The sequence below is a fragment of the Actinoplanes sp. NPDC049599 genome (assembly GCF_044465625.1).
GTDB lineage: Bacteria > Actinomycetota > Actinomycetes > Mycobacteriales > Micromonosporaceae > Actinoplanes.
Window position 1 is genome coordinate 1 of sequence record NZ_JBITLX010000036.1, and the last position, 55,697, is coordinate 55,697.

The window sequence follows — 55,697 nt, forward strand, 5'->3', positions numbered from 1 at the left end:
TCCAGCACCGCCTTACCGGTACCCGAGTCCAGGTTCACGATCATCAGCACCTTCACACCGCTGGAGATCATGCCGTCCGCGATCGTCTGGAACTGCGTCTTGTCACCCTGGGCGTTCTGGATGTCGGCCTGGACACCGGCCGCGTCGAACGCCGCCTTCAGGTACGTGAGGTCGGCCGTGGCCCAACGCGCCGAGCTCTTGGTGTCCGGCAGGATGACACCGACCTTTCCCACCTTCGAGTCGCCGGTGGTGGTGCCGCCGCCGCCTTCGCTGTCGTCGCCACAGGCCGCGACACTGCCGGTGGCCAGCAGGCCGACCGCGGCAAGTGCGAGCATTCCCTTACGCATCCTCGTGTCCTTTCGGGTAATGAGAGCCTTCGATCGATTTCGATGGGTTACCTGACCGGAAGTTTCGCCGCCGGGATCGGTCCATCAGAAGCTTGTTTGTTGTGCTCGGCAACGTTTTCCCATGACGGCCCGTAGCACAAGCGGTGTCGCGGGGCGATCTTGTAACACGGGATAACAATCCGGCAACACGACGGCCGCCCGGCGATTCCGAAGTAGATCAAGAGGAAATTTGTGCCGCTTTGCCCATGAAGCAAGGGCGACTCGATGCATCGTCGGGCGGCCACCACTTGCGAACCCCGAGCAAGGCCCCGCTCCGGTCCTTGACGGTCCGTGACGACATCGGTCGATGTCGTGAGGTAAGGCCGGTCGGCCCTGCCGCCGTCCGGCCGGCGCCCGTACGGTCCAGCGGACGGCGACGTGACGGGGAAGGCAGGGCGAGATGGCGCGGAGTAACCGGTTCCGCCGGTGGCTGTATCCCGAGGGCCGGGCGAACGGCCTGGCGCGGGCGATGAACGGCATTTCCGCCGTGCTGTTCCGGCACGGGATCCTCGCCCCGGACAACTGGGTGACGCTGGAGGTGCCCGGGCGGCGGACCGGCAAGACCGTCGCTTGCCCCTTGGTGATCGCGGACTACCAGGGCGAGCGGTACCTCGTGTCGATGTTCGGCCAGCAGGCCAACTGGGTGGCCAACGTCCGGGCGGCGGGCGGCGCCGCGGTGCTCCGGCACCGGTCGAGGGAGGACGTCCGCCTGGTGGAGGTCGACGAGGGCGAGCGGGCGCCGATCCTCCGCAGGTACCTCGAGCTGGCGCAGGGCGCCCGGCCGCACATTCCCGTCGACCGGCGGGCGCCGCTGCCGGAGTTCGCCCGGGTGGCCGCCCGCTACCCCGTCTTCCGGGTGACCGCGGCGGGCTGACCGGTCCGCAATCCGCACGCCTGCGCGAGCCGGGCTCAGGCCCAGGCCCACAGAACTGATCGTCGCGGCCACCCGGCCCTGCATCCCGTCCGGGTGACTGCCTGTCGGATCACCGTCACCGTGACGTTCACCCGCTGACCGAAAGTTCCGGGGATCACGTTGATCGCGACGAGCGCCGGGAGCGTCACCGCCGGCGGCCGTGCAGCGCCGGCGCGAGCAGGAACACGCCGTCCCCGACCGCCGCCGCGGCCACCAGCACCGCGCCGTGGCCGTACCGGGCGGGTGTTCGCCCGGCCCAGCTGATCGCGGCGGAGCAAGCCGGACCGCGACCGGCGCCATCACCGTACGGGTCCGCCGCCGGTCCACCCACGCGCCGGCCAGCAGCCGGATCGGCGCCTGCCCGGCCGCCCGCAGGGCGCCGACCTGCGGCGTCAGCGCGTACGGGATCTGCCGGGCATTCCTCAGCTCCTCGGTGGGGTCACTCCCGGTCCGGCCCCAGCCGGTCGGGCGCCGGCCAGGTGACCACCATGCGCGCGCCGCTGCCGGTGTCCTCGTGGTGCGCCTCGCCGCCGTGGGCCTGGGCGAGCTGGCCGACGATCCAGAGCCCGAGCCCGACGCTGCCGGGATTGTCGCTGCCGAACCGGGTGAACAGCCGGGGCCGCACCGCCTCCGGCACGCCGGGACCATGGTCGCGGACCTCCAGCCGGGCGATGCCGCCCTCGGCCGTCACCCGGACCAGCACCGGCGGCCCGCCGTGCCGCAGCCCGTTGCCGACCAGGTTGACCACGATCTGCTCGAACCGGTCCCGGTCCATGGTCAGCGTCAGCGCGGGGTCGATCTCGATGACCACGTCGTCCGCCCGGAGGTGCGCGACGGCCCGGGACACGACCTCGCGGACCGGCCAGGGCCGCAGGTCCAGCCGCAGCTTGCCCTGGGTGTCGATCCGGTCGAGGTCGAGCAGGCCCGACGTGAGATTGTCGATCCGGGCCACCTGCCGCAGCGCCTTCTCGATGAACTCGCCGGCGTGCGCACCCGGGTCGTCCCGCAGATCCTCGAGCACCATCTGCACGATGCTCAGCGGCGACCGCAGGTCGTGGGCGAGGGCGGCCACCAGCGCGGCCCGCCAGCGTTCGATCTCGGCGATCCGGGCGCTGTCCTCACGCAGGTTCCGCGCCTGGGCCTCGATGAGCAGGGCGACGCCGAGGGCGACGGGCAACAGCACAACCGACGAGCCGAGCACGGCCGCCGGCTGGTCGGTGAGGATCAACGGGAGCAGGTACGCCAGCAGCGCGGGCGGCACCAGCGCCAGCAGCACCCGCCGGGAGTAGTGCAGGGCCGCCCACGCGAAGATGAGCACGAGGAACGGGCCGGTGCCCGTGGCCACCCCACCGAAGGCCCAGGTGGAGAAGCCGAGCACGGCGAACGCGGGCAGCGCGAGGAGCACGGGGGCCAGCGGCGGCCGCTCGGCCCACCGGAACACGGTGACGAACACCGCCAGGCCGAGATCGGCAGCCGCGATGATCAGCAGATCGCCGGCCCGCCGGGTGTCGTTGGTGATGCCGACCAGCGCGAGCACACCGGCGAGCGCGAACAACGCCGCCACCTGCCGCGCAGCGACCTGCGTGCCGGCGCCGACCAGGTGCGGGGCGGCGACTCTCAAGATACCGACATTCTAGGATAATTAATGCGCCATCGACGGTGCTTGGCCGGATCGCCGGACCGCCGGGGATCGATACCCTTGGTGCCGTGGCCCCCGACCTCGTCCTGCTCCCCCGGGTGTCCTTCCGGGGCCGGGAGATCGCGGGCCCGCGGCTGCGCGGCCTCGTCGCCCTGCTCGCCGGCGACCTGCGCACCGGCTGCGGCACCGGCCGGCTGGTCGAGGGGCTGTGGCCCGACGCCCGGCCGGAGCACCCGGCCAAGGCCCTGCAGATCCTGGTCTCCCGGGCGCGGTCCCAGCTCGGCGCCGACGTCATCGTCCGCACCACGACCGGCTACCGGCTGGCGCTCGCCGAGGACCGGGTCGACAGCTCGGCGGTGCTGATCCGGGCCGCGGCGGCCGCCCGGTGCGCGCGGGCCGGTGACCCCGGCGACGCGCTCGCGCATGCCGAGGCCGGTCTCGCCCTGTGGGAGGGTGCCGGCCCCGGCCCGGACGGCGACGCCGGCGACCCCGTCACCGCGCTGCGGGCGGAGCGGCGGGCCACCCACCGCGCGCTGGTCCGGGCCCGGGCGCTCGCGCTCGCCCGGCTCGGCCGCCCGGCCGAGGCGGTGGACCCGCTGGCCGAGCTGGCCGGCGAGCGCCCGCGCGACGAGGAGGTGCTGCTGGAGCTGCTGCGGTGCGAGGCGGCGACCGCCGGCCCGGCCGCCGCGCTGGCCCGGTACGACGGCTACCGGCGGGTGCTGCGCGACGAGCTGGGCACCGATCCCGGCGCGGCGCTGCGGGCCGAACACCGGCGGCTGTTGCACGGCGCGCTGCCCACGGTCCGGCACGGCGTCGGATACGAGCCGAACCCGCTGCTCGGGCGGGACGACGACGTGGCCGCCGTGGAGGCGTTGCTGCGGACCTCCCGGGTGACCTCGATCGTCGGCCCGGGCGGCCTCGGCAAGACCCGGCTGGCCACCGTCGTCGCCCGCCGTGCCGAGGTGCCCACGGTCACCGTCGTGCCGCTGGCCGGGATCGGCGCGGGCGACGACGTGGCCCGCGAGGTGGCGGCGGCCCTCGGCGCGGCCGGGCACCGGTCCCCCGGCCGGCAGCCGGCGAGCCCGGAGGACGTCGCCGCGGCGCTGGCCGGCGGTCCGTCCCTGCTGGTGCTGGACAACTGCGAGCACCTCGTCGACGCCGTCGCCGACCTGGTCGGCACCCTGGTGGCGCGCACCGCCGAGCTGCGGATCCTGACCACCGGCCGGACCCCGCTGGGCCTGACCTCGGAGGCGGTCCACCAGTTGCCGGAGCTGAGCCTGCCGGCCAGCGTCGAGCTGTTCGGGCAGCGGGCGCGGGCGGCCCGGCCCGGCGTCGAGCTGCCCGCCGCGGCCGTGACCGACCTGTGCCGCCGGCTCGACGGGCTGCCGCTGGCGGTCGAGCTGGCCGCCGCCCGGGTCCGCACCATGTCGGTGCCGGAGCTCGCCCGGCGGCTCGACGACCGGTTCGGCCTGCTCCGCGGCGCCGCCCGGGACCTGCCGTCGCGCCACCACACGCTGCACGCGGTCGTCGACTGGAGCTGGAACCTGCTGGCGCCGGAGGGCCGGCGGGCGATGCGCGCGCTCTCGGTCTTCGCTGACGGGTTCACCGCGGCGGCCGCGGGCCAGTTGCTCGGGACGGACCCGCTCCCGGTGCTCGAGCACCTGGCCGACCACTCGCTGCTCAAGGTGGAGGACACCCCGGCGGGCACCCGGCTGCGGATGCTCGAGACGGTCCGCGAGTTCAGCGCCGAGCGGCGGGCCGCGGCGGGCGAGTCCGACGAGGTGACGACGGCCTTCCTGGGGTGGGCGCGGGTGTTCGGCCTGACCCACCACGCGGGACTGCTCGGCGCCGAGCCGTACGGGACGGCCGCCGCGGTCCGGGCGGAGCAGGAGAACCTGCGCCAGGCGCTGCAGCCGGCGCTGGACCGCGACGACCGGCCCGCCGTCGCGGCGATCGTCGCGGTCCTCGGTGGCCTGTGGACCCTCACGGGCCGCTATCCGAGCCTCACCGCGCTGGTCCGGCAGACCTCCTGGCCGCTGTCGCACTACCGGCCCGAGCCCGCCTTCGTCGAGCTGACCCGGACCGCGCTGACCATGGCCGTGATGCACACGTTCGGCCAGGAGGGTCCGCGGCCGGAGCGCACGGTCGTGGCGCTGCGCCGGCTCGGCCCGGCGCCGCCGGACACCGCCGTCCGGGCGATCGGCCGGGTGGTGGCCGCGATCGGCGACCCGGCGGAGCTGCGCCGGCTGTGCGACAGCACCGAGCCGCTGCTGGCCGGGGCCGCGAACGCGCTGGCCGGCTACCACTGGGAGACCGCCGGCGACGTCGACGCGGCGTTGCGGGCGGCCCGGCGGGCGCTGGTGGTCCTCACCGGCCACGACCTGCCGTGGCTGCGCGCGATCACCCACAACCGGGTGGCCGAGCTCTGCCTGCACCGGGAACGGGGTGCCGAGGCCCGGGACCATCTGCTGGCGGCACTGCCGGTGCTCGAGCGGCTCGGCGCCCGGGCGGACGCGGCCGGTACCCGGGCCTGGCTGGTGCTGGCCAACCTGCAGCTCGGCGACACCGGCGAGGCGCAGCGGTGGCTGGACGGCCTGGCCCTGCACGCCCTCGACGAGGAGGAACCGCGGTCGGCCGGCTACGACCTCGGCATCCGGGCCGAGGTGCTGCTCGCCCGCGGCGAGGTGGAGGCCGGCCTGCGGCAGTGGCGCCGGGTCGTCGACCTGCTCCGCGACGCCGGTTCCGGCCTGGACCCGTGGGTGGTGGCGGAAGCGCGGTCGGTGGCCGTGGTCGCGCACGCCCGGCACGACCGCCTCCACCCGGTCGCCGACGTTGCCGACGCGCTGCGCGGCTCCCTGGCGCACCTGCTACGGCATCCGCTGGTCGACCCGCCGCCGTACCTGATCGAGCAGCCGGTCTGCGGCACCCTGCTGCTGGCCGTCGCCGCCGCGGACCTTGCCCGCGCCCGCCGGGCCGGCGACCCGGCCCTCGCCCGGTCGGCGGTCCGCATGATCGCGCTGGCCGAGCGGTTCCGGTTCCTGCGGTCCTTCCAGCCGACCATGTCCGCGGCGGCGGCCCGGGCGGACGCGGAACAGGCCGACCGGACCGCGTACGGCGAGGCGGTCGCGGCCTACGCCCGCCTGGACCCGGCCGGGTGCCGCGCGGCGGCGCTGGCCCTGCTGCGCGAGCGCCCCACCGGCGTCCGGACGGCCGCCGATCAGCGGGAGCGGTCCCGGTTGTAGAGCCGCCGCGCCCACAGGTACCCGGCCGCCGCGAGCACGGCGCACCAGCCCAGCGCCAGGACGGCGCTGTCGCCGACCGGCGAGCCCAGCAGCAGCCCGCGCAGCGTCTCCATGATCGGCGTGAACGGCTGGTACTCGGCGAACCAGCGCAGCCCGGCCGGCAGCGAATCGGTGGGCACGAAGCCGCTGCCGAAGAACGGCAGCAGCATCAGCAGCGTGGGCAGGTTGCTCGCGGTCTCCACGGACCGGGCCGCCAGCCCCATCGCGACAGCCAGCCAGACCAGGGCGAACGTCGCCGCGGCCAGCAGACCGGCGACGGCCAGCCACTCCAGCGCCGTCGCATCGGGCCGGAAGCCGACGAGCAGGGCCACGCCGACCACCACGACGAGCTGGCCCAGCACCTGGAACACGCTGCCCAGCACGTGTCCGGTCAGGACCGACACCCGGGCGATCGCCATGGTCCGGAACCGGGCGATGATGCCCTCGGTCATGTCCAGCGCCACCGCGATCGCCGTGCCCTGGACGGCGCCGGCGACGGTGACCAGCAGGATGCCGGGCGTCACGTAGTTGACGTACACGCCGCGGCCGCCCGACCCGCCGCCCAGGCCGTCACCGAGCGTGTCGCCCAGCACGTAGACGAAGAGCAGCAGAAGAACGATCGGCACGCCGAGCAGCAGCACGATCGTGGACAGGTTGCGCAGCATGTGCCGCAACTGACGGCGCAGCATCGTGGCCGAGTCGCGCAGGGCCAGGGCCATCGTCGTCATCGGGCGCTCACCTGCTCCGCGGCGGGCCGGCCGGTGACCGCGAAGAACACGTCGTCGAGGTCCGGGGTGCGGACCGCCAGCCCGTCCACCGCCACCGCGGCGGCGTCGAGGCGGTCGAGCAGCAACCTGAGCGCGGGCACTCCGCCGTCGCCGGGCACCCGCAGCACCAGGGACTCCCCGGCCGGGTCCGGCGCGACGCCCAGCACCGCGGCGGCCGCGGCCAGCGCCCGGCCGTCGGCGAACCGCAGCTCGACGTGCCCGCCCGGCACCCGCCGCTTGAGCTCGGCCGGGGTGCCCTCGGCCACCAGCCGGCCGCGGTCCAGCAGGGCGATCCGATCGGCGAGCCGGTCCGCCTCCTCCAGGTACTGGGTGGTGAGGAAGACCGTGACGCCCCGGCCGGCCAGGTCCCGGACGATCTGCCACATGTCGCGGCGGCTGCGCGGGTCCAGTCCGGTGGTCGGCTCGTCCAGGAAGATCACCCGGGGATCGCCGATCAGGCCCATGGCCAGGTCGAGCCGGCGCCGCATGCCGCCCGAGTACGTCGCGGAGCCCTGCCGCGCGGCACCGCCGAGGCCGAACCGGTCGAGCAGATCCGCCGTGCGACGCCGGCCCTCGGCCCGGTCCAGGTGGTGCAGGTCGGCCATGAGCAGCAGGTTCTCCTCGCCGGTGAGGAACCTGTCCACCGCGGAGAACTGGCCGGTGACGCCGATCGCGGCCCGGACCCGGTCGGCGGCCCGGACCACGTCGTGCCCGCAGACCCGCGCCTCCCCCGCGTCGGCCCGGATGAGCGTGGACAGGATCTGGACCATGGTGGTCTTGCCGGCCCCGTTGGGGCCGAGCAACGCGAAGACAGTGCCCTCGGGCACACGCAGGGTGATGCCGTCGAGCACCACGGTGCTGCCGTAGGACCGGCGCAGGCCGGTCACGGCGATGGCCGGTGGGTTCAAGGTGGTGGTCATGCGGCGACGGTGCCGCGGCGCCGGATCACCGCGGTTTCACCGCGGTTTCGCGGCGCCCGGCAGACCGCGTAGCGGGTCCGGAGCACCTCGGCGATGTCGGCGCGGGCCGCGATCCGGGCGACCGCTGCCGGGCCGGCTACCGCACGAGCGTGACCCGGCCGTTTTCCAGGTCGTACCGGGCGCCGACGATCCGCAGCTCCCGCGCCGCCACCTTCTCGGCGATCAGCTCGCTGCGGGCGGTGAGCTGCGCCGCCTGCGCGTGGATGTTCGCCCGGACCGCGTTGTCGACTGGGTCGCCGGGCAGGTCCAGCACCGGTTCGACGATCGGGCGGAGCGCTTCCACGATTGTTCCGATGTGGCCCGGCGCCGCGCCGCCGGTCTCGATCGCCTCGATCGTCGCGGAGATGGCGCCGCAGCGCTCGTGGCCGAGGACCACGATCAGCGGGCTGCCGAACTTCTCGACCGCGAACTCGATGCTGCCCAGCATCAGGTCATCGACGACGGCGCCGGCCACCCGGTTGTCGAAGAGGTCGCCGAGGCCCTGGTCGAACAGCAGTTCCGGGGGCACCCGGGAGTCGGCGCAGCCGACCGTGATCGCGAAGGGGTGCTGCCCGGCGGCCAGCTCGTGCAGGTCCGTCAGTGACTGGTGCGGGTGCCGGGCGTGGCCGGCGAGGAAGCGGTGGTTCCCGGCGAGCAGCCGCGCGAGCGCCGCCGCCGGGCCGCCGACCGGCGCGGCGGCGGCCGGGGCGAGGACGGCCGCGGCGGCGGCCAGCAGGCCCACGCCGCCGGACGGCAGGGCGTGTCGGGTGAGATCGGATCGCGGCACCAGGTTCTCCTTCGCGGAGGTGCGGGCGGTGATGCGATTGATCTCTCTACCAGAAATGCGCCGTGGACACCGCCGGATGTGACACGGATCGGCTCCCCCGCACCGTTGCGGGAGAGCCGGTCCGCGACCCGGGCGGTCAGCAGCGGCCGAGGTCCTCCCACTGCTGGGTCCAGCCCGGTTCCGAGCCCTGCGTCCAGTACCGAGCCCGCCACAGGTGCTTGCCCTCACCCGACGCCGGCCCGTTCGGGTCGCCGTACTTGCTCTTCTCGTGCTTGACCGTCCGGCCTCCGGTGTAGACCGTGCCGAAGGACCATTCCGGCGCCGTTGAGCAAGTGCCGGTCGGGGGCGTCGTGGGGGGTGTGGTGGGGGGCGTCGTAGGGGGTGTGGTCGGCGGGGTCGTGCAGCCGCCGGTCGCGTCGACGGTGTCCGCGAACGTGCTGCCCGCCGACCGGTACGCCGCCGTCCGGCTGCCCACCTGCGCCGGGGTCAGCGCCTGGTTCCTGGCGAACAGCACCCAGTCGACCTGCTGGACGTACGTGCTCAGCCCGCCGGAGTGCGCCGCCGTGTCGATGAACCAGAGGTTCCAGTTGATCGTCATCGTCTGCCGGGGATAGAACTTGCCCGAGTGGTCACCGACCAGCGCGCCGTCGATGTAGTACTTCACGTGCCCGCCGGACACCGTGGCCACCAGGTCGTGCCAGCCGGCCAGGCTGCTGCGCTGCTCGGAGTGCACGTTGTCGGCGAACCACGGCTCGTTGCGGTAGGTGTACCAGGTCGTCTGGTAGTTGATCGGCCCGGTCTCGCCCCAGCCGCCGTTCGGCAGGTATTCGGAGATGTCCAGCTCGCTGTACGTCGGGTCGAGGTCGCCGTTGAGCGGGCTGATCGTGAAGAACGTCTCGTTGATGTGGTCGCCGTCCGCGCCGCTGACCGGGGTGTCGGTGAAGCGCACCCGGCTCGCGTACGTGCCTTCCAGGTAGCGCTTCTGGGTGCTGTACAGCTCGGCGTGGTTGGTGCCGGCGCCGGTGCCGTCGGTGGAGGCGGTCAGCTGCATGACCTTCTGGCCGTCGGCGGTGGGGAACGTGATGCTGTTCGGCGACCAGGTGGCACCGGGCACGCCCGGCCCGCCCGGGTAGCTGCGCGGCGTCCAGCCGTGCGCGGACAGCGAGCTGTCGCCGGCGGAAGTGTAGGAGAAGTCGTCGAAGAGATAGCCGCAGTCGGCGGCGGAAGCGCTGGGCGCATTGACAAAAACCGCCAATGAGCTCAGCAGCGTCACCGCACCCAGCAGCCCCAGGGGCTTCTTGGACATGGGGGTCCTCCGGAATGGGGGGAGAAAGGGGACCTACTTGACCGCGCCGGCGGTCATACCGGCGCGGATGTGGCGTTGAAACGCGACGTAGGCGATCAGCACCGGCAGCATGGCGATGGTCAGGCCGGCGAACAGACCGCTCCAGTCACTGCGGTAGCCCTGGCTGACCGACAGGGCGGCCAGACCCTGCGCCAGGACGTACCGGTCCGGGTCGGGATTGAGAACCAGCGGGAGCAGGTACTGGTTCCAGAGCCCGAGGAAATTGAAGATGCCGACGGCGACCAGGCCCGGGCGGGCCATCGGCAGCATCACGCGGAAGAACACCGCGCCGTGCGAGCAGCCGTCGATGAACGCCGCCTCGGCCACCTCGGTGGGCAGCGTGCGGAAGAACGCATGCAGGAAAAAGACCGTGAAGGGCACGGCGTAGGCCGCATAGACCAGAATCAGACCCTGGTACGTGCCCAGCAGGCCGAGCTGCTGCACCACGAAGAACAGCGGCACCAGGGCCAGGAAGACCGGGAAGAACATCGCGGCGACAAACGTGTAGTAGAGGAGCCGGTTGCCACGGAACTCATAGCGCGCCAGCGCATAGGCGACCAGCGAGCCGAGCAGCATGGTCAGCAGCAGAGCGCCGCCGACCACCAGCACACTGTTGAGGAAATAGCGGCCGATGCTCGCCTCGGTCCAGGCCCGCACCCAATTCCCGGCCTGCGGCGAGGCCGGCAGCGACCACGGGTCGTTGAGGATCTCGTCGTCCGTCTTGAACGAGCTCACCACGGCCCAGACCAGCGGCAACGCGGTGATCACGGCCCACGCCAGCATCGCCAGGTGCACCGGGAGGACCGCGTAGGAACGCCGCGGAGTCATGCCAGCTCCAGCTTTTCCCGGCGGCCCGCCCGCAACGCCAGCACGGCCAGCGTCAGCGTGGCGAAGAACAGGGCGACACCCATCGCCGCGGCGTAACCGAACTTCCCGTACTGGAAAGCGTTGCGGTAGAGCGAAAGGCCGATCACCTCGGTCGCGCCGTCCGGCCCGCCCGGGCCGACCGTCATCACCTGCACGACCGCGAACCCGTCCAGCGCGGCGATGCCCAGATAGACGAAAGCCACCTGCACCGAGTCACGCACCAGCGGCAGCGTCACCCGCCGGAACGTCGCCCAGTTCCCCGCGCCGTCCAGCAGCGCCGCCTCGAACAGTTCCCGCGGAATGCTGTCGATCGCCGCGCTGAACAGCACCACGTAGAAACCCACCGACGACCAGATCAGCACCGCCATCACCGCGATGAGCGCCAGCGACGGCGCGGCCAGCCAGCTCCGGGTCAGACCGTCCAGGCCGAGAGCCCGCAATGTGCCGTTCAGCAGGCCGGTGTTCGGGTTGTAGACGAAACCCCAGAGCACCGCGATGACGACCAGCGACAACAACTGCGGAAAGAAATAGACGATCTGGTACACGCCCGAGCCCGCGATCCCCCGCCGTCCGCCACGGCCGCCGAGGTGCATCATGCTCGCCAGGAACAGCCCGATCCCGATCGTCACCAGCGGCACCACGACGAGCATCACCGCGTTGTTGCGCACCGCGTCGAGAAACAGCGAGTCGCCGCCGAGGCGGGCGAAATTGCCCGCCCCGACGAAGTGCGCCGCGCCGGCCACGCCGGTCCAGTCGGTCAGCGACAGATAAAAGGCCTGCGCGTACGGCGACAGCACAAAAACCGCGTGCAGCACCAGCGCGGGCACCAGCGCGCCGGCCAGGAACCGCCACCGACCGTGTCTCATCAGCGGGTGTACTTCTGCACCGACGAGTCCTTGGCGACGCCGTCCGCCGCCTTCTGGATCCGCGCCGACCACTGCGCCGCGGTGATGCGCCGGGTGACCAGTTCACCCGTGGCGTCGTCGACCGCCTTGGCCAGCGGCGCGTACCACGTACGGAACCAGTAGGTGAAGGTCTCCGGTCCCGCCGCCGCGACCGCGTCGCGGACCGAGCCCAGCCCGCTGCTCAGCGTCATTCCCTCGGTGGCGCCGGCCACCGCGGGCAGCGTGCCCGCCGACTCGGCGAAGGCCTTCGCCGACTGCTGGGAGAAGAGCATCCGCAGGTATTCCATGCCGCCCGCGGGGTTCTTCGCCTTGGCGGGCACCAGGAACGACTCGCTGCTGGCCGCCTGCACCGCGGTCTGCTTGAGCGCGTCCGACGTGGTGCGGGACGGCACCGGGGCCATCACCATCTCGAAACCCGGCGGCGTGACGCCCTTCTGTTCGCTCTCCAGCCACGAGCCGCACGGGATGATCGCCGCCTTGCCCTGCGACCACGCCGCCTGCGCCTCGGTGTGCGACAGCGCCTCGGAGCCGGGCAGCAGGTAGCCCTTGCCGGCCAGCTCGGCGAACGCCTCGGCCGCGGCGAGCAGCCCGGGCGCCTGCCACGCGTTCGGCTCGAGGTTGTCGACGGCCTTGACCAGGGCGAGCCCGCCGGTCTTCGCGGCCATGCCGAGCAGCGGATCGTTGAGGTACTCCGGGTACTTGCCCTGGTAGGTCCAGGGCGCGAGGCCCGCCGCCTTGATGGTCGCGCAGAGCGTGAGCATCTCGTCCCAGGTCTTCGGGAAGGTCCAGCCCTTCGCGGCGAACAGCGGCTTGGAGTACCAGAGACCCCAGACCGTGTACGTGAAGTTGAGCGTCTGCGGCACCCGGTCGAACGTGCCGTCGTCGACCACCCCGGGCAGCAGCGTGTCCCGCACGGTCTTGCCCGGCACGTCGAAGGCCGGCGCGTCCAGCAGCTGGCTCAGGTCGCTGACCTGCTTGGCCGCGACCAGGGTGGCGATGTCGAGACGGCTGGCGCCGGTGTTGTCCACGACGTCGGGCGGGGTGTTGGCGACGAACCGGGGCTGCAGCGCCTCCCCGATCTTCTGCAGGCCCTGGTGGTCGATCGTGGCGGCCGGGTACTTCTGCGTGTAGAGGCGCTCGGCGCGCTTGGCGTACTCGTCGCCGTACCCCCCTTTGAAGATCACGACCTCGAGCGGGGCGTCCGCCTTGACCCCCAGGGGGTTGTCGGCGCTCTTGGCGCCGGCGTTGCCGGCCGCCGGGTCGGTGCTGTCGTCACCGCCGGTGACGCAGGCGCTCAGCAACGGTACGGCGACACCGGCGCTGACCGCCGTGCGCAGCAGCGTGCGTCTCGTGGGGTACGGTCCTGAACGGGATGAACGGTTCATCAGCTGGGCCTTCTTCCTAAGCGGTACGCCGGATGCGCCCGGCGTACCGCGCCTCGAGTGTCTTGTTGTGCTCACGCCCGCCCGGCACGTTGTCGGACAGGTAGACCGGCGGCGTCACGCCCAGCGCCAGCAGCCGGGCCACCACCTCGGTGACGATCTGCTGGGCCAGCAACGCCGCGGTGATCGAGGAGACCGCCCCCACCGCGCCGGCGCCGTAGTCGAGGGCCGCGTCGCCGTAGGGCGCGCCGTTGTCGAGCACGACGTCGGCGAGGTCGGCCAGCTTGCGCCCGCCGGCGTGCCGCGGCGCCACCCGGGCCGAGTGGGCCAGCGAGGTGATCGCGATCAGGGCGTGGCCGCGCTGCTTGACCAGCTGCGCCAGCTCCACCACCGCGCCGTTGACGCCGGAGTTGGAGGCGATCACAAACGCGTCGTCGGGCTTGATCGGGGCCAGCTCGTAGAGCCGGTGCGCGACCTCGGGGGTGCGTTCCAGCTGCGGGTCGCTGAGCAGGCTGGCCGGCTCGCCGCCGTACAGGACCAGGTCACGCAGCGCGATCCGGTTGGTCGGCACCAGGCCGCCGGCCCGCCCGGCGATCTCCATGGCCAGCGCCTCGGAGTGGCCGCAGCCGAACGCCTGGATCACGCCGCCCGCCTGCAGCGTGCTGGTCAGCAGGTCGGCGGCCCGCGCCACGCCGGCGCCCTGCGTGCTGCTGACGTGCGCGACGGTCTGCTGGATGACCTCGGCGTAGCGGGCGCTCGTGATGCTCACAGCGGCTTGTCCCTCCGGGTGCGCTTGCGGTTGGCGTGGGTGTCCGGCACGCGGTGCGCGTCGACGGCCCGCACGGTCAGCTCCAGGGCCTCGGCGGTCCGCTCGTAGGTGCGCTGCGCGACGGCGACGTAGATCAGGTCGAGGATCAGCAGCTGCGAGTGCAGCGCGGACAGGGCGGCGAGCCGGAACGTGGTCTCGTGCACCGAGGTGGTGAAGACGACGTCGGCGACCTCGGCGAGCGGCGAACGCCCGAACGAGGTGACGGCCACGGTCAGCGCGCCGTGGTCGGCGGCCTCGGCGAGCATCTCGATCGCCTCGCGGGTGCGGCCCGAGTGCGACAGGCTGATCGCCACGTCACCCGGGCCGAGCAGCGCGGCGTTGGTCAGGGCGGTGTGCGTGTCGGCGCGGTACCGCACCGGCACCCGGATGCGCTCCAGGCGGAAGGCCATCTCGCTGCCCGCCGTGCCGCTGCTGCCCAGCCCGAAGATCTCCACCCGGCCGGCGGTGGCGATGGCGGCGGCGACCCGTTCGACCGCGTCGGTGTCCAGTCCGGACGCGGTGGCCTGGATGGCCCGGGTGTCGGCCGCGGTGATGATGTCCAGCACCTTGTCGGTCTGGTCCGCGGGGCTGATGTCGCCGCTGATGTCGGTCTCCCAGCGCGCCTGCTCGGCCCGGCCGGTCTCGGTGGCGATCGCGACCCGCAGGTTCGCGTACCCCTTGAAACCGAGCGCCCGGCTGAACCGGGTGACCGTCGCGGTCGACGTGCCGGACTGTTCCGCCAGATCGACGATGCTGGCGTGCGCGGCCGTCTCCGGGTCGCCGAGAATGGTCTCGGCGATCCGCGCCAGCGCCTCCGGCATGGTCGGTCCCTCGATGCGCAGCCGCACCAGCAGCCCGCCGCTCTCACCCGTCACCAGTGGTCGTCCTTTTCATCGATGAGCTATGCCGATGAAAATTACGACCGTGACGACGTCTAGTCAATGAAAATTTTCTATGTTTCGATCAGCCGCATGAAACTGGTGCTCGGCATCGACGCGGGCGGCACGGCCTCCCGATCGGTAGTGACCACTGTGGACGGCCGGGTGGTCGGCCGCGGCGCGGCCGGGCCGGGAAACCCGACCAGCGCGGGCCCGGCGGCCGCCCACGCCATCGGTACGGCGGTCCGCCGAGCCCTCGGTCCGCACGACCCGGCCGACGTGACCGCCGGGGTCGCCGGGCTGGCGGGCGCCGCGGTGCTGGCGGAGCCGGCGCTGGCGGCGGCGTTCACGGCACAGTGGCGGGAGCTGGGCCTGGTCTGTCCGATCACGATCGTGGGCGACGCGGTGACGGCGTTCGCGGCTGGCACCGCGGCGCCGTCCGGGTCGGTGCTCATCGCGGGGACCGGCGCGGTCGCCGCGCGGATCGACGACTGGACCGTAGCGGGAACGGCGGACGGGCTCGGCTGGCTGCTGGGCGACGAGGGCTCGGGGTTGTGGCTCGGCCTGCGGGCGGTCCGGGCCGTCGCCCGCTCCTGGCCACCAGAACCCGGTGACGGTCTCGGCGCCCGGATCGCCGCGGCTGCCGGGGTGGGTTCGTGCGATGAACTGGTGCGCTGGGCGGCGAGCCGGCGACCGGCGGAGTTCGCGACGCTGGCGCCGCTGGTGTGCGCCGCGGCGGCGGCCGGTGACGAGCTTGCGGCGCGGCTGACCGGCGAGGCCGGGGAGCGGCTGGTGGCGACCTTGGGTGAGGTGCGGGCGGTGGACGGGCCGGTGGTGCTGTCCGGAGGGCTGCTGACCAGGGATACGCCGGTGCGGTCGGCGGTGCTGGCCCGGCTGCCGGATGCGGTGGTGGCCGGCGGCGATCCGGCGGTGGCGGCTGCTTGGCTGGCTCTGCGGCGGGTGGGTGGGGCCGGGGGTGGGCTGCACGCCCGCATGGTCGGAGCCGGCGCCGGGGTCTCCGGTCCGGTCGGGGCGCGCCTGCCGCAGGGTTTCGGATCCGGCAATCGGGTCCCCCGTCCGGTCGACTCGGCCGGGCCGCTACCGCCGTAGTGTTCAGGGATGGCAGCCCGCGACGGCAGCGACGAGCAGCACGCCCGCACCGATCAGCAGCAGATCGACGACGAGGTGCAGGAGTCGGAGACCAGGCGGCAGGCGGCGGCCCGGGACGCGCCGCCCGCCGAGCGGCACGGCCCGGACACCGGCCAGGACACCAGCGAGCGGGAAGCTGCTCGGGGCAGGCGGGCCGATGAGCGGGAGAAGCGCCTCGACCTGCGAGAGCAGCGCCTCGACGACCGGCAGACCGGGCTGACCGCGGACCGTGACCGGCTCCGGGCCCAGCAGAGCTGGGAGGACACCCGCGACGAGCTGGCCGACGCCCGCGAGATCGACCTCGAGATCCGGCGGAGCGCGCTGGACCAACGCCAGATCGCGATCGAGCGCGACAGGCTGTCCACCCGGCCGGATCAGCCGGAGCCGGAGCGCGACCCCCGCGGGGAGCCGGGCGAGCCGTGACCGGCCGCCGCCCCGGGAGCCCCGCGGCTGGTCAGCGCCACATGTGCAGCCGGAACCGCGTTCCCTCACCGGTGGTGTGCATCCGGACCAGGTCGCAGAGCTGGTTGGCCAGGATCAGGCCCCGGCCGCCGTCCGCCTCCGGCTCCGGGGTGATCCGCCCGGCCAGCGGGTCGGCGACGTGGCCCCGGTCCTCGATCTGGCAGACCAGGTAGTCCGGCTCGGCCCAGACGAAGATCCGGCCACCGCCGACGGCGTGCTCGATCGTGTTGGCCGTCAGCTCGTTGGCGGCCAGCACCAGGTCGTCCACCCGGTCGTCGTCGCGGAGCACCTCGATCGCGTGCCCGGAGACGAACCGGCGTACCGCACCGAGCTCCATCTCGTTGTCGTAGTGCAGGGATGCGGCGTGCGCCGGGGGCGCCGGCAGCGGCAGGTTGAAGCTCGCGGCGGTCACCAGCGGGTCGTCGTACCGGTCGCTGAGCCGGAGGCCGTCGCTGTCGAGCATGACCGGGTGGGTGCGCCAGGCGTCCTCGAGCACGGTCTCGTCGAGGCCGCTGACGTCGTAGGGGCAGAGGATGGCGGCGTCCCGGCCGGCGAAGACCGCGTTGATCAGCGCCTCGTGCGCGGCGCAGGCCGGATACTCCAGGTCGGTCCGGTCCGGCCAGATCGGCTCACCGATGATCGACACCCGGCGGCCCGCGTGGGCGGCCGCGAAGGCGAGCAGCACCCCGGGGATGATCCGTCCCGGGTTGCGGCCCGCGACGGCCATGTCGGCAAAGGTCACGTGGTCGGCGACATCGGCCAGGGAGTCCTGGATCAGGGCCAGGTTCGGACCCGGCACGGCGACCAGCACCGCGTCGCCGGACGCCAGCGCCGACCGGACGAAGCCCGTGGTGGCGCCGACGTAGTAGCCGGCGTCGCCGTAGAGAAGGCCGGGATGGTCGAAGGGGGAACGGCCGGTTGAGCGGTCGGCCAGCAGGGGCGCGGTCATGGGGCGGTCTCCACGCTCAGGCCCGGTATCGTGTCCGCGCCGTGGAAGGCCAGCAGGCGGGTCATCGACCGGCTACAGCCCACCATCCGCAGCCCACGGGACCTGCTCGCGGCACGGACCAGGATCCGGGCGGTCTCACCGTCGGCGAACCGCAGCTCACTGACGTCGATGGTCAGGGGCCGGCCGGTGGTGTCGGCATCGTCCAGCAGGTGCTCGATCACCGCGCACAGGGCGCGCCGGTTGGACAGGTCGGCCTCACCGAGCAGGCGCAGGCCCGGCGGATCGACGGTACGCCGGACGTGCAGCAGCGGCGCCTGTCCCCCGCCGGTCTCGGGCGAGATCAGTCCCGGGTGCGAGGCGGTGAAATGCTGCAGGGCGGCCGGCGGGAACAGCCGCCGGTCGTAGAGGCAGATGCCCATCGCGAAGCCGTCGGCGAAGATCCTGTTCACCTGCGCCTCGTACCACGGCAGCCGGTCCGCGCCGGGCACCGAGCGGCTCGCCCAGGACATGTCACCGAGCGCGCGCAAACCCCGATACCCTTCGGTGCGGGCCCGCGCCGACTGCTGCCGCCAGTCGTCAATCGTCGCCTCCGCGTCGAAGTAGCCGCCGGCCAGATACGTCGCCTCCGCGGTGGACACCCGCAGCTGCCCGGAGGAGAGCGCCGCGCCGGTGTGCACACCCCGCGCCTCCAGGCCGGCAATGACCTCGTCCGGGTCGTCACCGCAGTACATGACCTTGTGGTGCTTGGTCAGTCCGGCGCGCACGTACGCGGCGGTGCCGTCGTCCCGGATGCCCTGGTCGTCGACCAGCCAGCACACGTGATCGCCAGGGATCAGCCGGCCGAGCAGGCCAGTGTCCACCGTCGCCGCCGTCCTCTCCAGGGTCCCGCGCGACCCGCCGATCGGCACGGACGCACCGTACCTCGCGGGGGTCCCGCTTCCCAGGGCCACCGGACGCCGCAAGCGGCGCCCGGCCCGGCGGATCCGCGGACGACCGGCCCGCGGCCGAGCAGCCGCGGCCCGGCCCGGAGGGTCCTGGGTCAGCTCCACGAAGCGCGATGAGAGCGCTTTCAAGCTGGTCGACGCGGTCCAGCCGCGGGCCGCCCGCGGCGGCGGGACCGACGGACGGCACGGCGCCGGGCAGCCACACCCCGGCAGCCGCACCGCAGGAAACAAGCTGCCGAAATTCATCCGTTCGGCGTCGGACCGGCTCCGGCTCAGCCGACGTCGCGGGCCAGGCGGACCCGAGCCGGTTCCGGCTCAGCCGGGGTGCAGGGCTGGTGCGGGCGCCGGTCTCTCCAGGGCGAAGCCACTACCTCGGGGTGAGGCCCGTACGGGGCACCAGAGCACTATGCCGGGATGATGCCGTCCATCCTCACCACGCCGCCCGCCCTCCCCGCCGGCACCCTGGCCGCCGGGCCGCAGCCGGTGCTGGCCGCCGCCGGCGGCCTGCTGCTGCGCCCGTGGGAGGCAAGCGACGTACCGGTGTTCCTGGCCGCCTACCGCGACCCCGAGATCCAGCGCTGGCACACGCGTCAGCCCGCGTCCGCGGATCACGTCCGGTCGTGGTTCGCGCAGTACCGCCGGGACTGGGCGCAGGAACAGGGCGGCCACTGGGCGGTGACCGGCGACGGCGGTGCGGTGCTGGGCCGCCTCGCGATGCGCGGCTGGGACCTCAACGACGGCGTGGCGACCTGCGCGTACTGGATGCTGCCCGCCGCCCGCGGCGCGGGAGTGGCCACCCGGGCGCTCGCGGCGCTGAGCGCCTGGGCCCTCGGCGACGCCGGCTTCCACCGCCTGGAGCTGGACCACTCGACCCGCAACCAGGCGTCCTGCCGGGTCGCCACGAAGGCCGGCTTCGCCCTGGAGGGCACCAAGCGCAGCGCCGCGGTCCACTCCGACGGCCGGCACGACATGCACCTGCACGCCCGCCTCCGCGACGACTGACCCGTCCCGAACGCGGCGCAGTGCATGATCGTCGTCGTCCGCGGTCGCGCGGATCGTGAGGACGAGCGGCCCCACGGGGTCACTCGATTCCCGGCGTAACGTCCTCACGTCGGGCAGGTCCCGGCCGATCTCTCGGACATGGAGCAGAGCGTGCGCGTACCACCGCACCAGCGCACGGTCCTCGCCGCCGCCACCGTGCTTGTTGTTCTCGGCGTTGTCGCGTGGGCGGTCGACGCCTTCGCCGGGTCCTGGTGGCCCGCGCCGGTGACCTGGGTGTTCGCTCCCGCCGCCGCCGCGCTGGGCGCCGTGCTCTGCCGGCGGGCGGCGACCGCCTTCCACGCCTCCGGCACGGTCAGCGCGTACTGGCGCACCAGTTCCCTGGGCATGATGACCTTCGCCGTGGCCTACCTGCTGCGCGTCGTCGACGCCGTCAGCCCCGCCGACGGGCTGATCTGGGCCTCCGTCGCGGTGCACGTCGTGGGCGCGGGCCTGATGGTCTGGCCGCTGCTGCGGCTGCCCTCCACCGTCGCCACCGGCGCCGCCCGGGCCGCGTTGTGGCTGGACATCGGCATCCTGATGTCCGCCACCGGGGTGCTCATCTGGTGCTTCACCGCCACCTGGATCATCGGCGCCTTCACCGCGGGTCACGTCGTGATCGTGGCCGCGCTGGTGGCCAGCGGGCTCGGCGGGGTGTTCTTCGCCGCCCGGATCGCGCTGGTCGGGGTCGAGGGCTTCTCCCGGCGGTCGCTGTACGCCATCGGCGTCGCGGGCATCTGCGGCGGCGCCGGGGTCGCGGCGTGCATGCTGCTGCCCGGTGGCCTGCGGGCCGGTGGGCTCGCGCTGCTGGTGCCGATCTCCTCGTACGTGACCGGGCTGGCGGCGCACTGGCAGATCGTCGACGCCGCCGCCGCGACCCCGCCGGCCGTCCGGCGCCGCAACTACAGCCTGCTGCCGTACGGCGCCGTCGCGGCCGTGGACGTGATGCTGGTCTACACGGCCGCCCGTGGCACCTTCGACCATCTGGTGATCGACAGCATGGCGTTCCTGCTGACCGGGCTGGTGATCGTCCGGCAGGTCACCGCGCTGCGCGCCAACACCGCCCTGCTGCACCGGATCGGGGACCAGAAGGAGCACTTCCGGCTGCTGGTGCAGAACGCCACCGACATCGTGACCATCACCGAGCCGGACGGCACCCTGCGGTACGCGAGCCCGGCGATGATGCTGGTGCTCGGCCGCGACCCGGACGCCTGCGCCGGCACGAACCTGCTGGCGATGGTCCACCCGGAGGACGTGCCGGTGGTCGAGCAGGCCCACGCGTCCATCATGGACACCGCCGGCGCGTCCGTACGCTTCGCCGCCCGGCTGCGCCACGCCGACGGCTCCTGGCGCTGGCTGGAGCTGTTCTCCTCGAACCTCCTGCACGAGCCGAGCATCGCCGGGCGGGTCAGCAACGCCCGGGACATCACCGAGACCCGGGAGATCCAGGAGCGGCTGCGGTACGAGGCCGGCCACGATCCGCTGACCGGGCTGGCCAACCGGCTGCTGTTCACCGACCGGATCGACGAGAGCGTCGCGGCGGCCGACCAGCGCCGCCAGGTGTGCGTCGCGCTGATCGACCTCGACGACTTCAAGTCGGTCAACGACACGCTCGGCCACGCGGTCGGCGACCGGCTGCTGGTGGCGCTCGCCGAGCGGATGCGCGAGGCGGTGCGGCCGACGGACCTGGTCGCCCGGCTCGGCGGCGACGAGTTCGCGTTCGTGTTCTGCGGCGCCCCGATCGCCGCGGTCGAGGACGTGCTGGGCCGCGTCGACGCCGCGCTGCGGGTGCCGATCCGGGTCGGCGAGCACGTGATCACCACGCGGGCCAGCTTCGGCATCGCCGAGTGCCGGCCGGGCGACGACGCCGGCGAGGTGCTGCGCCGCGCGGACGTGGCGATGTACGCGGCCAAGGCCGACGGCGGCGGCCGGATCCGCAGCTACACCGCCGAGCTGGACGAGCAGACCAACCGGCAGGCGCGGCTCACCGCCGAGCTGCGCGTCGCGCTGGACACCGGCCAGTTCCGGGTGGTCTACCAGCCGATCGTGTCGCTGCCGGACGGCCGGATCGTCTCGGTGGAGGCGCTGGTCCGCTGGGAGCACCCGGAGCGCGGGCTGATCAGCCCCGCCGAGTTCATCCCGGTCGCCGAGCACAACGGGCTCATCGTCGAGCTCGGCGCCTGGGTGCTGCGGACCGCCTGCGCGCAGACGGTGACCTGGCGCGCCGAGCTGGGCGACGCGGCGCCGCAGCGGGTGAGCGTGAACGTGTCGGCCCGCCAGCTGGCCGAGCCCGGCTTCGTGGCACTGGTCTCCTCCGTGCTGGCCTGGACCGGCCTGGGCGCGCACAACCTGGTCGTCGAGGTCACCGAGACCGCGGTCTTCGGCGGCGGGCAGGCCGTACGGGCGGTCAAGGACCTGCACGAGCTGGGCGTGCTGATCGCGCTGGACGACTTCGGCACCGGGCACTCCTCGCTCGGCCTGCTGCGGACCGTGCCGGTGGACATGCTCAAGGTGGACAAGTCGTTCGTCGACACCATCACGATGGCCGGCCAGCACGCGGTGATCGCCACGGCGCTGATCCAGGTGTCGCACGGCCTGGGCCTCAGCGCGGTCGCCGAGGGCGTCGAGACCGCCGAGCAGGCCGCGGAGCTGTACCGCCTCGGCTACCGGCTGGCGCAGGGTTACCACTTCGGCCGGCCGGTCGCCGAGCCGGACTTCCGCGGCGTCCGGGTCGCCTCCTGAGCCGACGGCGCCACCAGCCGTTTCATCCTCGCCGAAACATCGCCGAAAGCCCGTCCGGGACTGTCGTGGGCAGTTACCGGGCCGGCACGCGGCCCGGCACGAGAGGAGAAGTGGGAAGTGAAGCGCATGAATCGCTGGTTCACCCTCGCCGGCGCCGCGGTGCTGGTGCTGGCCGGCCTGCAGCTGGCCGCGGCCGGCCCGGCCGCCGCGGTGACCGGCATCGAGAAGGTCACCTCGCCGGTGTCCGCGGTGGACTCCCAGCAGACCCACACGGCGCGGGCCGAGTGCCCGGCCGGCAAGTGGGTCGTCGGTGGTGGCGGCTGGGCGTTCGCCGTGGCCGCCGCGGACAGCGCCAAGGTGACGCTGGTCCAGGCGCGCCCGGACCACCGCAGCGACGGCAGCCGGGACAGCTTCGTGGCGACCGGGTCGGAGACCACGGCGGCGATGACCGGCGACTGGTGGGTGCAGGCGTACGCGATCTGCGCCGGCCCGTCCGGCCTGTCCGGGTACACCGTCGCGACCGGGCACACCCCGGTGACCGGCTCGCCGGCCGCCGCGGAGGCCCAGGCCGTGTGTCCCGGCGGTACGCGGGCCATCGGCGGCGGCGCGCGGATCGTCAACCCGGGACGGGACGTGAGCCTGCGGATCTCGCGGGCCTCCGGCACCGGTGACATCTTCCGGGCCGGCGCGCACGAGGACGCCGACGGCTACTCCGGCGCGTGGGGTGTGGACGCGTACGCGGTCTGCGTGAACGCGCCCGCCGGCTACCAGGTCGTCACCACCGCCTCGGCGGCGAGCGACTCGGAGGCCGAGAAGCTCGCCCTCGCCGAGTGCCCCGCCGGTACGCGCGTCCACGGCGCCGGCGCGGCGATCTCCAACACCGCCCCGGCGGGAGTGTCCCTGCAGGTCATCTACCCGTTCGAGGGCCTGCACGAGGTGCAGGGGTTCGCGGTGGAGAACACCCCGGTCGGCCAGGACTGGGACTTCATCGTGGCCCAGGCGATCTGCGCCGCCTGATCGCCGAGGAGAACGGCCGGCCGGTGCCACGGGCACCGGCCGGCACATCCGTCACCGGGTGGCGGGCTCGAACCGGTCCGCCAGGTAGCGCCGGACCCGTTCGGTGTCCGGGTGGCCCATCTCGTCGAGCAGCGGCAGCGCCCGCTCCCAGGCCGCCACGGCGCCGTCGGCCGCGCCGCTCGCCTGGCGGGCCTCGCCGAGGCAGACCCAGGTCTCGGCGGCGCCGCCGCGGTCGCCGACCTCGCCGAACAGCTCCAGCGCGCGGCGGCACGCGGTGATCGCCTCGCGGTAGGCGCCCGCCGCGTGCTCGACGACGCCGAGACTCTGCCAGTTCGTCGCCGCGCCGTGCCGGTTGCCGATGGACTCGTTGATCTCCAGTGCCTGCCGGCAGAGCGCGCGGGCCTCGTCGTGCTCGCCGAGCCGGCTCAGCATGCAGGCGATGTTGTTCAGCGCGCGGGCCTGGCCGGTGAGGTGACGCGCGGCGCGGTAAAGCTCCAGCGAGCGGCGGTCCTCGTGCAGCGCGTCCAGGTCGCGGCCCTGCTGTTCCCGCACCCGAGCGATGTTGACGTGCGTCTGTGCCTGGTTGGCCCGGTCGCCGGCCGCGCCGAACAGCTCCAGGGCCCGGGCCAGCTCCCGCCCGGCCCGGTCGAGCCGGCCGAGCTGGGTGCAGGCCCGGCCCAGGTTGCGGTGGAGGTGCGCCTGCGCCGCGGCGTCCCCGAGCCGGCGCGCCGCGGCCAGCGCCGCCTCCTGCGCGGTGACCTGGTCGTGCCAGTGCCCGCTCAGGTTGAAGTAGCTCGTCACGCTCCAGGCCAGCTGCCAGGCGTGTCCGTCGAACCCGGCGCGCGCCGCCCCGTCGATCAGGGCGAGCAGGTTCCGGTGCTCGGCCCGGAACCACGCCGTCGCCGCCGCCCGGTCGGCGAGCTGTCCGGGGGCGGCGCCGGGGACCGGTTCCGCCGGCACGATCGGGTCCCGGTGCGGATAGAGCAGCCGGTCGGCGGCGTACGCGGTGTGCAGGTAGTGGTCGAGCAGCCGGAGCCGCACCGCCCGGAGCTCCGCCGCCGGCTCCTCGGCGCCGGCCCGTTCCGCGGCGTACGCCCGCAGCAGGTCGTGCCCGGTGTACCGGCCCGGCGAGCGCTCGGTGACCAGGTGCGCGCGGACCAGCTCGGTCAGCAGGCGCCGCGCCGCGGCCGGCGGCAGATCGGTCAGGACGGCCGCGACCGGCACGCTCAACTCGGCGCCGGGATGCAGCCCGGCCAGCCGGAACAGCCGCGCGGCACCGGGGCCGAGCGCGTCGTACGACCAGGAGAACACCGCCCGCACGTCCGCGGCCGGCTCCCCGCCGTCGAACGGGTCCAGGCTGCCGCCGGCCGCCCGCAGCTCGGCGGCCAGCTCGGCGATCCGGAAGCCGCGATGGGCCGCGGCACGGGCGGCGACCACGGCCAGCGCCAGCGGCAGCCGCGCGCAGCGGGCCACGATCTCGTCGACGGCGGCGGGCTCCCCCGCCACCCGCTCAGCGCCCAGCCGCCGGGTCAGGAAGGCGCGGGCGTCGGCGGGGGTGAACAGGTCGAGTGTCACCGGCCGGGCGGCGTCGAGGGCGACCAGGCCGGCCAGCTGGTCGCGGCTGGTCACCACCGTCGCGCAGCCGGCACCGCCGGGCAGCAGCTGCCGGACCTGGGCGGCGTCGCGGGCGTTGTCGAGGATCACCAGCAGCCGCCGGCCGGCGACCAGGCTGCGGTAGAGCGCGGTCTGCGCGGCGAGCCCGATCGGCACGCGCCGCGCCGGGACACCGAGCGCGTCCAGGAACCCCCGGACGGCCTCCTCGGGACCGACGGTGGCGCCGTCCTGGTCGAAGCCGCGCAGGTTGACGTAGAGCTGCCCGTCGGGGAAGTGGCCGGCGACGCGGTGGGCCCAGTGCAGCGCAAGGGTGGTCTTGCCGACCCCGGCGGAGCCGGAGACCACCGCCGTGGCCGCCGCGTCCGGCGCCGGCTCCCGCAGCGCGTCCAGAAGGGACAATTCGGTCACCCGGCCGGTGAAGACGGACGGCGGCGCCGGCAACTGCCGCGGCGCCCCCGCCTCAGCCCGCCGATCCTCCCGCCGACCGGCAGGCCCCGGCGCCGCCGACGCCGGCGCGGCCAACCCCGGCGCGGCCAACCCCGGCGCGGCGGCCGGCGCGGCGGCGGGCGCCGTCGCGGCGGGCGCCGTCGCGGCGGCGGGCGGGGTGGCGACGGGCAGGGCGGCGGGCGGCGAGGGGGCGAGCGGCGACGGGGCTGGCAATGGCGGGGCGGCGGCGCCCGCGAGGATCTGCCGGTGGCAGCGTTGCAGGGCCGCGGTGGGGTCCGTGCCGAGCTCCTCGGCCAGCCGTGACCGGATGTCCTGGTAGCGCCGCAGGGCCTCGGCCTGCCGTCCGCTGCGGTACAGCGCCGTCATCAGCTGCCCGGCGATCCGCTCGTCGTACGGGTGCGCCGCCGCCCGCGCCGCCAGGTCGCCCAGGACCTCACGGTGCCGGCCCCGGGCCAGCGCCAGGTCGGTCAGGTCCAGCTCGGCGGCCAGCCGGTCGGCGTCCAGGCCGGCCCGGACGCCGCTCAGCCAGGGCGTGTCGAGGCCGCCGAAGGCCTCCCCGCGCCACAGCGCCAGCGCCTGCTCCAGCAGCTCGCCCCGGTCCGGGCCGGCTGATCGCGCGCGGGTGAGCAGCCGGCGGAACCGGTGCAGGTCGACCGCGTCCGGGTCCACCCGGGCCAGGTAACCGTCCGCGTCGCGGGTGATGGTGACCGCCCCGGTCGCCGCGAACAGCCGGCGCAGCCGGGACACGTACCCGGACAGGGCGTTGCGGGCCCGCTGCGGGAGCTGGTCGCCCCAGACCCGGTCCAGCAGCCGGTCGGCCGGCACCCGGCGGTTGGCGTCGATCAGCAGGGCCAGCAGCACCCCCCGCTGCCGGGCGTGGCCCAGCTCGACCGGCTGGCCGTCGATCCGCGCCCGCACGTCGCCGAGCAGCAGAAACTCCACCGCCATCGTCGGCTGCCCTCCTGGTCGCGGCGTCTGCTGCGGAACGCCGTGCCAGCAGGATGCCGCACCGCGGCGCGCCGGTCAGCCCAATTCCCGACTGCCGGGGCGCCCCGGGCCCGATCCCACGTTCCAAACTCCTAGTTGACATATAGGGTTTGTGTAATAAGGATCGGAGCATGACCAGTCAGGACATCCGCCTCGACGGCACCGCGCTCGCGGTCTCGCGGGGATGCAGCCGGGACTGGTCGTCGTCGCGCGGGCGCTGCCGACTGCGCTGACAGACCGCCGGCCGACCGGCGCCGCACCACCTCCGCCCGAGCGGAACACCTCGGGTCCACCTCCGCACGATCCCCGTCGACGACCCACCCGGGCCTGCCCGCCCGCGTGTGGCGCGAAGGAGTCGCCATGTCCTCATCCGTCCTCGACCGCACCGGCGTCGCCGCCGGCCCGGTCGGCACCCACCAGCCGGACGACGACGTCGCGCCGGAACCCCGGTGGCGCCGTGTCACCCGGCGGCTCACCCCGGTCCGCAAGGTCAGCGGCCTGCTCGCCGTCCTGGTCCTCTGGCAGGTCGGTGCGGGCGCCGGCTGGCTCGGTGGCACGACCCCGTCGCCGACCGAGGTGATCGCCGCCGGTCGCGAGCTGATCGCCGGCGGGGAACTGGCCCACCACCTCGGGGTCTCGCTGGCCCGGGTGGCGAAGGGCCTGGCCATCGGGCTGACCGCGGGCCTGCTGCTCGGGCTCGCGGCGGGCCTGCTGCGGCTCGCCGAGGACCTGGTCGACGCCCCGATCCAGTCGTTGCGGATGCTGCCGCACCTGGCCCTCGTACCGATCTTCATCATCTGGTTCGGCATCGGCGAGACCTCGAAGATCGCCCTCATCGCGATCGGGCCGATCTTCCCGCTCTACCTCAACGTGCTGCACGGCATCCGCGGGGTCGACGAGCGCCTGGTCGAGTCGGCCCGCTCCTGCGGCGTCGGCCGGCTCGGGCTGATCTTCCGGGTGATCCTGCCCGGCGCGCTGCCGCAGATCCTGGTCGGGCTGCGCCAGGCCCTCGGGCTCGGTTGGCTCAGCCTGGTGGTGGCCGAGCAGACCGCCACCACCGCCGGCGTCGGGTTCCTGATGAACGACGCGCGCGAGTTCCTGCGTACCGATGTGATCTTCGTGGTTCTGGTGATCTACGCCCTGCTGGGGCTCGGCACCGACCTCTTCGTCCGGTTGATCGAGCGCCGCGCGCTGGCCTGGCGCCGCGGCTTCACGGGAGAGTGACATGACCACCACGATCGACACCGCCGCCGTCCGGGTGCGCGGCGCGCGCCGGGTCTTCGACCGCCGGGTCGTGCTGGCCGGCGCCGACCTCGACATCGCCCCCGGCGAGTTCGTCGCCCTGCTCGGCGCCAGCGGCTCCGGCAAGAGCACCCTGCTGCGCGCGGTGGCCGGGCTGGACCGCGGCGCCACCGGGCAGTTCCGGGTGCCGGACCGCCGCGCCATCGTCTTCCAGGAGCACCGGCTCATGCCGTGGAGCCGGGTGTGGCGCAACGTCACCCTCGGCCTGCGCGGCACCGACCTGCGCGGCCGGGCGCTGCGCGCGCTCGGCGAGGTCGGGCTCACCGCCCGCGCCGACGCCTGGCCCCGGACCCTGTCCGGCGGCGAGTCGCAGCGGGTCGCGCTGGCCCGCGCCCTGGTCCGGACGCCCGACCTGCTGCTGCTCGACGAGCCGTTCGGCGCCCTCGACGCGCTGACCCGGATCAAGGCGCAGGCGCTGGTCGCCAAGCTCTGGACCGACCACCGCCCGGCCGTGCTGCTGGTCACCCACGACGTCGAGGAGGCGCTGCTGCTCGCCGACCGCGCCCTGGTGCTGCGGGACGGCCGGATCGCCGAGGAGTTCGCGGTCGACGTGCCGCGACCGCGCGCCCTCGACCACCCGCGGCTGCTCACGCTGCGCCGCGCCCTGCTCCGTGCCCTCGGGGTCAATGCCGACCTGCCCACCGACGATCTCGTATCCGAGGAGAAGTCATGACCACGACCGCTCTTGATCTCACCGCCGACGTTGTGGTCGTCGGCGGCGGCCCGGCCGGCACCTGGGCCGCGCTGACCGCGGCCGCCGCCGGCCCCGACGTCCTGCTGCTCGACAAGGGCTACTGCGGCAGCTCCGGCCCGACCGCCTCCGGCGGCACCGGCGTCTGGTACGTCCAGCCCGAGCCCGCCGCCCGCGAGAAGGCCATGGCCAGCCGGGAGAGCCTCGGCGGGTATCTGCAGGACCGCCGCTGGATGGCCCGGGTGCTGGACCAGACGTACGAGAACATGAACCGGCTCGGCGCCGAGGCCCGCTACCCGTTCCCGGTCGTCGACGGCGTCGCGCACAAACGCGGCCTGCAGGGGCCCGAGTACATGCGCCGGATGCGGTCCTGGATCAAGCGGGCCGGGGTGCGCGTCCTCGACCACAGCCCCGTCACCGAGCTGCTGGTCGACGCCACCGGCGCGGTGGCGGGCGTCCGCGGCCACCGCCGCCAGCTGCACACCGACTACCGGGTACGGGCCGGCGCGGTGGTGCTGGCCACCGGCGGCTGCGCGTTCCTGTCCAAGGCGCTGGGCTGCGACGTGGCCACCGGCGACGGCGCGCTCTACGCCGCCGAGGTGGGCGCGGCGATGTCCGGGATGGAGTTCTCCAACGCGTACGCGATAGCCCCGGCCTTCACCTCGGTGACCAAGACGGCCTACTACGGCTTCGCCACGTTCTTCCACGGCGACGGCGCCCCGCTGGCCGGGGCCGGCAGCCAGGGCGGCCGCTCGGTGATCGCCAAGGAGTTGCTGCGCACCGGCACCGTGCTGTGCCAGATCGACCAGGCGACGGCCGAGCAGCAGGCGCTCATGCGCTCGGGCCAGCCCAACTTCTTCCTCACCTTCGACCGGCTCGGCATCAACCCGTTCACCGACAAGTTCCCGGTCACGCTGCTGCTGGAGGGGACCGTCCGCGGCACCGGCGGCATCCAGATCGTGGCCGACGACTGCGCCACCACCGTCCCCGGCCTGTACGCCGCCGGCGACGCCGCCACCCGCGAGCTCATCTGCGGCGGCTTCACCGGCGGCGGCAGCCACAACGCGGCGTGGGCGATGTCGTCCGGCACCTGGGCCGGCGGCGGCGCGGCCCGGTTCGCGGCGGCGCTGGGCCCGGCGGCCGGCAAGCGGCGGCTCACCGGGGCGGGCGGGGTCGCGCTCCGGCCCACGAGCGGCCGGCGCTTCGGCGGGGACCCCTGGGCCGAGGCGCAGGACGTGCTGCGCCGGCAGGTGCACCCGTACGACAAGAACTACCTGCGGCACGGCGACCGGTTACGGCCGGCGCTGGCCGAACTGGACGACCTGTGGGCCCGGCTGCGCGCCGGCGCCGGCGCCGGCCCGGACGGCACACCCCGGCTGCGGCAGGCGGCGGCGATGGTCGCGCACGCCCGGTGGATGTACACCAGCGCGCTGGCCCGCACGGAGAGCCGGGGCATGGCCCGGCGCCAGGAATTCCCCGGCCTGGACCCGGCCCAGCACCGCCGGCTCACCGTCGGCGGCCTCGACGACCTCTGGGTACGCCCGGAGTCGCTGCTGGCGGAGCGCCCGGAGCTGGCGGTGGCGTCATGATCGAAGTTGTCTCGGCCGGCCGGTGCGTCACCTGCGACGTGTGCATCGCGGTGTGCCCGACCGACGTCTTCGACCGCGGCGCCGACGGCGTCCCGGTCATCGCCCGGCAGAGCGACTGCCAGACCTGCTTCATGTGCGAGGCGCACTGCCCGGCCGACGCGCTGTTCGTCGCGCCGCTCACCCACCCCGCGCCGGCCGGGTCGCCGCTGGGCGACGAGGCCCACCTGACCGACACCGGGCTGCTCGGCAGCTACCGCCGCGAGCTCGGCTGGGGCCGCGGCCGCAGGCCCGGCGCCCGCACCGCCATCGGCCCCGAACTGGGCCGCGCCCGGATCACCCCCGCACCGTCCCAAGGAGACTGACCCATGCGTACGAGAACATTGCCGGCTGTCGCCCTGGTCGCGTTGCTGGCGCTCGCCGGCTGCGGCGCCGAGGCGTCGGAGGCCGCCGGGCCCGGGGACAGCTTCACGCTGCGGGTCGGCGCGATCGGCAACGGCAACCAGCTCTCCGGCCCGGTCGGCTACCTGAACAGCAAGAACGGCCTGGTCCCCGCGCTGTCGGCGGTGGGCGTCAGCGCGATCAAGGTGGTCACGTTCCCGAACGGCCCCGACCTCAACCAGGCGCTGGCCGCCGGCGAGCTGGACCTCGCCACCTACGGCGACACCCCGGCGCTGGTCGCCCGGGGCGCCGGGCAGCCGACCCGGCTCATCGCCCAGGCCCAGATCAACCTGGACGCCGGCATCCTGGCGAAGAAGGCGGGCGGGCCGACCTCGCTGGCGGGACTGGCCGGCAAGAAGGTCGCGGTCCAGACCGGCTCGTACATCCACCGCTACCTGCTGGGCGCGCTCGGCGACGCCGGGGTGAAGCCCGCCGAGGTCGTCCACATCTACAGCTCCGACGTCGAGGCCGCCCTGGAACGCGGCGACGTGGACGCGGCGGCCGTGCCGATCGCCAACGTCGAGGCGCTCAAGGCCAAGGGCTACCCGCTCATCACGCTGGCCTCCGAGGACCACCGCCAGTACCTCGGCACCAGCTCCACAGTGGTCACCGAGAAGTTCCGCAACGCGAAGCCGGGCATCGTGGCCGCCTGGCAGCAGGCCCAGCGCGAGGCCACCGGCCGGGCCAAGGCCGACTGGCCCGGCTTCCTGGCCTACACGGTGAGCATCAACGGCTTCCCGCCGAAGATCGTCGAAGCGACCACGATCGCCGAGCAGTGGCCGGCCGAGCCGTTCACCCCGGAGGGGCTGGCGCTGCTCAAGGGCACCAAGGAGTTCCTGGTGCGGCAGAAGTTCATCCGCACCGACTTCACCCTCGGCGACTGGATCGTCGCGCAACCCGCCTGAGCCCGGGCTGGGCCGGGGTCACGCGAGGCGGGCGCCCAGCCAGCCGGCCACGGCGTCCAGCGCGGCCGGGGCGATGGTGTGGCCCACCGGATCACGGCGGGCGGTCACGGTCGCGCCGGACTCCCCCGCCAGGTAGTCCCAGGTGCGATCGAGCAGCTCGCGCGGGATGACGGTGTCGTGCTCGCCCTGGGCCACCAGGACGGGCACCCCGGTCAGCCGCCCCGCTGTGGTGGGCACGCCGGCGTCGAACGGCAGCGTGCCGGACAGGATCGCGGCGCCCGCGTACCGGGCCGGGTCGTCCAGCAGCAGGCCGCCGGCGAACGCCGCGCCGCCGCTGAAGCCGATCAGCACCACCGGGCGGCCGGCCGGCGCCACGGCGTCGAGCCAGCCGCGGAACCAGTCCGTGGTGGCGCGCAGCGACGTCGCGACCGGGCGGCCGATGCCCCGGTTGGCGAACCACGCGTAGCCGCCGCCCTCGGCGATCGGCGCGCGGACCGCCGCGTACGCCGGGCCGGCCGGCAGCCGACCGGCCAGCGTGAGGATCTCCCGTTCGTGCGAGCCACGGCCGTGCAGCAGCACGACCAGCGGCGCCGCCGGGTCCGCGGACCCGGCGGTCGCCACCACCGGCGGCGCGAAACCGCCCGGCGCGGTCACGCGCGCACCGGCACGATCTCGCCGGCGGTACGCACGCCGGCCCACCGCCGCACCTCGGCCGCCAGGTCGAGCCGGTCGATCGGGGCCGCGTTCTCGTAGGCGCCCCACTCCGCGCGGGGCAGCATCCACATGATCTCGAACTCGTTGCCGTCCGGGTCGGCGCCGTAGACGCTCTTGGTGGCGCCGTGGCTCGACTCGCCGGTGAGCGCGCCCGCCTCGGCGAGCGTGCCGCGGGCCTGCTCCAGCTCGTCGATCGTGTCGACCTGCCAGGCCAGGTGGTAGAGCCCGATGCCGCCGCGGCGCTTGGCCGGTGCCGCCGGGCCGACCCCGAACAGCCCGAGGTCGTGGTGGTTGCCCGAGCGGGGCAGCCGCAGGAAGGCGGCGTTCGCGCGGGGCTCGCGGGCGGCGACGACCATGCCGAAGACCTCGGTGTAGAAGCGCTCGGCGCGCGGCAGGTCGGCGACGAACAGCACCGCGTGGTTGAGCCGGACCGGGCCGATGCTCATGACGCCACCACCGCGAGGCCGCCGGTCCACGAGATCTTCTCCGCGGCGGCGAGGGTGAGCTGCAGGAAGCCGACGGCCTCCAGCTCGCGGGCCCGCTTGAGGGCACCGGCGTCGACCGCGCGCAGGCCGGCCGCGCTGACCACGCCGGCCAGCAGCGCCTTGGCGTCCGTGTCGTCGCCCGCGATGAGCACGGTGGTCGGCTGCCCGCCCAGTTCCCCGGACACCAGGGTGCCGGCGAAGGTGGTGTTGAACGCCTTGACCACCCGCGAGTCGGGCAGCGCGGCGGCGATCTCGGCGGCGGCGGACCCGTCGGCCGGGACGGTCAGGCTGTCGAACGTCGCGAAGTTCAGCGGGTTGGTGATGTCCACGACGACCTTGCCGGCCAGCTGCGGGCCGCGCTGGGCGATGACCTCGGCGACCGCCGGGTACGGCACGGCCAGCACCACGACCTCACCGGCGACCGCCGTGGCCGTGTCGGAGCTGCTCAGCAGCTGCACGTTGTGCCCACCCTTGGCGGCCAGACCGGCGATGGCCTGCCCCATGTTCCCGCTGCCCACGATGCTGATGTACGCCATGATGACCTCCGAATTAGTTGTAGCTTCAACTTACCTCGAGGAAGAAGTTGCCGCAACAACTAATTCGCCCGCGGTGCTGTGATCCCGGACTCGCTCACCGGAGGCCGGTGCTAGCGTCCACCCGTGAGCGAGCTCAGCATGCGGGTGGCCCGGCTGCACGGCGCCGGCGACGTCCGGCTGCACACCGAGGAACGGCCCGCGCCGGCGACCGGCGACCACCGGCTGGTCGAGGTGACCTCGGTCGGGGTCTGCGGCTCCGACCTGCACTGGTTCACCGAGGGCGGGATCGGCGACGCCGTCCTGGCCCGGCCGCTCGTGCTGGGTCACGAGATGGCGGGGGTGGTCCGCGGCGGGCCGGAGGACGGCCGCCGGGTCGCGATCGACCCGGCCATCCCGTGCGGCGGCTGCGAGCCCTGCCGGGCCGGGGACGGCAACCTCTGCCCGGACGTGGTCTTCGCCGGGCACGGCTCCTGCGACGGCGGCCTGCGCCAGTTCCTGACCTGGCCGGCGCACCGGCTGCACCCGCTGCCGGACACCCTCTCCGACGACGACGGCGCCCTGCTGGAGCCGCTCGGCGTCGCGTTGCACGCGCTCGACCTCGGCCACGTCCGGATGGCCGCGACGGTGGCGGTGGTCGGCTGCGGCCCGATCGGCCTGCTGCTCGTCCAGCTGGCCCGGCGGCACGGCGCCACCCGGGTGCTGGCCACCGAGCCGTTGCCGCACCGGATGGCGGTCGCGGAGACGTTCGGCGCGGAGGCGGTCGACGAGACGGCGGCCGCGGTCGCGGACGTGGTCTTCGAGGTCTCCGGCTCGGACGCGGCGGTGGCGACGGCGCTGCGGCTGGCCCGGCCCGGCGCCCGGGTCGTGCTGGTCGGCATCCCCGACGGGGACCGCACCACGTTCAGCGCGGCGCCCGCCCGCCGCAAGGGGCTGACCCTGGTGCTGGCCCGGCGGATGGGCGAGGTCTACCCCCGCGCCATCAGCCTGGCCGCGCGGGGGCTGGTCGACCTGGGGCCGCTGGTCTCGGACGTGTTCCCGCTTGACGCGGCGGCGACCGCGCTGAGCACCGCCGCCGCCCGGAGCGGGCTGAAGGTCGTCATCCGTCCGTCGTCGTGACGAGCGACGTGATGGGGCCGGAGGCGACCACGTCGTACCGCTTGCCGGCCCCGGACCAGCCGGCCGAGGTGAGCTTCGCGCCGGCCTTGAGCTTGCGGCGGGTCTTGCCGTCGACGACCGCCGTCTCCGCGCCGCCGCCCAGCCGGAACCGCACCGGCGTGCCGGCCGTGGTGCCCACGACCAGCTCGCCGACCGGGCCGGTCACCTTGACCGGCACGGTGCCCTTCGGCTTCGGCAGCCGCACCACCACCCGGGCGGTGCCGCCGGCCACCTCCATCCCGGCCACGCCGCCCGCCCGCAGGTCGATGTCCTGCTCGGCCGAGCCACCCCGCAGCCGCAGCGTCCACGCCACCTTCGCGTTGAGCTGGATCACCACCTCGGCCGCGCCCGCGGCGCCGGTCCGGACCACCTCCAGCCGGGTCCCGCGCTTGCTGTCGGTCAGGTTCGGCACCACGCCGGGGTCCGTCGTCGCGATGTCGAACAGCGCCTCGCCCAGGTCCGCGGTGCGGACGCGCAGCACCGGCGGGGCGCCGACCACCTCGAGCGTGCGGGCCCGCACGTCGCCGAGCGGCGCGGTCACCCGGTTCGCCGCGGCCGGACCCTGCACACCGAGCGGGCCCGGCGACGGCCCGGACGGCACGGCCGCGGACGGCACGGCCACCGCCTGGGTGTCCAGCGCCGGCCGGTAGACCGGCTCGAACGCGGCCGTCTGCCCGAGCACGACCCCGATGGTCAGCGCGACCAGCGCCACCGTGAACACCCACAGCCGCCAGGGCCGCCGGGGCCGCTCCTGGTAGACGATCACCGCGCGGGCCACCACCATCGGCGACAGCCGGCGGGGCGGGTCGACCACGGGCAGGAGCTGCGTCGGCTCGCTCATGGCCGTACCGGACGGGGGTTCGAACCAGCCCCGGGCCGGGCCGGGCGCCGCTTCCGGCGGACCGGCCTGCGACGGCTCACGACCCGGCGACTCCTTGCCGAACCTGCCGACCACCGTGGCACCTCCGTCCGCCGAACCTGCCCCGGCTCTACGAAGATACGGGTCGTGGGCCGAAAAGGATCGACGAACTTCGGTGCTATCGGCCGCCGTCGGCGAACAGGGCGGCGTAGCGGTCCAGGTACAGCGGCCAGCCCTCGTCGTGGGCGACGCCGTCGCTGACGCCCTGCCAGCCCGGTCCGTGCCGGTCGAGGTGCCGGTGCTCCAGCTCCACCCGGGTCCGCTCCGGCGTCTCGGCCACGAACCGGACCTCGACCTCGCTGGTGTTGTCCGGCTCGGTCTCCAGCTGCCACTGCGGGTTGATGTCCCAGCTGAACACCACCCGGTCCGGGGGATCGTAGGCCAGCACCCGGGCCCACCGGCACTCGCTGCCGTCCACGGCCCGGTCGTAGATGTGCCCGCCGACCTTCGGCTCGAACACCGTCTCGGCGATCGCCGCGCCGAGCAGGTTGTGCTCCGGCGGCTTGAAGTCACCGAAGCGCTCGGTGAACACCAGGAAGGCCCGCTCGATCGGCGCCTGCACCACGATCTGCCGGCGCACCACTGCCGCTGTCGTCTCCGTCATCACTTCTCCTCGGTCGGTTGTCCGGCTACGTCCTGATAGCCGTCCAGGGCGCGGTTCCAGAACGTCTCCAGCTGATCGCGCAGCGCCGCCACCCCGGCGGGGTTGAGCCGGTAGACCCGGCGGGTGCCGGCCGCCCGATCGGTGACCAGCCCGGCGTCCTTGAGCACCTTGAGGTGCTGCGACACCGCCGGCCGGCTGATCGGCAGCTCGTCGGCGAGCTCGCCCACGGCGCGGGGCCGCTCGGCCAGGCAGGCGAGGATGGCCCGCCGGCTGGGTTCCCCCAGGGCGTCCCAGCCGTCGGCGGCTTGGTAAGTCTCCACGAACGGAAAGCTACGACTTACCGATGCCGTCCGTCAAGGGGTGGCCAGCCCGGTCCGGAACGCGATGACCACCAGCTGCGCCCGGTCGCGCGCGCCCAGCTTGCCCATCGCGTGGCTGACGTGGGTGCGGGCGGTCGCCGGGCTGAGGAACAGCGCGGCGCCGATCTCGTCGTTGCTCAGCCCCTGCCCGACGAGCGCGAGCACCTCGCGCTCGCGCTGGGTGAGCACTGCCAGCCGTTCCTCGCCGGCCCGGGTGACCGTGCGGGCCGCGGTGAACCGGGCGATGAGCCGGCGGGTGATCCGGGGCGCCAGCAGCGCCTCGCCGGCGGCGACGACCCGGATGGCGTGCAGCAGCTCGGCCGGTCCGGCGTCCTTGAGCAGGAAACCCGACGCGCCGGCCTCGAGCGCCTCGAACACGTACGCGTCGGTCTCGTAGGTGGTCAGGATCAGCACCCGGACCTGCTGCAACCCGGCGGTCCGGGCGATCTCGCCGGTGGCCTGGATGCCGTCCACCTTCGGCATCCGGATGTCCATCAGGACGACGTCGGGCCGGGCGAGCCGGGCCTGCGCCACCGCCTCCGCCCCGGTGGTCGCCTCACCCACCACCTCGATGTCGTCCTCGACGTCGAGCAGCAGCTTGAAGCCCGACCGGACCAGCCCCTCGTCGTCGGCCACCACCACCCGGATGGGCCGGCCGCCGGCGGTCACCGACCCACCGCGCCGGCGGGCGCCAGCGGCAGCCGGGCCCGGACCTCGAAGCCGCCGCCGGGCAGTGCCCCGGCGGCCAGGTCGCCGCCGAGCAGCAGGCAGCGTTCCCGCATCCCGAGGATGCCGCGGCCGGGCTCGCCCGCCTCCGCCGGGGCGCCGGCCGCCCCGGGCCGGCCGGCCTCGTTGGTGATCCGGACCTGGAGGTCGTCGGCGCCGTACTCCAGCACCACCCGGACCCGGGTCGGGCCCGCGTGCCGGAGCACGTTGGTGATCGACTCCTGCAGGATCCGGTAGGTGGCGCCGCTGACCACGCTGGGCGGCGGGTCCGGCGGCGGGGTCACGTGCAGGTCGATGTCGAGGCCGGCCTCGCGGGCCCGGGCGGTGAGCTCGTTGATCTCGTGCCGGTCGGTGGCGGGCGCCCGGTCGTCGCCGGGGTCGCGCAGCACCCCGAGGATGGTCCGCATCTCCTGCAACGCGCGCGAGCTGGTGCGCTCGATGGTCCGCAGCGTCTCGCGGGCCTGGTCCGGCCGCTTGTCGAGCACGTGCGCGGTGACCCCGGCCTGGACGTTGATGATGGCGATGGCGTGCGCGACGGTGTCGTGCACCTCGCGGGCGATCCGGAGCCGCTCGGCGTCCACCCGGGAGCGGGCCTCCTCCTCCCGGGTCCGCTCGGCGGCTTCCGCCCGGGCCAGCGCCTCGGCCGCGATGACCCGCCGGGACCGGACCGACTCGCCCAGGGCGGCGCTCATGACGCTGCCGCCGATCCGGAAGAACACCCAGCCGAGCGCGGCGCGCGGCTCGACGTCGATCCCGGCGATCAGCCAGCAGACGGTCAGCACCGTGATCCCGGCGCCGGCCACCTGCAGCGACCGCCGCCCGTCGCCGAGCGCGGTGAGCGTGTAGGTCGCGACGAACAGCGCGAGCCAGCCCGGACCGTCCGGGAAGTCCAGGGTGTAGTAGGTCGCGCTGACCAGCGCGCAGATGACGAACACCGCGACCGGATGGCGGCGGCGGACGGCCAGGACGGCGCCGCTGACGATCAACAGGGCCAGGCCCAGCTGACCGAGGTCGTCCAGCGGCCGCAGCACGCTCTCCGCCTCGGCCGCTGATCGGCGCTGGGTGCCCTGGACCTGCATGACGGTGACGAAGAGCGCGATGATCAGATCCTGCGCCCGGGTGGGCAGCCGGAGCAACGTCGGTCTGATGCGCATGGCGTCAGCGTAGTCACCCGGCCGGCCGCCGCGGCTACGACGAGAAGCGCGGTCGGGGCCGGTCCCCGTACGCCCGACGGCGTAGCCGGGAACCGTCCGTCGGGTGAGGACCGAGCGGCCGGGCCGGTGCGACGATCCCCTCCGATCCGATTTCAGGGGGCCCTCATGCGTAAAGCGTTCACCGGACTGGCGGCGGCGCTGATGCTCGCCATCGTGGTGCAGTTCTTCCTGGCCGCCAGCGGGGCGTTCGACACCGCGTCCACCGAGGAGGCGTTCCGGCCGCACCGGATGCTGGGGCTGGGCACCGTTCTGCTCGCCGTGCTGCTGACCGTGGCCGGGGCGGTGGCCCGGCTGCCCGGGCGGCTGATCGGCCGGGCCGGCCTGGTCGCCGGGCTCGGCGTGCTGCAGCCCGTGATCGTGGTCGTCGCCAAGGCGTTCGGCGACGCCGGGCAGAGCACGACCGCCGGGCAGCTGGTGTTCGGCCTGCACGCGGTCAACGGCCTGATGATGATGGCCGTGGTCCGGACCGTGCTGCAGGAGTCGCGGGCGGCCACCGGCTCGCCCCGATCGGTGTCATGACAACGGCCGGCCTGATCCTGCTGGACCACGGGGTCGCGCTGCTGGGTGTCGCCTGCTGGTTCGCCACCGGTGTCACGGCGGCCCTGCGGCGCCACCGGCTCGCGGGCGGCCTGCTGGTGGCCGCGGTGCTGGCCACGGTGGCCCGGGTGGGCACCGTGGCGGCGCTGGCCGGCCAGGGCTGGTGGTTCGTGCAGGAGAAGGTGCTGCTGGGGCTGCCGCTGCTCGGCGCCGCCGGGTTGGCGGCTGTGCTCATCGCCGGGCCGCCACTACGCGCGGCGCGGCAGACGCCGGGCGCCGTCGTCGCACTGCTCACCGCCGGGTACGCCGCGCTGGCCGGCCCGGTGGTGACCTTCACGGCCGGATACCCGCTGCGGTGGAGCACCGCACTGATCGCGGTGTCGCTGGTCGGCGCCGGCGCGTTGCTGACCGCCCGGGTCCTGACCGTCCCGGCCGCGGCACCGGTCGGCGCCGGGTCGCCGGGTCTCTCCCGGCGCGGTGTCCTCCGGCTGGCCGGCGGGGTGGTCACGGCGGGCGCCGGGCTCACCGGCGTCGGCCTGCTGTTCCGGGACCCGCGCCCGGTGGAGACCGGCGGCGGCCCCGGACCGGCCGCTGCCGGGTCCCGGGCGACGGTCTCGGTGGCGGACCTGCGCGGCCCGCGCGCGCCGGCGCCGGGCGGCGCCGTCCGGCGGCACACCCTGACCGCGCGGGCGGCGACCGTCACCCTCGCGTCCGGTACGGCCGTCAAGGCATGGACGTACGACGGCAAGCTCCCCGGCCCGGCGATCACCGCGCGGCAGGGTGACCTGATCGAGGTGACCCTGCGCAACGCCGACGTCGAGGACGGCGTCACCCTGCACTGGCACGGCTACGACGTGCCGTGCGGCGAGGACGGCGCACCCGGCGCCACCCAGCACGCGGTGGCGCCGGGCGGCGAGTTCGTCTACCGGTTCCGCGCCGACCAGCTGGGCACGTACTGGTACCACACCCACCGGGCCTCGCACCCCGGCGTGCGCCGGGGCCTGTACGGCACGCTGGTCGTGACTCCCCGTGCGGCCGCGGGTGAGCCGGGGCTGGACCTGACGGTGCCCGTGCACACCTTCGACAACGCCGTGGTGATCGGCGACCGGGAGGGCCGGACCGTCCACATCGCACGCCCCGGCGCGGCCGTCCGGCTGCGGCTGATCAACACCGACTCCGCGCCGCACCGGTTCACGCTCGCCGGGGCCACGTACCGGCTGGTGGCCGTGGACGGCCGCGACCTGAACCGCCCGGGTGAGATCCGGCAGACCGGGCTGCGCCTGCCGGCGGGCGGACGGTACGACGTGGTCCTGACCATGCCGGACACGCCGGTGACGCTGAACCTCGACGCCGGGGACGGCACCGGGCTGCTGCTGCGCCCGGCCGGTCACACCGGCCCCGATCCGGCGCGGCCGGACACCTCCCGCTGGCCGGAGCTGGACCTGCTGCACTACGGCGAGCCCGCCCCGTGGCCGTTCGACGTCCGCGCCGCCGACCGGCACTTCACGCTCGTGCTGGACCGCGCGCTGGCGATGGTCGACGGTGGTCCGGCCTACGCGCAGACCGTCGTCGGCCGCGGCCACCCGTCGGTGCCGGACCAGCTGGTAGCCGAGGGGGACCTGGTCCGCTGCACCGTGGTCAACCGCAGCCTGGAGACCCATCCCTGGCACCTGCACGGCCATCCGGTGCTGCTCGTCTCGCGGGACGGCCGGCGCGGCTCCGGCAGCCCGGTGTGGGTGGACACGTTCGACGTACGGCCGGGCGAGGTGTGGGAGGTGGCGTTCCGGGCCGGCAACCCGGGAATCTGGATGAACCACTGCCACAACCTGCCGCACCAGGAGCAGGGCATGATGCTGCGCCTCGTCTACGACGGCGTCCGCACACCGTTCGCGGACCCGGACCACACCCATTGACAGTCGTCACTCCACGAAGGGGACGCTCAGGCCCGGAAGTCCCCGAACGGACGGCGCGCCGACGGGACCGGCCTGGCTCGCCGGCGGGCGGGCCCGGTGCGGTCAGGCGGGCTCGAAGAGCTCGACCAGGTTGCCGGCCGGGTCGGCGAGCAGGATCTGCCGGCCGCCGGGCCCCGAGACCAGCTCGCTGCTGAACGCCAGCCCGGCGCCCCGCAGCCGGTCGATCTCGGCCTCCAGGTCCTTCACGATCAGGTGGATGCGGTTACGGCCGGGACCGGCGACCGCCGCCGGGGTGGCCCTGGCGCCCGAGCTGACGGGCCCGGACAGCAGCAGCCGCAGCCGGCCGCGGAGCACGTCGGCGAAGGCCGGGGCGAAGCTGGTGTTGACCTCGAAGCCGAGGTGCCCGGTGTAGAAGTCGACGGCCGCCTGCACGTCGTCGACGATGTAGCGGACGCTGACGTAGTCATCGGTGATGGTCATGGCTGGATCTCCTTCACGGGGTGGGTGGCGGCCAGGACCGGCACCAGGTGCCGGACGCGGTTGTCGATCTCGGCCGCGGTGTTCCGGAAGGCCCGGTGGCCGGCGCCGGCGGCCGCGGCCGGGTCGGCGATGCTCCAGTGCGCCAGCCGGGGCCGGCCGGGCAGGTCGGTGAGGGCCTCGCGGGCCTTGTCGCACAGGCTGATGACGTGGTCGAACCGGCGGTCGAGCACCGCCGCGAGGGGCCGCGGCGACTGCCCGGCGAGATCGATGCCGAAGCCCTCGCGCAGCGCCCGGACGGCCTCGGGATGCAGGGCGGCCTTGGGGCTGATGCCGGCGCTGGCCACCGCGACGCGGCCGCCGGTGCGATGGCGGAGCAGCGCCTCGGCGATCGGTGACCGGGCGCTGTTGCCGGTGCACACGAACAGCACGCCGACCGGGACGGTCACCTCGGGCGGCGGTGGCGGCGGTGGCGGTGGCGGCCGCAGCATCGGGTGCAGCGCGGCGCCGGTGTCGGCCAGCGCCTCGGCGCAGCGGTCCAGGTCCAGGTGGTAATAGCTGTCGCGGCCGTCGAAACTGCTGCGCCCGGCGGTGACCAGGCCGCCGGACCGCAACAACCGCAGATGGTACGAGACCAGGCTCTGCGGCTCGCCCAGCAGCGCCACCAGCTCCCGGACCCGCAGGTCACCGCGGGCGAGCTCGGTCAGCATGCGCCAGCGCAACGGGTGGCCGGCGAGACGGACGAAGTCCGGTGCCGGTTGACTCGGTGACACCACGACGACGATGATACATCAAATTGGCTTGATGCAATCTGCCAGGAGGTGGCCGTGCCGGCTCAGACACCGCCCGACACCCGGCTCGCCCGCCGGCTGGGCACCCGGGACGCGGTCGTGATCGGGCTGGGCTCGATGATCGGCGCCGGGGTGTTCTCGGCGATCGGCCCGGCGGCCCGGGTCGCCGGCACCGGCCTGCTGGCCGGACTGGTGATCGCGGCCGTGATCGCGTACTGCAACGCGGTGGCCTCGGCGCAGCTGGCGGCGGCCTACCCGACCTCGGGCGGCACCTACATCTACGGCCGGGAGCGGCTCGGGCACTGGTGGGGGTTCACCGCCGGCTGGGGGTTCCTGGTCGGCAAGACCGCCTCCTGCGCCGCGATGGCGCTGACCTTCGCGGCGTACGCGGTGCCCGGCCCGTGGTGGGCGCAGCGCCTCGGCGCGGTGGCCGCGGTGTGCGGGCTGGCGGCCCTCAACTACCGCGGGGTGACCAGAACGGCCACGCTCACCCGCGTCCTGGTCGCCGCCAGCCTCACGGTCCTCGCGGTCGTGGTGGTGGGCATCGCGGTGGGCGGGCACGCCGATCTCGCCAACCTGGGCGGCCGGCAGGCGCTCGGCACCGGTGGCGGATACGGCATCCTCCAGGCCGCGGGCCTGCTGTTCTTCGCCTTCGCCGGATACGCCCGGATCGCCACCCTCGGCGAGGAGGTCCGCGAGCCCCGCCGGACCATCCCCCGGGCCATCCCGCTCGCGCTGGGCATCGCCGTCTCGGTGTACCTGGTGGTGGCGGTCGCCGCGCTGCTGGCCGCGGGCCCCGCCGCCCTGGCCGCCGCCACCTCCCCGCTGACCACCGCCGTGCAGGCCGCCGGCGTCCCGCACCTCGCGCCGGTCGTCCGGGCCGGTGCCGCGCTGGCCGCGCTCGGCGCGCTGCTCGCGCTGATCGCGGGCGTCGGGCGCACCGGCCTGGCCATGGCCCGGCACCGCGACCTGCCGTCCTGGCTGGCCGCCGTGCACCCGCGCTACCGGGTCCCGCACCACGCCGAGGTGGCGCTCGCCGTCGTGACCGTCGTGCTGGTCGCCACCCTCGACCTGCGGACGGCGATCGGCTTCTCCTCGTTCGGTGTGCTCGTCTACTACGCCCTGGCGAACGCCGCCGCGCTGACCCAGCCGGCGGCGGACCGCCGGTGGCCGCGCGGGCTCAACGTCCTGGGCATCGCCGGCTGCCTCGTCCTGGTCGCCACCCTGCCCTGGCAGTCGGTGACGGCCGGGCTGCTGGTCTTCGCCGTCGGCCTCGCCGGCCGGGCGCTCGTGCTGGCCCGGCGCCGGCGGGGAGCCCCGGACGCGCCCGCGGTGTCTCCCCGGTCTTGAAGGCCAACCGGCCCGGTGCCGCCGCCGTGGGCGCGCCGGCGTCAGCCGGTTGTCCCCGGCGGCTACCGTCACCCCGGTGTCGTAGGCCGTCCGGGCCCGGCGACCGACGGTGAGGCGGGACCATGGCGACCGAGTTCGCGCTGGAGCAGGAGATCATCCTGCTGGACGGCCGAGTGCTGGAGATCTTCCACAGCGGCACCGAGGAGAGCACCCGCTACCACGTGTCCTACCTGCGGATCAACGCGACGCCGCACCGGGACGGCGTCAAGGTCCGGCTCGGCCGCGCGTACGGCAAGGACGACATCACGGGCGGGCGCCGCTGGACGATGAGCGCGGAGAAGTTCGCCGAGTTCCAGGTGTTCATCGCCGACGCCATCACGGCCCGGGACAACGGGCCGGCCGCGTAGCCGGGGTCAGCCGGCGGCGGTCCGGGTGAAGACGTACACGGCCTGCTCGACCTCGGGCGGCAGCACCAGCCGGCTGAGCTCCTCGTCGAGCACCAGGTCGAAGTCCCGCTGCGCCCGGTAGGCCGCCCAGTTGCCGCTGCTGGCCTCGTGCCGGGAGCCGATCACCACGTAGCACTGCACGCTGGGCGTGGTGAACACGTGCTGCTCGAACGGGTTGCCCGCGGGCGGCCAGGAGCACACGACCACCTCCGGCCGGTGGACCCGCAGCGCGGTACGGGCGTCCTGCTCCAGCACCGTCTCGGGGAACGTGATCGTGTCGCTCCAGCTGTGGTCGTCCGTGGCGGTGATCCGGACGCCCGCGTCGGTGAGGAAGCGGGCGAGCGTACCGTCGCCCGCCGCGATCTCCAGGCAGGAGCGGTCGCCGATCAGCGCGGCCAGCCGGGTGATCAACGGCCGGGAGTAGAAGCACCAGATCCCCTTCGGCTGCACCAGGGGCATCAGCAGCCGCCGCTGCCGCAGCAGCGGCCAGAGCAGCCGGAAGGCGCGCAGCGACACCGGCTTGCGGTCCAGGCCGCGGCGGAACAGCAGCCGCTGGGCGACGTAGCCGTTGACCAGGTTGAACCGGACCCGGCCCGCGGTGACCCCGGTGGACGCGCTGAGGATCGCCTGTTTGAGCAGGTGCACCGCCATCTGCCGGCGGACCTCGGCGGTCAGCCGGGCGGCCTGTGGCCGGGCCCGGCCGGCCGGCTCCGCCGCGGGCCGGGACATCCGGGTCATGTACGACTTGATCTCCTCGGCGTCGTCCCGCTCGAGGATCTCGTGGAAGTCGCGGCGCACCTGGAGCCACTCCTGCGGGTACGCCTCGACGAGTTCCTCGGGCGGCGGGCTGCTCCGCAGCCAGGCCAGGGTGTCCGCGGTCTGACGCGCCATGAGCTGACGATATAGCAGGATCTGTCCCCACCCGGCCGACTCAAACGTGACGGGCGTCAGCGATTTCGCTGACAGGACTCACTGGGCCGGCACGCCACCCGCGCCGAGACTCGAGCCCAGGACGGCGCCGGGGAGGAGCGTCGGCGGCACCCTGCCGGAGCGACCTCGCCGGGCACAACCGCGACACCACCCGGCCGGACCACCAGATCGGCGACCTGCTGCTGCGGCTCTCGACCTGCCCTTCCTCACCCCCTGAGCAGTCGGGTGGACCCATCACTGGAACCAGCCGGCGTCCTCGGCCGGCCGGATCGCCTCCAGCCTGTTGCGGGTCCCGGTCTTGCGGAGAATCCCTGAGATGTAGTTGCGCACGGTGCCGGCATTCAGGTGCAACTCGGCAGCACCTCGACATCAACAACAACGACGGCCGGCGGCACGGCGCGCGCCATGGTCGGGGCTTCGCCGAGGTCGGGGGGGCGGCGACGATCTCGGGCCACCAGGAGGACGGGACGGTGCCTATCGCGGGAGATCCGCTGCCGCCGGCGTCACGGGTGTGCCCGGCGGTGGCGCAGGGGTCGGCGGGGTGGCGCAAGGGGGCCGGGCGGGGTGCCGGGGCGGGCCGGAGCTGCGGGCGGTCCTGGCCGGGCGGGGTGGTCGTTTGCACCGGCCGGGGCGCGGGGTCGGCGGCCGGAAGGAGGTCCGGCCGCGGGCGGGGGGACGGCCGCCTGCTCGGGCAGGACGGGGATCCGAGCCGACGCCGGGAGAAGTGCCCGCACCAGCGGCGGCAGGAGGAGGAGGAGGAGGAGGAGGACGGCCAGCACCGGCGGCTGCGCTGGCCTGCCGAAACACCGGCATCCCGACGCATGCCCCACCGCGCTGCCACATATTGACTGGCGCAAATTCCGCATTGCTCTTTCCCGAAGCTAACACCGCCACCACGAGCCCGCCTGTCGATGTTGGCGTATCCGGGTGTGCGCTCGACTTTCGCCATTTCTGGATCACGGCCTCCCGGCGATCCAGCACGTTGCCGGGTTCATCCGGTATGCAGGGATTGGCGTGGTGGAGGTTGAGGGGTTCATCTCAGGAGGAAAGGGGCGCGAGTGGTGGACCTTGTAGCGGTGCGGTGAGGCTGGAACGTTTTAGCTCACCAATGATCTGCGGGAAGGCTGCCGCTGAGGCTGCGACGGCACTGAATGGCGAAAGTCGACGGGTGTGCGGTTCTGTCGTTTCCGGGGCTCGCTGCAGCTCGTCGCGGTGCGGCTCGGCCCAGGCGCCCGGCGGGTCGGTGAGGAAGTCGCCGGGGCAGCGCCCCGCGGCCCCGGGCCAGCATCTCCCCGTCGCCGTGCCAGGAAGACGCCGGAGCAGCGCGCCCCGGCCCCGGGTCAGCGTCTCCCCGTCGCCATGCCCGGCGTTGATCGATGTGCGCGATAGGAGGACATCCGCCCGGTTTGGTTGTCATCCGGCAACGACGCTTCTATAACTGGGCGTGACGTGAGCCCGGACCCCGCTCCCGTGCCGACAAGATCACCGTGACCAGCATGGCTGCGGGCACGCGGCGGCGGTCCCGAGAGAGGTCGCTGTGTCCGCCACCCTTACCGCCGCGCTCCTGGACGACGTCCGCCTCGCGGCGGTACGCCGGTACGAGATCCTGGACGCCCCGGTCGCCGGCGAGTTCGACGCCTTCACCCGCGCCGCCGCCACCGTCTGCGGCACCCCCATCGCCACGGTGAGCATCGTGGACGCCGACCGGGTCTGGTTCGCGGCTTCCCGGGGTCTGCGCGGCGTGACCCAGGTCGGCGTGGAGCCCGGGCTGTGCGCTTCGGCGTTCCGCGCCGGCGGCCCGTACGTGGTGAACGACGCCGCCGCCGACCCGCGCACGAGGGACCACCCGTTGGTCCGCGGCGGGCCCCGCCTGCGCTTCTACGCCGCCGCGCCGATCGTCACGGCCGACGGCCAGCACCTGGGCACGGTCACCGCGATGGACACGGCGCCGCGGCAGCCGACCGAGCTGCAGATGACCGTGCTCGGCCACCTCGCCGGCATCGTCGCGCAGCACCTGGACCTGCGCCTGGCGATGCTGACCGCGGTCCGCGCCGAACGCCGGATGCGGGAGCAGGCGGTGCGCCGGGCCGCCTCGGCGGCCGCGATCGCGGGCCGGGTCCGCGACACCGCCGAGGCCCACCGCGCCGCCGCGCGTCCCGCGTGGTGCCAGCTCGGCGGCGCCGGCCGGCAGTGCCCCGAGCCGGCCGAGGTGAAGATCGCCGATCCCTGGGGTGACTCCGCCTGGGGCTGCGCGGCGCACGTGGAGGAGGCGATCGTCACCGTCCGGACGGTGTTCCTGGCGAGCGCGGAGCTCGGCGGTCTGGCCGCCTACGCGGACCGGCCCTGAGCGACCGCTCCCCCGGCCGGCGGAGGCCGGAACCCGGGACCGCTCCGGCCTTCCAGCGGCTGTTCGGCCGCCACCCGGTTCGTCGTATGGTGCAGAACTGGGAGCCCCGGACGGCGGCGCGAGCCACCGCGACGCCCGGCAACGCCGGGCCGACGACTGAGAGAAGCGTCTCGACCTGCGCTAACAGCCTGACGGACGCCGAGCCACGCCAGGACCCGGGCGCGCCAGGACCCGGCCGACCTGACCCGGCCGACCTGACCCGGCCGACCTGACCTGGCGGACCGATGCTGTGCACCTGACGCGATCCGGCACGACCGCCGGTGTCGGCGCCTCGCCGTCCGGGTAATAATTTCCACCAGCCCGCTCCGGACCCCGGCGGCCACCTCGTGAGGACCACCGTGGAGCGGGAGCCGAGATGCCGTCGACAGAGTTGCCCGCCCGGCACCGGGGGGTCGGCGCCGCGGCTCCCGCCCGCCGCGCCGACCCCCCGGACCGGCACCCCGGCAGCCAGGCCGGGCAGACCGCGCTGATCGGCACGCTCTCCGTGCTGGCCCTGGCCGCGTTCTTCCTGATCGGCGACTCCTGGTGGCAGCTCATCCTGGCCGCGTACGGCGCGATGCTGTCGGCGCAGCTCGCCGCGCTCGGCCGCGGCCTGCGGCACTTCCGGATCTTCCGGTCGCCCGGCACCGACTACCTGGTCGGCGTCACGCTGACCAACCTCGGCGTGGGCCTCAGCTACGACTGGTGGACCCGCCGGCCCGGCAGGCGGCCCGCCGCCCCGGGCGAGGCGGACGACGAACCCGACCTGCGGACGCTGGTCCGCGCCTTCGCCGCCTGGGCCGCCCCGGCCGGGGGTCTGCCGCAGCGCGTGTGCCACCGCCACCAGGGGTCGACGCTGGTCCCGCTGCTGATCCTGAAGGCCGTCACCATGCGCCTGGGCAGCACCCGGCACCTGCTCAGCGGCCGCGCCCGGCGCCGGCTCACCGAGCTGCCACTGATCGGCCTGCACCTGCTGGGCTACCCCGGCGCGATCTTTCTCGTGCTGCCGCCCGGCAAGGGGCTCGCCTTCATCGCGGTCCACCAGGGACTCTTCGGGCTCTACCTGGGCTACTCGTTCGCGCTCGGCCACCCCGGCATGCGCTGACCCGGCAGCGGGGACGCCTGCCGCCGGGCGGCACCGCTACGCCGCGGGGCTCGGTGCCCGGACCCGGCCGGCGGGCGCAGGGCCCGCGCGGCGCCGGTGAGCAGCGGCGTCCCTTCCGCCCCGCGCGGCTTCTGTGATAGACCGGCATCACTGGGAGGAACTGCGACAAGGGAGTCCGCGTGACCATGCCCATCAACCGTCGTACCGTCCTGGCCACCGGCGCCGGCGCCGCCGCGGGCCTGTCCTTCCCCGGCCTCGCCGCCCGGGCCGCCGGCCGCCCGACCACCGGGGTGACGTTCCGGCTCGACGCCGAGGTGCTCGACGGTGGTGAGCAGGTCACCTCGGTGACCCTGCGCACCTCCCGGCTCGGCCCGATCGACCCGGCCGGCCTGACGACCGGCACCTTCTCCGTGCACGCCAAGGCCACCAGCCCGATCCCGCTCGCCGCGGGCGACACCATCTTCAGCGAGTACGACCTGGACCGCCCGGTGACCGCCGCCCGGCTGGACCGCCACGGCGACATCGTGCTGGAGCTGAGCCACGGCGAGGGTCAGCTCGGCGGCGGCACGCTCGGCTACATCGTGAGCCGGGGCCGCAACGTCCGGCTCGACCTCGTCTACACCATCACCCAGAACCTGCCGCTCCCCCGGCGCGGGGGTGGCTCGATCACCATCACCGGCTTCACCCAGGGCAGGCTGTCGAACCCCGAGGTGGACGCCTTCAGCTACCACGTCTCCGGCTCGGGCATGAAGTACCGGCTGTACTCACCGCACGGACCCGGCCGGCACCCGCTCGTGGTCTGGCTGCACGGCGGCGGCGAGGGCGCCTCGCTGCCCGACGGTTACTACGACAACGAGACCACGCTGCGGGCCAACCGCGGCGCGCTGGGCTTCGCGACCCCGCAGGCCCAGCGGATCTTCCACGGCGCCTACGTGGTGGCGCCGCAGAGCACGTCGTACTGGCTGGAGGACGGCCCCCGCTTCGCCCCGCTCATCCGCGAGATCGTCCGCGACCTGGCCCGCCGACACCCGATCGACCGCGACCGGATCTCCGTGGCCGGCTGCAGCAACGGCGGCTACATGAGCATGAAGATGACCACCACCTACCCGGACCTGTTCGCCGCGTCCGTGCCGATCTGCGGTGTCGTCCAGTCCCTCCAGCCGGGCGGCCCCCGGGTGCTGATCGACGCCGAGCTGGCCGCGATCCGCACCCCGACCTGGCTGGTCACCTCGCGCGACGACACGACCGTGCCGCCGGAGCCGAACACCGTCCACGCGCACGACCTGATCCCGGGTTCCCTGCTGACGCTCTACGACCACGTGGTGTGGAACGGCTACCAGTTCCCCGGCCACTGGTCGTGGATCTACGTGGCCCGCAACGACCCGAGCATCCGCGGCACCCACATCTGGCAGTGGATGGCCCGGCAGCGGCGCTGACCGCCGCCGGCGCACCGTCGTGGCCGGCCCGGTCCATTGACTCGGCCGACCGCGTCGTTCACAGTCACCACGGCACCTCGGACCGCCCGGCAGTGATGGAGCAATGCGAGCCCGACCGAGAACGACCGGCGACACCGCGCTTGTCATCGCGGCGCGCTCGGGTGACCCCGGCGCGCTGGAGGAGCTGGTCCGCTCGCAGCTGCCGCTGGTCTACAACCTGGCGCGGCGGGCGCTGAGCGGGCACGCCGACGTCGACGACGTGGTGCAGGACGTCATGTTCCGGATGGTGCGGCAGCTCCCGGCGTTGCGCCGGCCCGGGAGCTTCCGGTCCTGGCTGACGGCGATCGCGGTGAACCGGATCAGCACGCAGCTGGCCCGCGGCGAGGTGGCCGCCGGGCGCGAGACCAGCCTGGACGAGGCCGCCGGCCGGCCCGACGCCGCCACCGAGGTGGAGGGGGCCACCCTGCTGCGGGTGGAGCTGTCCGCCCAGCGGCGCCAGGTGCTGCACGCCGGCCGCTGGCTGTCCGCCGACGACCGGGCCGTGCTCCCGCTGTGGTGGCTGCAGACCGCCGGCGAGCTCACCCGCGCCGAGGTGGCCGAGGCCCTCGGGGTCGGCGTCGCGCACGCCGGCGTCCGGCTGCAGCGGATGCGTGAGCACCTCGAGCAGAGCCGCTCGATCGTCGCGGCGCTGGACGCCGTGCCCGGCTGCGACGGGCTGGACGCCGTGCTCGCCGGCTGGGACGGGGTGCCGGGGCCGCTCTGGCGCAAGCGCATCGTGCGGCACCTGCGGTCCTGCGCCGCGTGCGCGCAAGCGGGCGAGGGCATGGTGGCGACCGACCGCCTGCTGGCCGGGCTCGCGCTGCTGCCCGTCCCGGCGACGCTCGCCGCGCGCTGCGATCCCGCGGAGGCGGGCGCCCCGCCGGGGATCTCCGCGATCGGCCGGTTCGGCGCGGCGGTCCGGGCGCATCCCCTCGGCGTCGCGGTGACCGCCGGCGTGCTGGCCGCCGGGCTGGCCGCAATCCCGGCCGGCTGGTCCATGATCCGGCCGGCGGCCCACGAGGTGATCGCGGCGCCGGTCGCCGCGCCGGTCGCGCCCGCGCCCGCGCCTGCACGGCTGCCGGCCGGGCGGGTGTCGCTGGAGCCGGCGAACGCCGGTGGTCGCTTCGTCGCGCTCGCCGGCGACACCACCGCCCTGGTGCCGACCAGCCCGGACGGCGCCGCCGCGGTCCGCCGCCGGGCCACCGTCGAGGTGACCTCCGGTCTCGCGGACCCGGCCTGTGTCTCCGTCCGGGCCGCCGACGGCCGCTTCCTGCGGCACCAATCGTGGCGGCTGGTGCCGAGCCGGGACGAGCGGACGACGCTGTTCCGCAAGGACGCCACCTTCTGCGTGCGGACCGGTTTCACCGCCGGGTCGGTGGCGCTGGAGTCGTCGAACTATCCCGGCTGGTTCGTGCGGCACGTCGGCGACGAACTCTGGGTGGACCAGTTCGACGGCAGCGCGGCGTTCCGCGCCGACAGCTCCTTCCTGCTGCGCCCCGCGCTCTACTGACCGGGCCCGTCAGTGCTTGCGGCCGCGGCGGACCTGCCGCAGCTGCGCGATCCTGACGGCGGCACGGGGCTTGCGCGCAGCCGTCCGCGACTGCAGCACCGCCCGGACGACCAGCAGCGCCGCCACGGCCACCAGCTGCCCACCCAGGACGATCCGGTTCACGTCCACCGCCGGCAGCCACTTCACCTTGCCGTCGCGCAGCACGTACACGCCGAGCGCCTTGGCCGTCATGCCGAAGCCGCCGCCCGTACCGGTGGGGGCTTGTTTGTCGTCGGCCGGACCGGTGCCGCCACCGCCCCCACCGCCGCCGCCGACCTTCGCGACCGGCAGCACGATCGTGCCGTCCTGGGCGACCGGCGTCCCGAACGCCCGGCCGGCGTCGGCCTGGCCGACGATCTCGCGCAGCCCGGCGAAGACGTCCGTGTCGTGTGTCGTCTGTGTCATGGCATGCCCTCTCGTGACGTCCGGCGGGACCGGCGGCCCCGCTCAGGCAGTTCCCTACCGGCCACGTTCGTCCGCGCACCGCCGTGCGGGCAAGGGGCAGGCGACCCGGAAATCCCCCGGGTGCCGCGAACCCGGACCCGGCCGCCCTGGGTTGCCGGCCGCCGCGCCGGTGGGTGGAAGATGCAGTGATGAAGACGATCGTGCGTGCGGCGGTGGCCGCCGGTCTGGCGCTGACCCTGGCCGCCTGCTCCGCCGACGAGCCGGCCGCTCCCCGCACCGGCGGCACCCCCGCGGCCGGCGCCGTGCAGCCGTCGTCGGCGGCGGTGCCGGCGCTGACGGCCACGACCGTACGCACGCTCGCCGGCACCGACACCGCGCCGTTCGACACGGCCCGGCAGGTGCAGGCCCCGCCCGGCTGGACGGTCACCGTCTGGGCCCGGGTGCCCGGCGCCCGGCTGCTGGCCTGGAGCCCGGACGGCCGGCTGCTGGTCTCCCGGCCCAAGTACGGCGACGTGCTCGCGCTGACCCCCGGCCCGGCCGACGCCGCGCCGGCCCAGCGCACCCTGGTCGGCGGCCTGACCCAACCGCACGGGCTGGCCTTCGCCGGCAGCACCCTCTACCTGGCCGAGAGCGACCGGCTGGACGCCTTCGCCTACGCGGCCGGGGCGGTGTCCGGCCGGCGGGTGGTCGCCGACGGCCTGCCCGACGCCAAGAGCCCCGACCTGCGCGGGGCCTACGCGCACGCGCTCAAGAGCGTCGCGGTCGGCAAGGACGGCGCGCTCTACGTCTCGGTCGGCTCGACCGGCAACATCTCGGCCGAGGACCGGGAGGCCGAGCCCGAACGCGCCACCATCCTCCGGGTGCCGCCGGGCGGCGGCGAGCCCACCGTGTACGCGCGCGGCGTCCGCAACGGCACCGGGCTCGCGGTCGACCCCGACGGCGCGGTGTGGACGGCGGTCAACAACCGGGACAACATCGCCTACCCGTACGACGGCGCGGACCGCGGGCGGGTGACGCAGGAGTACGTGAACGACCACCCGCTGGAGCCGCTGGCCCGGCTGGCACAGGGACGCGACCTCGGGTGGCCGTACTGCAACCCGGACCCGGACCTGGCGCCGGGCGAGCCGGACTCGCCGCTGAGCTACACCGGGCGGCCGTTCGTCCGGGACCTGCAGACCAACCCGGACGGCACGAAGCTCGACTGCGCCGCGCTGCCCCCGGTCGAGCAGGGCATGGGCGCGCACTCGGCGCCGCTGGGCCTGAGCTTCGCCACCGCGCCGGGCCTGGCCGGCGGGTACGGCCCCGGCGCCCTGGTCGGCGTGCACGGCTCCTGGAACCGCACCCCGCCCCGCCCGCCGGAGGTGTCGTTCTTCGCCTGGCGCGACGGCACCCTCGGACCGCAGCAGACCCTGCTCACCGGTTTCCAGTTGGCCGACGGCTCCCGCTGGGGCCGGCCGGTGATGGCCGTGCAGGGCCCCGACCGGGCGCTGTACGTCAGCGACGACTACGCCGGCGCCGTCTACCGGGTCACCGCCCCCTGAGCCGGCCCGGCGGCGCACCGCCGGCCGGCATGATCGCCGTGCCGGAGTACCGGGTGAGTCGGGTCTTTCGGCCCTGCTCGTCCCGGGACGGCCGCGCCAAAGTGGGTAGGTCGCCCAGGAGGTTTCCGTCATGACCGCGCACCCGTCCGAGAGCACCCGGCAGCTGGAGGCAGCCGCCGCTGCCGCGCTGCACGCGCCCTCGGTGTTCAACACCCAGCCCTGGCGCTGGCGGATCAGCGGCGACACCCTGGAGCTGTTCACCGAGCCGGACCGGCAACTCACCGTCGTCGACCCGGACGGGCGGCTGCTGCTGATCAGCTGCGGCACCGCCCTGCACCACGCCCGCACGGTCCTCGCGGCGGCCGGCTGGACCTGCACCGTCGAGCGGCTGCCCGACCCCGCGCAGCCGGAGTTGCTGGCCCGCGTCCGCCTGGGGCACCCGGGCCCGGCCGACCCCGAGGCGCAGCGGATGGCGGCGGTCATCAACCGCCGCCGCACCGACCGGCGTGCCTTCGGCGATCGGGTCGTCGACGAGCAGACGCTGACCCGGCTCCGCCGCTTCGTCGAGGCCGAGGGCGCCTACCTGCACGTGGTCCCCGGTGATGAGGTGCCGGCGCTGGCGATCTCGACCGAGCGGGCCGCCGGCGCGGAACGGGACGACCCCGCCTACCGCGAGGAGCTGCACCGCTGGACCAACCGGCCACAGTGGCGCGGTGACGGCGTCACCCCGGCGACCGCGGTGGAGCCGGCCCTGCGCCGGGTGCCGGTCCGGGATTTCGCCCCCGCGGGCCGGGCCGGGCTGACCGCCGGCGAGGGCGTGGACCGGGGCGCCGCGTACGTGATCATCTTCGGCACCACCGACCGGCGCGCCGACCTGCTGCGCGGCGGCGAGGCCCTGTCCGCGCTGCTGCTGCTCGCCACCGCCGAAGGGCTGGCCACCGCGCCGCTCAGCGAGGCCGTCGAGGTGGCCTGGTCCCGGCACCTGCTCACCACGCTGCTGTCGGGCGTCGGTGAGCCCTACCTCGCTGTCCGGCTGGGCTACCCGCCCGCCGGCGAAGCCCTGCCGCCCCAGCCCCGACGGGCCGCGGCCGAGACCATCCGGACCGAGGGGTGACCCCGATGACCTACGACGACGCCGACCTGCGGCACGCCGCCGCCGCAGCGGTCCGGGCGCCCTCGCTGCACAACAGCCAGCCGTGGCGGTTCCGGCTGCGCGACGGCGCGATCGAGGTGCTGGCCGACCCGGCCCGCCAGCTCGCCGTCGCGGACAGCACCGGCTGGGCCGTCCGCATCGCCTGCGGCGCCGCCACCTTCAACGCCCGGCTGGCGCTGGCCGCCGGCGGCACCCCGGCGGAGGTCACGCTCCGGCCCGACCCCGCGGAGCCGGAGCTGGTCGCCCGGCTGACCGCCGGCACCCCGCGTCCGCCCAGCTACGCCGAGGCCGAGCTGACGGCGGCCATCCCGCACCGGCACAGCAACCGCCGGCCGTTCTGGCCCGACCCGGTCGAGGCCGCGACGCGGCAGCAGCTGATCGACGCCGCCCGCGCCGAGAACGGCTGGCTGGACCTGCTCGTCGGGATGACCGCGCTCAGCGGCTTCGCCGAGATCGCGCAGAGCGCCGACCGGGTGCTCCGCCGCGACGTGCACTACCAGGCCGAGCTGTCCACCTGGACGCACGCCGACAGCGCCTCCGACGGCATCTCGGTGCTGGCCGGCGCGCCCGTGACCGAACCTCAGGACCTGCTGCCCCAGCGCGCCTTCAGCGACCGCAAGCGCGCACCGGGCCGCGACTTCGAACCGGAGCCCCTGGTGGCGATCCTCGGCACGACCGGCGATCGGCCGCAGGACCAGATCGTCGCGGGCCAGGCGCTGCAACGGGTCCTGCTCACCGTCACCGGCGCCGGGCTGGCCTGCTCGATGATCTCGCAGCCGATCGAGGTGCCGGCCGCCCGGGACCAGCTGCGCCGCGCGCTGGGCCGATCCGGCGTGCCGCAGATGGCCCTGCGGATCGGGTACGGCCAGCCGGGCAGCCCGAGCCGGCGCCGCCCGCTGGCCGAGGTGCTGACCGACTGAGCGCACGCCGCCATGCAACAAACCTGCACATCATATTTATTGACTCTCATATATCAGCGGGTGAAGATTCCCTCACGAACAACCGTCCCCCGGATATCGCCGGATGCCATTCCGAGGACGCCCCGCACGCTGCGGTGAGACTGCTCCCACACCGTATTCCCGTAACCGATCGACGGCCTTTGCACAATGGCCGCCGGGCTGCGTGCTGCGCCCTGCGCACCCCCGGCGACGTCCATTTGTGACAAGGAGAAACACCCATGGCACCCTCACCCCGGGCGCGCCGGTTGCGCCGGCTCGCCGGCGCCGGCGCGTTGGTGGCCCTCGTGACGGCGGGCCTGGCCGCCACCGTGACCAGCGCCCAGGCGGCGACCGTGTTCACCGCGGACTTCGAGTCCGGCAGCACCTCCGGCTGGTCGAAGTCGGGCGGCACCTGGTCGGTGGTCGCCGACGGCTCGCAGACGCTGCGGCAGACCAACGCGGGCAGCGAGAACGCCCGCAACCTCGCCGGTGACGCCGGCTGGACCGACTACACCGTCTCGGCGCGGGTCAAGCCGCTCTCGTTCGGCACCGGCGGTTTCGTCGGCCTGCTGGCCCGGGCCAAGAGCTCGACCACCTTCTACCGGCTGGCCCTGCTGCCCGGCAACCAGGCGCAGCTGCAGGCCGTCAACAGCGGCAGCGTCACGGTGCTCGGCAGCTCGGCGCGGACCGTGACGACCGGCACCTGGTACACGGTGAGCCTGAGCGTCACCGGCTCGACCGTCACCGGCAGCGTCGACGGGGCCCCGGTCGGTTCCGGCACCAGCGCGGTCACTGCGG

Annotated in this window: 52 protein-coding genes and 1 pseudogene (1 of these 53 running past the window's edge); 25 read left to right on the forward strand and 28 right to left on the reverse strand. The window is 74.5% G+C overall.

Going from position 1 to position 55,697, the window contains the following annotated elements; genetic code table 11:
* Positions 1–347, reverse strand: a pseudogene (locus ACIBQZ_RS38220) (sugar ABC transporter substrate-binding protein); the annotation flags it as partial.
* A 439-nt stretch (positions 348–786) separates the two neighbouring features.
* Between ACIBQZ_RS38220 and ACIBQZ_RS38225 the strand changes: the two are divergent.
* Positions 787–1,260 (forward strand): nitroreductase/quinone reductase family protein, encoded by a 474-nt coding sequence (locus ACIBQZ_RS38225; RefSeq protein ID WP_396093810.1) that lies wholly within the window; start codon positions 787–789, stop codon positions 1,258–1,260.
* Positions 1,261–1,444: 184 nt separating this feature from the next.
* Here the strand turns inward: ACIBQZ_RS38225 and ACIBQZ_RS38230 are convergent, their stop codons facing one another.
* Together ACIBQZ_RS38230 and ACIBQZ_RS38235 are read right to left on the reverse strand one after the other, a co-directional pair.
* Complete coding sequence (locus ACIBQZ_RS38230) at positions 1,445–1,630, reverse strand: hypothetical protein (protein ID WP_396093811.1); 186 nt, start codon at positions 1,628–1,630, stop codon at positions 1,445–1,447.
* 108 nt (positions 1,631–1,738) lie between these two features.
* Complete coding sequence (locus tag ACIBQZ_RS38235; protein WP_396093812.1) at positions 1,739–2,920, reverse strand: sensor histidine kinase; 1,182 nt, start codon at positions 2,918–2,920, stop codon at positions 1,739–1,741.
* 86 nt (positions 2,921–3,006) lie between these two features.
* Here ACIBQZ_RS38235 and ACIBQZ_RS38240 point away from each other — a divergent pair, with 86 nt between their 5' ends.
* Complete coding sequence (locus tag ACIBQZ_RS38240; protein WP_396093813.1) at positions 3,007–6,180, forward strand: ATP-binding protein; 3,174 nt, start codon at positions 3,007–3,009, stop codon at positions 6,178–6,180.
* On the opposite strand, the gene ACIBQZ_RS38245 is transcribed toward ACIBQZ_RS38240, so the two are convergent.
* The 9 genes from ACIBQZ_RS38245 to ACIBQZ_RS38285 all read right to left on the reverse strand — a co-directional run bounded on the left by ACIBQZ_RS38245 (position 6,156) and on the right by ACIBQZ_RS38285 (position 14,914).
* Entirely contained in the window at positions 6,156–6,947 is a 792-nt protein-coding gene (locus ACIBQZ_RS38245; protein WP_396093814.1) for an ABC transporter permease, read from the reverse strand. The two genes, ACIBQZ_RS38240 and ACIBQZ_RS38245, sit on opposite strands and share 25 nt — an antisense overlap.
* A complete protein-coding gene (locus ACIBQZ_RS38250; RefSeq protein ID WP_396093815.1) occupies positions 6,944–7,906 on the reverse strand; it encodes an ABC transporter ATP-binding protein in 963 nt (320 codons plus the stop codon). Before ACIBQZ_RS38250 ends, ACIBQZ_RS38245 begins: the two co-directional genes overlap by 4 nt.
* A 136-nt stretch (positions 7,907–8,042) precedes the next feature.
* Positions 8,043–8,732: a carbonic anhydrase gene (locus tag ACIBQZ_RS38255; RefSeq protein WP_396093816.1), complete on the reverse strand. Its 690-nt coding sequence runs from the start codon at positions 8,730–8,732 to the stop codon at positions 8,043–8,045.
* A 136-nt stretch (positions 8,733–8,868) separates the two neighbouring features.
* On the reverse strand, positions 8,869–10,038 hold the full coding sequence (locus ACIBQZ_RS38260; RefSeq protein WP_396093817.1) for a glycosyl hydrolase: 1,170 nt from the start codon (positions 10,036–10,038) through the stop codon (positions 8,869–8,871).
* Between the two features lie 33 nt (positions 10,039–10,071).
* A complete protein-coding gene (locus ACIBQZ_RS38265; protein ID WP_396093818.1) occupies positions 10,072–10,905 on the reverse strand; it encodes a carbohydrate ABC transporter permease in 834 nt (277 codons plus the stop codon).
* Positions 10,902–11,810, reverse strand: a complete 909-nt coding sequence (locus ACIBQZ_RS38270; protein WP_396093819.1) for a carbohydrate ABC transporter permease — start codon at positions 11,808–11,810, stop codon at positions 10,902–10,904. The genes ACIBQZ_RS38265 and ACIBQZ_RS38270 overlap by 4 nt, the downstream gene beginning before the upstream one ends.
* Positions 11,810–13,234: an N-acetylglucosamine/diacetylchitobiose ABC transporter substrate-binding protein gene (gene ngcE, locus ACIBQZ_RS38275; protein WP_396093820.1), complete on the reverse strand. Its 1,425-nt coding sequence runs from the start codon at positions 13,232–13,234 to the stop codon at positions 11,810–11,812. The genes ACIBQZ_RS38270 and ngcE overlap by 1 nt, the downstream gene beginning before the upstream one ends.
* Positions 13,235–13,250: 16 nt before the next feature.
* A complete protein-coding gene (locus ACIBQZ_RS38280; RefSeq protein ID WP_396093821.1) occupies positions 13,251–14,000 on the reverse strand; it encodes a sugar isomerase domain-containing protein in 750 nt (249 codons plus the stop codon).
* Positions 13,997–14,914 carry a MurR/RpiR family transcriptional regulator gene (locus ACIBQZ_RS38285; protein ID WP_396093823.1) on the reverse strand — a complete coding sequence of 306 codons (918 nt, stop codon included), beginning with the start codon at positions 14,912–14,914 and terminating at the stop codon, positions 13,997–13,999. The genes ACIBQZ_RS38280 and ACIBQZ_RS38285 overlap by 4 nt, the downstream gene beginning before the upstream one ends.
* A gap of 96 nt (positions 14,915–15,010) precedes the next feature.
* On the opposite strand from ACIBQZ_RS38285, the gene ACIBQZ_RS38290 reads away from it, so the two are divergent.
* Positions 15,011–16,027: an N-acetylglucosamine kinase gene (locus tag ACIBQZ_RS38290; protein WP_396093824.1), complete on the forward strand. Its 1,017-nt coding sequence runs from the start codon at positions 15,011–15,013 to the stop codon at positions 16,025–16,027.
* A gap of 9 nt (positions 16,028–16,036) precedes the next feature.
* Positions 16,037–16,489: a hypothetical protein gene (locus ACIBQZ_RS38295; protein WP_396093825.1), complete on the forward strand. Its 453-nt coding sequence runs from the start codon at positions 16,037–16,039 to the stop codon at positions 16,487–16,489.
* A 31-nt stretch (positions 16,490–16,520) separates the two neighbouring features.
* Here the strand turns inward: ACIBQZ_RS38295 and ACIBQZ_RS38300 are convergent, their stop codons facing one another.
* Positions 16,521–17,477 carry an anti-sigma factor RsbA family regulatory protein gene (locus ACIBQZ_RS38300; protein ID WP_396093826.1) on the reverse strand — a complete coding sequence of 319 codons (957 nt, stop codon included), beginning with the start codon at positions 17,475–17,477 and terminating at the stop codon, positions 16,521–16,523.
* Entirely contained in the window at positions 17,474–18,385 is a 912-nt protein-coding gene (locus tag ACIBQZ_RS38305; protein WP_396093828.1) for an MEDS domain-containing protein, read from the reverse strand. Before ACIBQZ_RS38305 ends, ACIBQZ_RS38300 begins: the two co-directional genes overlap by 4 nt.
* 453 nt (positions 18,386–18,838) lie before the next feature.
* On the opposite strand from ACIBQZ_RS38305, the gene ACIBQZ_RS38310 reads away from it, so the two are divergent.
* The 3 genes from ACIBQZ_RS38310 to ACIBQZ_RS38320 all read left to right on the forward strand — a co-directional run bounded on the left by ACIBQZ_RS38310 (position 18,839) and on the right by ACIBQZ_RS38320 (position 23,218).
* Positions 18,839–19,423: a GNAT family N-acetyltransferase gene (locus ACIBQZ_RS38310; protein ID WP_396093887.1), complete on the forward strand. Its 585-nt coding sequence runs from the start codon at positions 18,839–18,841 to the stop codon at positions 19,421–19,423.
* 150 nt (positions 19,424–19,573) lie between these two features.
* Positions 19,574–22,201: a putative bifunctional diguanylate cyclase/phosphodiesterase gene (locus ACIBQZ_RS38315; protein ID WP_396093829.1), complete on the forward strand. Its 2,628-nt coding sequence runs from the start codon at positions 19,574–19,576 to the stop codon at positions 22,199–22,201.
* A 126-nt stretch (positions 22,202–22,327) separates the two neighbouring features.
* The gene (locus ACIBQZ_RS38320) at positions 22,328–23,218 is read left to right on the forward strand and encodes a hypothetical protein (protein WP_396093830.1); all 891 of its coding nucleotides are present in this window, start codon (positions 22,328–22,330) and stop codon (positions 23,216–23,218) included.
* A 51-nt stretch (positions 23,219–23,269) separates the two neighbouring features.
* On the opposite strand, the gene ACIBQZ_RS38325 is transcribed toward ACIBQZ_RS38320, so the two are convergent.
* Positions 23,270–26,227: an AfsR/SARP family transcriptional regulator gene (locus ACIBQZ_RS38325; RefSeq protein ID WP_396093831.1), complete on the reverse strand. Its 2,958-nt coding sequence runs from the start codon at positions 26,225–26,227 to the stop codon at positions 23,270–23,272.
* A gap of 399 nt (positions 26,228–26,626) precedes the next feature.
* On the opposite strand from ACIBQZ_RS38325, the gene ACIBQZ_RS38330 reads away from it, so the two are divergent.
* The 5 genes from ACIBQZ_RS38330 to ACIBQZ_RS38350 are packed head-to-tail and all read left to right on the forward strand — an operon-like array spanning position 26,627 to position 31,191.
* Entirely contained in the window at positions 26,627–27,490 is an 864-nt protein-coding gene (locus tag ACIBQZ_RS38330) for an ABC transporter permease (protein ID WP_396093832.1), read from the forward strand.
* Position 27,491: 1 nt separating this feature from the next.
* Entirely contained in the window at positions 27,492–28,241 is a 750-nt protein-coding gene (locus tag ACIBQZ_RS38335; RefSeq protein WP_396093833.1) for an ABC transporter ATP-binding protein, read from the forward strand.
* Positions 28,238–29,848, forward strand: a complete 1,611-nt coding sequence (locus tag ACIBQZ_RS38340) for an FAD-dependent oxidoreductase (protein ID WP_396093834.1) — start codon at positions 28,238–28,240, stop codon at positions 29,846–29,848. Before ACIBQZ_RS38335 ends, ACIBQZ_RS38340 begins: the two co-directional genes overlap by 4 nt.
* A complete protein-coding gene (locus ACIBQZ_RS38345; RefSeq protein ID WP_396093835.1) occupies positions 29,845–30,210 on the forward strand; it encodes a 4Fe-4S dicluster domain-containing protein in 366 nt (121 codons plus the stop codon). Before ACIBQZ_RS38340 ends, ACIBQZ_RS38345 begins: the two co-directional genes overlap by 4 nt.
* Before the next feature lie 3 nt (positions 30,211–30,213).
* Positions 30,214–31,191, forward strand: a complete 978-nt coding sequence (locus tag ACIBQZ_RS38350; protein WP_396093836.1) for an ABC transporter substrate-binding protein — start codon at positions 30,214–30,216, stop codon at positions 31,189–31,191.
* A gap of 18 nt (positions 31,192–31,209) precedes the next feature.
* Here the strand turns inward: ACIBQZ_RS38350 and ACIBQZ_RS38355 are convergent, their stop codons facing one another.
* From ACIBQZ_RS38355 to ACIBQZ_RS38365, 3 genes are read right to left on the reverse strand one after another with little or no spacing between them, the layout of a single operon-like run.
* Entirely contained in the window at positions 31,210–31,845 is a 636-nt protein-coding gene (locus tag ACIBQZ_RS38355) for an alpha/beta hydrolase (RefSeq protein WP_396093837.1), read from the reverse strand.
* Positions 31,842–32,351, reverse strand: a complete 510-nt coding sequence (locus ACIBQZ_RS38360; RefSeq protein WP_396093838.1) for a VOC family protein — start codon at positions 32,349–32,351, stop codon at positions 31,842–31,844. The genes ACIBQZ_RS38355 and ACIBQZ_RS38360 overlap by 4 nt, the downstream gene beginning before the upstream one ends.
* Positions 32,348–32,926, reverse strand: a complete 579-nt coding sequence (locus tag ACIBQZ_RS38365) for an NADPH-dependent F420 reductase (protein ID WP_396093839.1) — start codon at positions 32,924–32,926, stop codon at positions 32,348–32,350. Before ACIBQZ_RS38365 ends, ACIBQZ_RS38360 begins: the two co-directional genes overlap by 4 nt.
* Before the next feature lie 123 nt (positions 32,927–33,049).
* Here ACIBQZ_RS38365 and ACIBQZ_RS38370 point away from each other — a divergent pair, with 123 nt between their 5' ends.
* On the forward strand, positions 33,050–34,042 hold the full coding sequence (locus ACIBQZ_RS38370) for a zinc-binding dehydrogenase (RefSeq protein ID WP_396093840.1): 993 nt from the start codon (positions 33,050–33,052) through the stop codon (positions 34,040–34,042).
* Here ACIBQZ_RS38370 and ACIBQZ_RS38375 read toward each other — a convergent pair.
* From ACIBQZ_RS38375 to ACIBQZ_RS38395, 5 genes are all read right to left on the reverse strand, one after another.
* Entirely contained in the window at positions 34,023–35,036 is a 1,014-nt protein-coding gene (locus tag ACIBQZ_RS38375; RefSeq protein ID WP_396093841.1) for a hypothetical protein, read from the reverse strand. The genes ACIBQZ_RS38370 and ACIBQZ_RS38375 overlap by 20 nt on opposite strands.
* Before the next feature lie 82 nt (positions 35,037–35,118).
* Positions 35,119–35,604, reverse strand: coding sequence for an SRPBCC family protein (locus tag ACIBQZ_RS38380; protein ID WP_396093842.1), 486 nt, complete (start codon positions 35,602–35,604; stop codon positions 35,119–35,121).
* Positions 35,604–35,924, reverse strand: coding sequence for an ArsR/SmtB family transcription factor (locus ACIBQZ_RS38385; protein WP_396093843.1), 321 nt, complete (start codon positions 35,922–35,924; stop codon positions 35,604–35,606). The genes ACIBQZ_RS38380 and ACIBQZ_RS38385 overlap by 1 nt, the downstream gene beginning before the upstream one ends.
* A gap of 33 nt (positions 35,925–35,957) precedes the next feature.
* Positions 35,958–36,632, reverse strand: coding sequence for a response regulator (locus ACIBQZ_RS38390; RefSeq protein WP_396093844.1), 675 nt, complete (start codon positions 36,630–36,632; stop codon positions 35,958–35,960).
* Positions 36,629–37,843, reverse strand: a complete 1,215-nt coding sequence (locus tag ACIBQZ_RS38395) for a sensor histidine kinase (RefSeq protein ID WP_396093845.1) — start codon at positions 37,841–37,843, stop codon at positions 36,629–36,631. Before ACIBQZ_RS38395 ends, ACIBQZ_RS38390 begins: the two co-directional genes overlap by 4 nt.
* 165 nt (positions 37,844–38,008) lie before the next feature.
* Between ACIBQZ_RS38395 and ACIBQZ_RS38400 the strand changes: the two genes are divergently transcribed.
* Together ACIBQZ_RS38400 and ACIBQZ_RS38405 are read left to right on the forward strand one after the other, a co-directional pair.
* Positions 38,009–38,422: a DUF6220 domain-containing protein gene (locus ACIBQZ_RS38400; protein WP_396093846.1), complete on the forward strand. Its 414-nt coding sequence runs from the start codon at positions 38,009–38,011 to the stop codon at positions 38,420–38,422.
* A complete protein-coding gene (locus ACIBQZ_RS38405) occupies positions 38,419–40,353 on the forward strand; it encodes a multicopper oxidase family protein (RefSeq protein WP_396093847.1) in 1,935 nt (644 codons plus the stop codon). The genes ACIBQZ_RS38400 and ACIBQZ_RS38405 overlap by 4 nt, the downstream gene beginning before the upstream one ends.
* A 102-nt stretch (positions 40,354–40,455) precedes the next feature.
* Here ACIBQZ_RS38405 and ACIBQZ_RS38410 read toward each other — a convergent pair whose 3' ends face one another.
* Positions 40,456–40,833, reverse strand: coding sequence for a VOC family protein (locus tag ACIBQZ_RS38410; protein ID WP_396093848.1), 378 nt, complete (start codon positions 40,831–40,833; stop codon positions 40,456–40,458).
* Positions 40,830–41,606, reverse strand: coding sequence for an ArsR family transcriptional regulator (locus ACIBQZ_RS38415; protein ID WP_396093849.1), 777 nt, complete (start codon positions 41,604–41,606; stop codon positions 40,830–40,832). The genes ACIBQZ_RS38410 and ACIBQZ_RS38415 overlap by 4 nt, the downstream gene beginning before the upstream one ends.
* A gap of 51 nt (positions 41,607–41,657) precedes the next feature.
* Here ACIBQZ_RS38415 and ACIBQZ_RS38420 point away from each other — a divergent pair, with 51 nt between their 5' ends.
* Together ACIBQZ_RS38420 and ACIBQZ_RS38425 are read left to right on the forward strand one after the other, a co-directional pair.
* On the forward strand, positions 41,658–42,971 hold the full coding sequence (locus ACIBQZ_RS38420) for an APC family permease (RefSeq protein ID WP_396093850.1): 1,314 nt from the start codon (positions 41,658–41,660) through the stop codon (positions 42,969–42,971).
* 122 nt (positions 42,972–43,093) lie between these two features.
* Positions 43,094–43,378 (forward strand): hypothetical protein, encoded by a 285-nt coding sequence (locus tag ACIBQZ_RS38425; RefSeq protein WP_396093851.1) that lies wholly within the window; start codon positions 43,094–43,096, stop codon positions 43,376–43,378.
* Between the two features lie 6 nt (positions 43,379–43,384).
* On the opposite strand, the gene ACIBQZ_RS38430 is transcribed toward ACIBQZ_RS38425, so the two are convergent.
* Entirely contained in the window at positions 43,385–44,308 is a 924-nt protein-coding gene (locus tag ACIBQZ_RS38430; RefSeq protein ID WP_396093852.1) for a hypothetical protein, read from the reverse strand.
* Between the two features lie 273 nt (positions 44,309–44,581).
* Complete coding sequence (locus ACIBQZ_RS38435; protein ID WP_396093853.1) at positions 44,582–44,698, reverse strand: hypothetical protein; 117 nt, start codon at positions 44,696–44,698, stop codon at positions 44,582–44,584.
* Positions 44,699–45,884: 1,186 nt separating this feature from the next.
* Between ACIBQZ_RS38435 and ACIBQZ_RS38440 the strand changes: the two genes are divergently transcribed.
* From ACIBQZ_RS38440 to ACIBQZ_RS38455, 4 genes are all read left to right on the forward strand, one after another.
* Positions 45,885–46,694, forward strand: a complete 810-nt coding sequence (locus ACIBQZ_RS38440; protein ID WP_396093854.1) for a GAF domain-containing protein — start codon at positions 45,885–45,887, stop codon at positions 46,692–46,694.
* Positions 46,695–47,109: 415 nt separating this feature from the next.
* Complete coding sequence (locus ACIBQZ_RS38445; RefSeq protein ID WP_396093855.1) at positions 47,110–47,838, forward strand: hypothetical protein; 729 nt, start codon at positions 47,110–47,112, stop codon at positions 47,836–47,838.
* 185 nt (positions 47,839–48,023) lie between these two features.
* The gene (locus ACIBQZ_RS38450; protein WP_396093888.1) at positions 48,024–49,274 is read left to right on the forward strand and encodes a prolyl oligopeptidase family serine peptidase; all 1,251 of its coding nucleotides are present in this window, start codon (positions 48,024–48,026) and stop codon (positions 49,272–49,274) included.
* 103 nt (positions 49,275–49,377) lie between these two features.
* Positions 49,378–50,823, forward strand: coding sequence for a sigma-70 family RNA polymerase sigma factor (locus ACIBQZ_RS38455; RefSeq protein WP_396093856.1), 1,446 nt, complete (start codon positions 49,378–49,380; stop codon positions 50,821–50,823).
* 9 nt (positions 50,824–50,832) lie between these two features.
* Here ACIBQZ_RS38455 and ACIBQZ_RS38460 read toward each other — a convergent pair whose 3' ends face one another.
* On the reverse strand, positions 50,833–51,267 hold the full coding sequence (locus ACIBQZ_RS38460) for a spore germination protein GerW family protein (protein WP_396093857.1): 435 nt from the start codon (positions 51,265–51,267) through the stop codon (positions 50,833–50,835).
* Between the two features lie 188 nt (positions 51,268–51,455).
* Between ACIBQZ_RS38460 and ACIBQZ_RS38465 the strand changes: the two genes are divergently transcribed.
* From ACIBQZ_RS38465 to ACIBQZ_RS38480, 4 genes are all read left to right on the forward strand, one after another.
* Positions 51,456–52,808, forward strand: a complete 1,353-nt coding sequence (locus ACIBQZ_RS38465) for a PQQ-dependent sugar dehydrogenase (RefSeq protein WP_396093858.1) — start codon at positions 51,456–51,458, stop codon at positions 52,806–52,808.
* A 130-nt stretch (positions 52,809–52,938) separates the two neighbouring features.
* A complete protein-coding gene (locus ACIBQZ_RS38470; RefSeq protein ID WP_396093859.1) occupies positions 52,939–53,922 on the forward strand; it encodes an Acg family FMN-binding oxidoreductase in 984 nt (327 codons plus the stop codon).
* A 5-nt stretch (positions 53,923–53,927) separates the two neighbouring features.
* Entirely contained in the window at positions 53,928–54,881 is a 954-nt protein-coding gene (locus ACIBQZ_RS38475; protein ID WP_396093860.1) for an Acg family FMN-binding oxidoreductase, read from the forward strand.
* A gap of 257 nt (positions 54,882–55,138) precedes the next feature.
* Positions 55,139–55,697, forward strand: partial view of a family 16 glycoside hydrolase gene (locus ACIBQZ_RS38480; RefSeq protein ID WP_396093861.1) — the beginning only. 1,244 nt of this gene lie beyond the right edge of the window; only the first 559 of its 1,803 coding nucleotides appear in the window; the start codon lies at positions 55,139–55,141; the stop codon falls past the right edge of the window.

Excerpts from the sequence above, each read along its gene's own strand:
- ngcE (WP_396093820.1), bottom strand. The coding sequence starts at position 13,234 with ATGAACCGTTCATCCCGTTCAGGACCGTACCCCACGAGACGCACGCTG.
- ACIBQZ_RS38295 (WP_396093825.1), top strand. The coding sequence starts at position 16,037 with ATGGCAGCCCGCGACGGCAGCGACGAGCAGCACGCCCGCACCGATCAG.
- ACIBQZ_RS38410 (WP_396093848.1), bottom strand. The coding sequence starts at position 40,833 with ATGACCATCACCGATGACTACGTCAGCGTCCGCTACATCGTCGACGAC.
- ACIBQZ_RS38400 (WP_396093846.1), top strand. The coding sequence starts at position 38,009 with ATGCGTAAAGCGTTCACCGGACTGGCGGCGGCGCTGATGCTCGCCATC.
- ACIBQZ_RS38345 (WP_396093835.1), top strand. The coding sequence starts at position 29,845 with ATGATCGAAGTTGTCTCGGCCGGCCGGTGCGTCACCTGCGACGTGTGC.
- ACIBQZ_RS38225 (WP_396093810.1), top strand. The coding sequence starts at position 787 with ATGGCGCGGAGTAACCGGTTCCGCCGGTGGCTGTATCCCGAGGGCCGG.
- ACIBQZ_RS38430 (WP_396093852.1), bottom strand. The coding sequence starts at position 44,308 with ATGGCGCGTCAGACCGCGGACACCCTGGCCTGGCTGCGGAGCAGCCCG.
- ACIBQZ_RS38460 (WP_396093857.1), bottom strand. The coding sequence starts at position 51,267 with ATGACACAGACGACACACGACACGGACGTCTTCGCCGGGCTGCGCGAG.
- ACIBQZ_RS38470 (WP_396093859.1), top strand. The coding sequence starts at position 52,939 with ATGACCGCGCACCCGTCCGAGAGCACCCGGCAGCTGGAGGCAGCCGCC.
- ACIBQZ_RS38260 (WP_396093817.1), bottom strand. The coding sequence starts at position 10,038 with ATGTCCAAGAAGCCCCTGGGGCTGCTGGGTGCGGTGACGCTGCTGAGC.
- ACIBQZ_RS38340 (WP_396093834.1), top strand. The coding sequence starts at position 28,238 with ATGACCACGACCGCTCTTGATCTCACCGCCGACGTTGTGGTCGTCGGC.
- ACIBQZ_RS38360 (WP_396093838.1), bottom strand. The coding sequence starts at position 32,351 with ATGAGCATCGGCCCGGTCCGGCTCAACCACGCGGTGCTGTTCGTCGCC.
- ACIBQZ_RS38320 (WP_396093830.1), top strand. The coding sequence starts at position 22,328 with ATGAATCGCTGGTTCACCCTCGCCGGCGCCGCGGTGCTGGTGCTGGCC.
- ACIBQZ_RS38265 (WP_396093818.1), bottom strand. The coding sequence starts at position 10,905 with ATGACTCCGCGGCGTTCCTACGCGGTCCTCCCGGTGCACCTGGCGATG.
- ACIBQZ_RS38335 (WP_396093833.1), top strand. The coding sequence starts at position 27,492 with ATGACCACCACGATCGACACCGCCGCCGTCCGGGTGCGCGGCGCGCGC.
- ACIBQZ_RS38270 (WP_396093819.1), bottom strand. The coding sequence starts at position 11,810 with ATGAGACACGGTCGGTGGCGGTTCCTGGCCGGCGCGCTGGTGCCCGCG.
- ACIBQZ_RS38300 (WP_396093826.1), bottom strand. The coding sequence starts at position 17,477 with ATGACCGCGCCCCTGCTGGCCGACCGCTCAACCGGCCGTTCCCCCTTC.
- ACIBQZ_RS38330 (WP_396093832.1), top strand. The coding sequence starts at position 26,627 with ATGTCCTCATCCGTCCTCGACCGCACCGGCGTCGCCGCCGGCCCGGTC.
- ACIBQZ_RS38250 (WP_396093815.1), bottom strand. The coding sequence starts at position 7,906 with ATGACCACCACCTTGAACCCACCGGCCATCGCCGTGACCGGCCTGCGC.
- ACIBQZ_RS38465 (WP_396093858.1), top strand. The coding sequence starts at position 51,456 with ATGAAGACGATCGTGCGTGCGGCGGTGGCCGCCGGTCTGGCGCTGACC.
- ACIBQZ_RS38325 (WP_396093831.1), bottom strand. The coding sequence starts at position 26,227 with ATGGCGGTGGAGTTTCTGCTGCTCGGCGACGTGCGGGCGCGGATCGAC.
- ACIBQZ_RS38380 (WP_396093842.1), bottom strand. The coding sequence starts at position 35,604 with ATGACGGAGACGACAGCGGCAGTGGTGCGCCGGCAGATCGTGGTGCAG.
- ACIBQZ_RS38450 (WP_396093888.1), top strand. The coding sequence starts at position 48,024 with ATGCCCATCAACCGTCGTACCGTCCTGGCCACCGGCGCCGGCGCCGCC.
- ACIBQZ_RS38445 (WP_396093855.1), top strand. The coding sequence starts at position 47,110 with ATGCCGTCGACAGAGTTGCCCGCCCGGCACCGGGGGGTCGGCGCCGCG.
- ACIBQZ_RS38365 (WP_396093839.1), bottom strand. The coding sequence starts at position 32,926 with ATGGCGTACATCAGCATCGTGGGCAGCGGGAACATGGGGCAGGCCATC.
- ACIBQZ_RS38425 (WP_396093851.1), top strand. The coding sequence starts at position 43,094 with ATGGCGACCGAGTTCGCGCTGGAGCAGGAGATCATCCTGCTGGACGGC.
- ACIBQZ_RS38350 (WP_396093836.1), top strand. The coding sequence starts at position 30,214 with ATGCGTACGAGAACATTGCCGGCTGTCGCCCTGGTCGCGTTGCTGGCG.
- ACIBQZ_RS38245 (WP_396093814.1), bottom strand. The coding sequence starts at position 6,947 with ATGACGACGATGGCCCTGGCCCTGCGCGACTCGGCCACGATGCTGCGC.
- ACIBQZ_RS38290 (WP_396093824.1), top strand. The coding sequence starts at position 15,011 with ATGAAACTGGTGCTCGGCATCGACGCGGGCGGCACGGCCTCCCGATCG.
- ACIBQZ_RS38310 (WP_396093887.1), top strand. The coding sequence starts at position 18,839 with ATGCCGTCCATCCTCACCACGCCGCCCGCCCTCCCCGCCGGCACCCTG.
- ACIBQZ_RS38455 (WP_396093856.1), top strand. The coding sequence starts at position 49,378 with ATGCGAGCCCGACCGAGAACGACCGGCGACACCGCGCTTGTCATCGCG.
- ACIBQZ_RS38475 (WP_396093860.1), top strand. The coding sequence starts at position 53,928 with ATGACCTACGACGACGCCGACCTGCGGCACGCCGCCGCCGCAGCGGTC.
- ACIBQZ_RS38405 (WP_396093847.1), top strand. The coding sequence starts at position 38,419 with ATGACAACGGCCGGCCTGATCCTGCTGGACCACGGGGTCGCGCTGCTG.
- ACIBQZ_RS38395 (WP_396093845.1), bottom strand. The coding sequence starts at position 37,843 with ATGCGCATCAGACCGACGTTGCTCCGGCTGCCCACCCGGGCGCAGGAT.